The following is a 57,671-nucleotide window of genomic DNA, read 5'->3' on the forward strand; positions in this document are numbered from 1 at the left end:
TGACGGCGGCACCTCGACGGCGGCCAACCCGAGCCACACCTACACGGCGACCGGCACCTACACCGCCCAGCTGACTGTGCGGGATCCGGGTGGGAAGACCGCGGTCGCCAACGTGCCGATCGTCGTCGGCAACACCACGCCGACCGTGCGCCTCACCGCGCCGCCGGAGGGTGGCTTCTTCGACTGGGGCAACACGGTCCCGTTCACCGTCAGCGTGACCGACCCCGAGGACGGCACGATCGCCTGCAATCGGGTCACCGTGCGCTACTCGCTCGGCCACGACGAGCACGCCCACGAGCTGCAGCAGGTCAACGGCTGCTCGGGCAGCGTGCAGACGTCGCTGGCCACCGGGCACGGCACCGACGCCAACATCTTCGCGGTGCTGGAGGCGACCTATGTGGACAACGGCGGCCTGACCGGCCGGGCGATCATCGCGCTGCAGCCCAAGCGCAAGCAGGCCGAGTTCTTCACCGCGACCGGCCGGGTGGCCGGCGGCACCGGCGGCGGCGACCCCGGCGTGGTGCGCGAGGCGACCGGTGACAGCGCCGGCGGCTTCCAGAACATCGGCTTCATCGAAGACGGCGACTGGTGGTCGTTCGCGCCGACGAACCTCACCAACATCAACCAGATCCGGCTGCGCGGCGCGTCCGGGGCCACCGGCGGACGGGTCGAGATCCGGGCCGGGTCCGCGACCGGCACGCTGCTGGCCACGGCCACCATCCCGGCGACGGGCAACTGGCAGGGCTACACGGACGTCACGGTGAACGTGCCGGCCAACACCGCCACCCAGCCGCTGTTCTTCGTCGCCCGGCCGCCGACGGGCACCGCCAACGGCGGTGGGCTGTTCAACGTCAACTGGGTCGACTTCGTCGGCTCCGGCGTCGGCGGCACCCCGTCGAACCGGCCGCCGGTCGTGCAGACCCCGGGCGCCAACCCCACCAGCGGCACCGCCCCGCTGCAGGTCAGCTTCACCGGCAGCGCCAGCGATCCGGACGGCGACGCGCTGACCTACCGCTGGGACTTCGGTGACGGCGGCACGGCGACCACGGCCAACGCCGCGCACACCTATACGACGGCGGGCAGCTACACCGCCCGGCTCACGGTGACCGACGCCCGCGGCGCCAGCGCGTCCGGCCAGGTCGTGATCACGGTCAACGGCGGCCCGACCCCGGCGCTGTCGACCAACGTCCACCTCTTCTACTACCCCTGGTACGGCAGCCCGGCCGTCAACGGCAGCTACCGGCACTGGCAGCAGGGCGGCCACAACCCGCCGAACGACATCGGCGCCGACTTCTACCCGACCCTCGGCGCCTACGACTCCGGCGATATCAGCGGTGCGGTCAACCAGCACATGCAGTGGGTACGCCGCTCCGGCGCCGGAGTGATCGTCTACAGCTGGTGGGGTCAGGGCTCCTACGAGGACACCCTCGTCACCCGGGTGATGGACGCCGCCGCGGCGGCCGGCGTCAAGGTGGCCTGGCACCTCGAGCCCTACACCGGCCAGACGGCGGCGTCGACGGTCGCCGACATCAACTACATCAACAGCCGCTACGGCAGCCACCCGGCGTTCTACCGGTCGGCGGAGCACGGCAACAAGGCCGCGTTCTACGTCTTCAACAGCCTCAGCATCACCGACTGGGCCCCGCTGGACGCGGTGACCGGCAGCAACATCGTGCTGGCGCAGACGACCGATGTCTCCAAGATCGCCCACTTCAGCGGGCTCTACACGTACGACGTGATCGCCGGGGCGACGGCGCCGGGCTGGGAGAGCGCCGGGGAGTACGCCAAGGCCAACAACCTGATCTGGTCGCCGTCGGTCGGCCCGGGCTACCTCGACGACCGCGCGGTGCCCGGCAACACGACGCCGACGTTGGCCCGCAACAACGGGGCGACCTACGACCAGGAGTGGACCAACGCGCTCGACCCGACCAAGGGTGGCGTGCCGACCTGGGTGTCGATCACCTCGTTCAACGAATGGCACGAGGGCTCCACGATCGAGCCGGCCCGCAGCAGCCCGCCGGCGGGGTTCAACTACCAGACCTACAACGGCGCGTACGGCACCAGCGGGGCCGCGTCGGAGACCGCCTACCTCGACCGCACCGCGTACTGGGCGCGCGAGTTCGAGGCCCGGCGCAACCCGACCCAGCCGACGGTCAACCTGGCGCTCAACAAGCCGGCCACGGCCGACAGCCAGTGTGCGGCCAACGAGGGCGCGGCCAAGGCGGTCAACGGCACGGTCAATGGTGGCAACAGCGACAAGTGGTGCTCGCTGGGTGGCACGAAGTGGTGGCAGGTCGACCTTTCCGCGAGCCCGTCGGTCGGGCGGATCGTGCTCCGGCACGCGGGGGCGGGTGGCGAGCAGGCGTCGTACAACACCCGCGATTTCGATCTGCAGGTGAGCACCAACGGCACCTCGTGGACGACGGTCGCGCAGGTGCGCGGCAACACCGGCAACGTGTCGACGCACACCTTCACGGCCCGGGCGGCCCGCTACGTCCGGGTCAACGTCATCACTCCCACGCAGGACGGCAACCAGGCGGCGCGAATATACGAAGTGGAGGTTTACTCCTCATAGCGTTACGTTGATTGAGGACCCGCGCTCGTCGTGCGGGTCCTCAGCCATTCCAGACTGCCCCCCGTGATCCGAGGAGCGGCCAGTGGCGATCGACGAGCGCGTCCGTGACGACGAAGACCTGCTACCCGAGCTGGAAGCGGCCGGCTGGCTGCACCACAGCGCGTCGTTCGCGGAGACCAGCTTCTGGGCGGTCGCCCGGCGGCTGCCCGCGATCGTCCGTGAGGCGACCGCGCTGGCCTGGGCCGCCAACCGGCTCGACACCCTCGCCGCGATCGGCTTCAACATCGTGGCCGGCATCGCCACCACCTTCGGGCTGCTGGCCACCAGCACCGTGCTCACCGAGCTCTTCGCGGCCGGCCCGACGCCGGACCGGATCAGGGCCGCCCTGCCGGCCCTGGCCGCGGCCGCGATCGCCGTCTCGGCCCGCGGCGCGCTGACCATCGCGGCCGGTTGGGCGCAGGCCCGGATCGCCCCGCAGATCAACTACGAGGTCGAGCTGCGGCTCTTCGGCGCCACCACGGCGGTCGGGCTGGCGGCGTTCGACGACTCGGGCTTCGCCGAGGAGATGGACCGCGCCAAGGACCGCGGCATGCTCGAAGCGGCGTCGATCGTTAACTCCAGTGTGGACCTGTTGACCGGTCTCGTGCGGGTGGCCGCCACCGCCGCCGCGATCGCCGTCATCGAGCCGATCCTGCTGCCCTGCCTGATCGTCGCCGCCGTCCCGTCGGCCGTCACGGCCGTGCGGATGGCCCGCCGCGAATATCTCGCGATGCTCGCCTGGATCAGCCGCCGCCGGAAGATGTGGCTGCTGGGCAGCATCATGGCCAACCGGCACACCGCGGCCGAGGTGCGCAGCTACCAGATGCGCGACTTCCTGCTGGGCCGCTACTCGCGGATCATGCGCAACCAGACGGCGGCCGAGATGCGGCTCGTCCGGGCCCAGACGGGCACCCGCACCGTCGGCGCCGCGGTCGGCGGCCTGGCCAGCCTCGCCCTCTACGGCCTGCTCGGCTGGCTGCTGGTGCACGGCGCCATCCCGCTGGCGGCGGCCGCCACCGCGCTGCTGGCCCTGCAGGCGGCGCAGATGGGCCTCAACACGGCGATCTACGCGACCAACCGGCTCTACGAGGACGCGCTCTACTACGGCGACTTCCGGGCGTTCGTCGACAAGGCGTGGGCCCAGGCGCCCGAGCCCGGCGGGGAGCCGGTCACCGGGTTCGACGAGATCCGGCTCGACCGGGTCAGCCTGCGCTATCCCGACACCGACACGCCGGCCGTCGACGACGTCTCGCTGACCGTCCGCAAAGGACACGTGATCGCGCTGGTGGGCGAGAACGGGTCGGGCAAGTCGAGCCTGGCCAAGCTGCTGGCCGGTCTCTATCCGCCCACCGCCGGCACGATCACCTGGAACGGGGTCGACGCCGCCCGGCTCGACCCGGTCAGCCGGGCCGCCCACGTCGCGGTGATCACCCAGGACTGGTGGAAGTTCCCGTTCACGGCGCACCAGAACATCGCGGTCGGGCGCACGCACCGGGAGGCCGGCCCGACGATCGTCGACGCCGCGACCGCCGCGTCGGCCCACGAGATGATCGAGGAACTGCCCAACGGGTACGCGACGCTGCTGAACCGGCAGTTCAAGGACGGGCACGACCTGTCCGGCGGCCAGTGGCAGCGGCTGGTGGCGGCCCGCGGCTTCTATCGCGACGCCAGCCTGCTGATCTGCGACGAGCCGTCGTCGGCCCTGGACGCCCGGGCCGAGCACGCGATGTTCCAGCAGCTGCGCCGTCGCCCCGACCGGACGGTGGTGCTGATCACACACCGGCTGGCCAACGTGCGGCACGCCGACCAGATCTACGTGCTGCACCACGGGCGCATCGTGCAACACGGGACACACGACGAGTTGATCACCGCTGGCGGCCTCTATCAGGAGCTTTTTCATCTTCAGGCGAGCGGCTATCTCGCTTAGCTGATCTTCAGCGAACCCACAGCGAGTCCGGATAATCTCGGTTGGTGGATGAAGGCAGTAGTACCGGGCCGGTCTCGCACCGGCTTCCCCAGTCATGTTGATCCTGGCGGGCCTCGCGCTCATCGTCGTGCTGACGTTGGCGACCGGCTTCTTCGTGGCCCAGGAGTTCGCTTACGTCGCCGTCGACCGCAACAAGCTGCGCGCCGAGGCCGAGGCGGGTGACGCCGCTGCCGAGCGCGCCTTGCGGGTGACCTCCCGACTCTCGTTCATGTTGTCCGGCGCTCAGCTCGGCATCACGGTCACCGCCCTGCTCGCCGGTTACTTCGCCGAGCCGTACCTCGGTGAAGGTCTCGCCGACGTGATCGGCCTGACCGGCGCCTCCGAGGCGCTCACCACCACTATCTCGGTGATCATCGCGCTGGTGGTCGCGACCGTCGTGCAGATGGTGGTCGGCGAGCTCGCGCCGAAGAACTTCGCGATCGCCAAGCCGGACACGCTGGCCCGGGCCCTGTCGCGGTCGACGCTCGCCTACATGACGATCGCCGGCCCGTTGATCAAGTTCTTCGACGCCACGTCCAACCGGCTGCTCCGCACGGTCGGCATCGAGCCGGTCGAGGAGCTGCCGCAGGGCGCCACCACCGAAGACCTCGACCGGATCATCGAGAGCTCCCGCCAGTCGGGTGTGCTCGACCCGGACACGTCGCGCCTGCTCGACCACGGCCTCGACTTCCGCACCCGGACCGCCGGCGACGCCATGGTGCCGCGGGTCGACGTGGTGACGATCAACGCCGACGACCCGGCCGTACGCGTCGTCGAGCTGCTCGACACCGGTCACACCCGTTTCCCGGTGCTCGGCACCGCCGTCGACGACGTGCGCGGCATCGTCGCGGTCGCCGACGTGGTTGACGTGGAACCGGCCGACCGCGGCACGGTGACGGTCGGCTCGCTCGCCGCGCCCGCCGTGCTGGTGCCCGAGACGTTGCCGCTGCCCGCGGTGCTGGAACGGCTGCGCGCCGAGCACCGCCAGCTCGCCTGCGTGATCGACGAGTACGGCGGTTTCGCCGGCGTGATCAGCCTCGAAGACGTCGCGGAGGAGCTGGTCGGCGAGATCCACGACGAGGATGACCTGCCGCAGCCGGCCGTCCGCCGCCGCTCCGACGGCGCCTGGTCGGTGCCGGGCCGTTGGCGGCTCGACGAGGTCGCCGAGGCGAGCGGCGTGGTGCTGCCGTCGGCGCCGACCTACGACACGGTCTCCGGCCTGGTGCTGCAGGCCCTCGGCCGGGTGCCTCGACCGGGTGACGAGGTCGTGGTCGAGCTGCCGCCGGTGCTGACCGAGGACGCGGAACCCGTCTCGCCGGGCCGCGCCCGACTGCGGGTCGACTCCGTGCGCCGGCACGTGCCCGACGAGGTCTCGCTGCAGGTGGTGCCGGCATGAGCACGACCTGGGCCTTAATCATCTCGGTGTTGCTGCTGGTGGCCAACGGTTTCTTCGTGGCCGCGGAGTTCGCGCTGGTCGCGTCGAAGCGGCACCGGCTGGAGCAGGCCGCCGCCGCCGGCAACCGGTCGGCCCGCTCGGCCATCGCCGGCGTACGCGAGCTGTCGGTCATGCTGGCCGGCGCGCAGCTCGGCATCACCCTGTCGACGCTGGGCCTCGGCGCGCTGGCCGAGCCGGCCTTCGACCACCTGCTGCACCCCGTGTTCGACGCGATCGGGTTGCCATCCGGGTTCTCGTACGTCCTCGCGTTCCTGCTCGCGATCGTGATCGTGAGTTTCCTGCACGTGGTCGTCGGCGAGATGGCGCCGAAGTCGTGGGCCATCAGCCATCCCGAACGGTCGGCGCTGCTGCTGGCCCGCCCGTTCCGCGCCTTCACCTGGGTGACCCGGCCCGCCCTGCTGGCGCTCAACCGGCTGGCCAACGCCATCCTGCGGCTGTTCCGCGTGCAGCCGCAGGACGAGCTCGCCCAGGTGCACGGCGCCGACGAGCTGCGGCTGCTGCTCCAGTCGTCGCGCGAGCACGGCACGATCGCGGCCGCCGAGCACGAGCTGCTGACGGCGATGCTGGCGGTGCAGAACACGACGGTGGCGCAGGTGATGACGCCGCTGGCGGAGGTCGTGTCGGTGCCACCGTCGGCGCCGGCCCGGGAGGTCGAGCTGACCAGCCGGAGTTCGGGCCGTTCCCGGCTCGCGGTGATCTCGGGTGACGGCGCGGTCCGGGGCTTCGTCCACGTGCGGGAGGCGGTGCGGGCGACCACGGCCGGCACGTCGATGACGGCGAGCGACCTGATGTCGTCACCGCTGACGCTGGGCGCGGCCCTGCCGGTGGCGGCGGCGGTCCGGATGATGCGCGAACACCGGGCCCAGCTGGCCGTCGTCACCTCCGACGACGACGTCGTCGGCGTGGTGGGCCTGGAGGACATGCTCGAGGAGCTGATCGGGGAGTTCGACGACGAGACGGACCGCATCGTGAGCGCGGCGACCCGGCGCTGACCGGGCATCTATCGTCGTCAGGATGACGCCTCTGATCGTCGACTGCGATCCGGGTCACGACGACGCGCTCGCGCTGTTGCTGGCGGTGGGTGATCCCCGGCTGCACGTGCTGGGGGTCACCACCGTCGCGGGAAACCAGACGCTGGCCAAGACGACCCGGAACGCGCAGAGGATCCTGGCTCTGGCCGGGGTCACCGACGTCCCGGTCGCGGCCGGCTGCGATCGGCCCCTGGTCGGCGAGCTGCACGTCGCCGAGGACATCCACGGCGCGTCCGGGCTCGACGGCCCCGACCTCGACCTGCCGGTGGCGCCGCTCGCGGACGAGCACGCCGTCGACCTGATGCGGCGGCTGATCGTGGGCTCGGCCGAGCCGGTCACGGTGGTCGCGCTCGGGCCGTTGACGAACGTCGCGCTGCTGCTGCGCCGGCATCCCGAGGTCGCGCCGCGGGTGTCGCGGATCGTGTTCATGGGCGGGTCGACCGAACGGGGCAACACCACGCCGTACGGCGAGTTCAACATCGTCACCGACCCGGAGGCGGCCGACATCGTGCTGCGGTCGGGGTTGCCGATCACGATGATCGGGCTGAACGTCACCCATCTGGCCCGGGCCACGCCGGCGATCATCAACTCGTTCCAGGCGCTCGGGACCCGCGTGGGCGCGGTCTGCGCGGAGCTGATGACCTTCTTCGCGAGCGCCTACCAGCAGGTCTTCGGGTTCGCGGACCCACCGGTGCACGATCCGATCGCCGTGGCCGCCGTGCTGGAACCGGCGCTCCTCCGGACGGTCGCCGTTCCGGTCACCGTCGAGCTGACCGGCGCGTACACCCGTGGTGCGACCGTCGTGGATCTCCACCAGCGGTCCGGTCGCGTGCCGAACGCCGATGTCGCGGTCGGGCTGGATGTGGACGCTTTCTGGGGCCTGTTGACGGCGGCGGTTCGGCGGCTGAACGCGTAGGTGCCCCGGCCGGGCGGCCGGGGCACCGTTGTCGCTTTGGTCAGCGGGTGACGCCGCGGCGGCCGCGGCCCACCAGGCCGACCGTCAGGGCCACACCGACAGCGGCCAGGGCGATCTGCAGCAGCAGCTCGCGCCAGTCGATCCAGCCATCGGTGTCGGCGAATCCGCCGGCCCGGGCGATGGCCGAACCGATGAGAGCGGCCACGACGCCGATGACCAGCGTGAGCCACAACGGGATGTTCTGGCGGCCTGGCACAACCAGACGGCCCAGCGCGCCGATGATCAGACCGATGATCAGCGCGGTGATGATCCCACCTGCGGTCATGGTTGTTCCTCCTAGTCGGGGGTTCGCGTCACGTGGTGACGGCCGTAGATTCCCGACGCCGGGGCGCATCAAACGCGAGATCGTGGACGTCGGCCTTTCGGCGGCGTGACTCGGGGCACCTACACTGTCGGCGACCACCGGTGACCCGACCTGAGGACACCTGCCGGTGCTCTGGTGGAGGGGTGCATGAGACGCGAAGCAGGACCGCTGCGGATTCTGGTCGTCGAGGACGACGACGGCGACGCCATGATGATCCGCGAGGCGCTCGAAGGGGTCACCACACCGGCGACGCTGCACCGCGTCGCCGACGGCGAACAGGCTCTGGAGTTCCTCCGCCAGCCGTCCGACGGGCGCCCCGACATGATCCTGCTGGACCTCAACATGCCCCGGATGGACGGGCGCGAGACGCTGGTCGCCCTCAAGCGTGACCCGGACCTCAAGTCGATTCCGGTGATCATCCTGACCACCTCGGACGACATCCGCGACGTCGCGGGCATGTACCAGGAACACGCGAACGCGTTCGTGACCAAACCGATGGACTTCGACGCCCTCGAGGCGGTCGTGCAGCAGATCCGCCGCTTCTACGAGAACGTCGCCGTCCTGCCCTGACGCGAAGGTGGCCGACCCCCTTGCCGGGGGGCCGGCCACTGCTATGTCGGGAGGCGTCTTGGCTTGTGTCACTGGAACTGGCTGAGTTGTTCGTCGATCTCGTGGTCGAAGCGGTCGAGGGTCCTGGCCAGGGTGGTGTGTTCGGCGGGGGTGCCGATGGCGGAGCGGTCGCGTATGCCCCGCCAGTAGGTGGCGAGCGCCTGGGCGGCCCACCACGGGTTCGTGCTCCAGGCCGCAGGGATGGCGAAAGGCTCGCTGGTGTCAGGCAGCTTGACGCCGTGTGGGCGCAGACCGCGGCGACTGACTGACCGGCCGCCGTACACGGGTAGGGCAAGGTTCATACGGCGGTCCGGCCAGCTCGCGTATACCGATCTGAAGGCCGTCCATGGCGCGTGCACGCTGCCGAAGAAGCCGGCGGCGGTGACCCCGCTGGGAGTCACGATGACCAGCGGCCGCGGCGCTCCTCGCCAAAGGAAGACACTGTGGAGGGTCGCGAGGCCGATGACCAGGGCACCGACTGCCGCTATCGCCCAGTCGAGCGCGTCCAGCGCTCCCACCCGCATCCTCATGATCAGGTGGCCGGCTGGGAAGGCGCTCGCCAGGACCAGGGCGACGGCGCGAGTGGTCGCCCTGGCGGGTAGCAGGAGGAAGGCGTCCCGGTGCACGGTGAACGATCGCGGCTGTCGGGCGCCGTCCCGCCAGCTGTAGACCGACGTCCGCCACAGCAACAGGACCCCGATGATCGACGGAACGTAGAGGCCGATGGCGACCAGGGCGTCCGCGGGTCGTGGGACGGCGACGACACCGGCGACACACGCCAATGTGGCGATGATGGTGGCACTGATGGCCAGTCGGGCGCGCCGCGCGACCCACACTGGGGACCCGTCCGAGGTCATCCGTTGATTCTCCCACAATGATGATCGCAATCGATGTTCGAAGTGAGCGCACGACGACGCGATCCGGGTCAGGCCTCGGAGTCGTCGTAGTCGGGGCGATCGACCTGCGGCCGCAGCTGGGCCACCACGATTGCCACGAGGAAAGCGACGCCGAGGATCAGGCACAGCCAGAGCGGCCACTGCGGGAACACCGCGGTCAGCAGGTACGGAGCCGTCAGCACGGCGAGCGCCAGGACGATGCCGGCGGTCCGGCGGAGCATGTCAGCCTCCGTTGCCGAGCAGACGGGCCACCAGAGCGGCGAGGAGGGCCGCGCGGTCGGGCATCGCACGCAGGTCGACCCACTCGCCGGCGGCATGTGCGTTGCCGCCGACCGGACCGAGCCCGTCGAGGGTCGGCACTCCGAGGTGGGCGGTGAGGTTGCCGTCGGAGGCGCCGCCAACGGCGACGGCGGCCGGTGCGGGCAGCCCGAGGCCTTCGGCCACCTCGACGGCCAACCGGTGCAGGGCGGCGCCGGCCGTGGAGGCGGGCATGGCCGGCCGGTGCACGCCGCCGCGTACCGCCAGGCTCGTGCCGTCGACCGCGGGCCGCAGGCGATGCACGGCCTGGTGCACCCGGGTGAGCTCGGCGTCGTCGAAGGACCGCACGTCGATCGCGACCCGGGCCGCCGCCGGGACGCTGTTCTCGCTGGTGCCGGCGGTCAGCATGGTCGGTGTCACGGTGGTCTCGCCGCGGCCGAGGCCGGTGATGGCCAGCACCTGGTGGGCCAGCTCCACACCGGCGTTGGCGCCCGCGGCCGGGGCGAGCCCGGCGTGTGCCGCCCTGCCGGTGATGGCGAGGTGATAGCGGGCAGCGCCTTTGCGAGCGACCTTGAGCGCCCCGTCGGCGCTGGGCTCGCACACCAGCGCGGCGTGCGCGGTGCGGGCGTAGTGCTCGATCAGCGTCCGCGAGGTCGGCGAGCCGATCTCCTCGTCGGCGCTGACGACGACGCTGACACCGTCGAGCGACCGCAGTGTCGCCAACGCGTGGAACAGCTGGACCAGACCCGCCTTCATGTCGAAGCAGCCAGGGCCGGTGGCCCGGTCGCCGTCGACCTGAAACGGCCAGTGGGCCAGCGTGCCCACCGGCCACACCGTGTCGTGGTGGCCGAGGAGCAGCACCCGGGTCGGGCCGTGGCTCCAGACCAGATGCGCGCCCGCCCGCTGCGGCGGGGAGCCGAGCAGGCGCGCACCGAGCTGGGCCACCACTGCGGCGCTGACGGCCGTAGCGGCCGGGTCGCTCGACGGCGACTCCGCAGACACCAGTTCGGCCAAGTCCTCGATCATTCGATCCTCCGAAGGTTCATATGGTCTAGACAATCAGGCTGGCACGCCGCCTCGACGCGCGTCAATAGTTCGACTACATTGACTAGACATCTGGTGGACGGAGGGGTCGTGGCGGCATACCGGGGCGAGGGTGCACCCGCCTATCAGCGCATCGCAGCCACGTACCGCGACAAGATCATGTCGGGTGAGCTGCGTCCGGGCGACCAGCTGCCGACAGAGGCCGACATCGCCGACCAGTTCCACGTCGTGCGCCAGACCGTGCGCAACGGCCTCGGCGTCCTGATCACCGACGGGTTGATCGTGGCCCGCCGGCCGCACGGCTATTTCGTGCGCGACCGCGAGCACATGGTCTACCGGCCGCAGCAGAAGTCCCGGCCGCAGCCGGCCACGCCCGCGATGGACCGGTTCTCGCAGCAGATCCTCGCGGAGGGCCGCACACCGAGCTACGTCATCGAGGTCACGCTGGTCCAGGCCGGCCCCGACCTCGCGGACCGGCTCCACCTCGACCAAGCCGCAACGGTCGTGGCCCGGCGCCGGATCCGCCTGATCAACGGCGAGCCGACGAACATCAACGACTCGCACTTCCCGATCGACCTGGTCAAGGACTCGGAGATCATGTCGCCGGCGTACCTGCCGCGCGGCACCGACCAGGTCCTGGCGGAGTTGGGTTACCGCCAGGACCACGCGATCGACGAAATCTTCGTACGAATGCCAACCCCCGACGAAACACACCGCCTGCGACTGGGCCCCGGCACTCCGGTCGCGGTCCACTACGACACGGGCTACACAGCCGCAGGCCTACCGGTCCAGTGCGCCGTCAACGTCCTGCCCGGCGACCGCCACAAAATCGTGTTCGAACGTCACTGGCCAACCAACACCTGACCGACTCAGCAGATCGAACGCCGACCGCGTGGCCCACTCCTGGTCGACCAGCACTATGAACTCGTCCATACGGTCATTCCAACCGTAGGGGCACCTGATCCTCTCCAGCTGCTGTTCCCCAGCTTCCACAACAAGTGCCTGGAAAGCGGTCTGGCGGCCACGCTCGCGCAGGCAAATCCGCAGTCGTCCACGATGTGGATGTCGCCGACGCACGCGATCCGGCCGGACGACGCACGAGCATTTCAGGTGCCCTCAGGACTCTCGGACACCGGACGCAAAGGACCAACCTGTCGCCGAACGATCACCGACGAATTTGGTGGGCCGCCAGGGACTCGAACCCTGAACCTATGGATTAAAAGTCCACTGCTCTGCCGGTTGAGCTAGCGGCCCGCGGGGCTCAGGCTACCTGACCTGCGGGAAAACGTGGAGCCAGTTCCGCTGTTCGCCATGGTTCGGCTACCGTGGCGAACGCTCGAGCAACTCTCGAGCACCCACGGGGTTGGCAGCTCGGCAGGTCACGCGGGCCTCGGCCTGATTCGGTGGCGTAGGCACGAGGCGTTGGCCGTTGATGTGTGCCAGGCCACGTCTGTGCGCCGGGTGGGTGCCGCGTCGGCGGCTGCCCTTGGCGCGGTACTCGTCGACGATCTCCCGCAAGATGCGTCCCCGGTCGGAGATGTCCTTGCCTTCCTTCTTCGCCCAGGCGCGGATCGCCTTGTTCTGCTCGCGGTCGGCGGCGCCGCCACCCCGGCCCACCTTGGAGCCGGCCGCCAGGTAGGGCGCGACACCGGCGGCCATTGGACGCCGTCGATGCAGTACGCGACGGTGTAGTCGGCGTCGCTGTTCCTGCCCGGCGACACAATTGGCGGGAGGCCGCGCAGGATCTGCCATGAGCTCGCCCGCAGCCCGCGCAGGTTCGCGAACAGCATCCGGTAACGGTCGTGAAGGGGCTGTCCGTGGCGCCGATCGGCCCGAGCCAGCCCTGTTGGTCACCGCGGAGGAGGGCCTGCGTCTGGCGGGTGAGCATCCCTGGCACGTCAGTGTCGATCATCGGCGGCGCATACGACGGGACCGGCGCCACCGTCTGACGGTCCACGGGCGCATCCCACGCGAGGCCGACCAGCACCGCGACCACAATGGACCCGCCCACGCCCGCAGCCCACCAGCAACCGGAGCCCTTGTCGTCGTTGGTGGCGGATCCGTCCTCGGCGCGTCCATCAACGACTCCCTCGATCGCAGTGACGCCGTTCGATCCACCACGACTGTAGACGGTGGGTCACGTACGGCGATCCGTTGCGGTTCAGGCGTCGGTGGCGATGCGGGTCGGATGGCGGCGCCCTCGCGCTGGTCGGCGCACGAGAACGCCGCCGCGGTAGGGGATACGGCATCAGAGCCGGATCAAGTGCCCTCGCCGGGCAGTCGATGGCGGGTTCACCAGTCTGGCTGCGGCTGCGGAACGGCGCGGCCGCCCTGATGGGGGTGCGGTATGTAGCCATCGGCCGGTTTCGGCAGCGCTTCCGCGCAGGTGGTGGAGCAGGCGTTCACCAGCAGCGGCAGCACGTCCGTGGCAACGCGCAGGGAGATCCACAGCTGCTGGAACGTGGCCGGGTCCACCTGCCCGTCGCAGACACTGCATCCGCGGATGGCCTCGACGCTCCACAGCTGCGGGTCTAGACCGTCGTGCGCTGGCTGGGCGGCCAGGGCCCCTGCTGGCTGCAGCCTCGGGAACGGCGGTCGGTACTTGAAGTTCCCGTACAAGGCGCGGGTGCTGACGGTGCTGGAGCGCAAGTTCGGGCATCGGGTCAGCTCGTACGGGAACCAGTGAAGCGAGTACGAGGTGTACGGCTCGAACACCTCGAGGCTGGTCATCGCGCCGATCTCCGGCGGGATCCGTACCAGCGGGCTGCCGTAAAGCACGAAATGCCTGACACGGGTCAGCTTCGCGATCGTGGGTGGCAGCGTGACCAGGTCCGCCCGCTCGCTCGGCGTGAGGTCGACCAGCGGCCGAAACACGTCCCGCCCATCGGCTGCGGCCTCGTCGATCAGCTCGAGCAGCCGCCGCCACCCAGCCGAGGACGTGTCCTGGCGCTCACCGTGGAACCTGACCCGCGCATTGGGCTGGTGGAAGCATCTCTCCGCGGCTCTTACCGGACTACGCCCGGCCGCGTCAGCGGCAAAGCGGTTCGGGAGCAGCCGTGGCGTCGGATCGCGCTGGTCGTCCATGGCCGCAACCTAACCAGACTCGGCACTGCCCGCAGGCGTCATCGCCGTGGCTATCATCTATCCACCCATAACGCAGTGACCGGGCTTTAGCGGCCGGTGGCAGCGCCCCGTCGGCAGCCAACCTGACCGGACCTCGCGAAATTCGACACCGGCCGCTTCCTGGCCGGGGCGAGGGCGAGGTAGCCGGCAGCGCGGGCGAATGGCCGCTCAATTACTGATAGCTGACGGCGGACCGTCTTCCGCAGCCGGGGGAACCTTTCGGCTGTCCTGTTCGTCGCCAGTATGAAGCCCGCGCGCACAGGATTGGACGGCGTCATTGAGCCATCGAGAGCTCATCCGAGATCTGTACGTCGCCAGCTACCAGCGGCTGGTGTTGCAGCTCTACCCAGTGACCGGCGAACTCGGCGACGCCCAGGACGTTGTGCAGGAGGCGTTCGTCAAGCTCCTCGCGTCGCCAACCCAGGCGTCCGCGCTCGACAACCCAGAGGCGTGGCTACGGACCGTGGCCGTGAACCTGGCCCGCACCCGACGACGACGTCGAAACAGTATGCGGCGGCTGATCGGCCGAGCCGACGCCAGGACTATGGACGTGCCCGGCGCCAGCCCGGACCACGTCGCCTTGATGACAGCAATGCGCACGTTGCCCTCCGGGCAGCGCGACGCGATCGCCCTGCACTACCTCGCTGACCTACCGATCACCGAGGTCGCCGACCTGCTGAAGGTCTCGGTCGGCACGGTGAAGTCGCGGCTCTCGCGCGGCCGGACCGCACTGGCACAGCTGCTCGGAGAGACCGCCGAGGACCTCAAACCCGAACCTGTTCGCGTGAGTACATGGAGGAGCGCAGACCATGTCTGAGGTGCACCAGCGCTACGACCGCACCGCGGTCGCCGACCGGATCACCCAGCCGCCCTTCACCGAACTGGTGGATCGAAGCCGCCGCCGCACCCTCCGCACCCGCAATGCCCGCCTTGCCGCTGTGGCGGTGGCGGCCGCGGTGACCCCCGGCCTGCTCCTGGCCGTGCCGGGAGACAACGGACCGGACACCTCAGTGGCCCTTCCCACCGCCTCCCCGGCACAGTGGGACGCCTCCGACATCATCGTCGAGTTCTTCAACATCCGTTACGGAGTAGCCCAGTACCCAGGCCAGTCCTGTGGCGAAGGGTCGCTGTCCGTGACGCGCGACGGCGGAAAGACCTGGAGCTCGCTGCGTCCTCATCCCACAATCTCTGCCGCGTCGACTCACCCGAACAGCCACGAGGAGCCGGCCTGCACGCGGGCGGCCGCCGTGGTGGCCGCTCCGGACACACTGGTGATCCCGGCGACGTCCCCGCAGCCCGGCTTGGCCGAAGCGCCGGCCTTCATCAGCCACGACGACGGTCAAACGTGGCGCGAGTACCAGCCGCGGATCAGGACGGCCGACTCCGTGCCGGACGGGATCGTCCCGCGATGGCCGTGCGACGAGCGACGGTGCAAGGAGGAAGGGCTCGGCTGGTACGACCCGGAGACCGGCGATTGGATGGTGCTGAAGAACCAACCGCAGGGTGTCGAGTTCGTCAGCGTGTCGGTCGGGTTCGACGGCAGCCTGTGGGTCAGCGGCTCCGGTCCAGACGGTTCCGGCGACTTCCAACTCGCCGTCAGCCGCGACCGGGGCCGTAGCTGGGTGGACCGGACCCCCGCCGAAGACATCGACTGGCTCGCCCCCGCGGGCATGGTCACCGCGTACGACGGCACCACCGCCTATTTGTCCCCGATGAAAGACACCACAGAACCCGACCCGTTCTCGCTGTACCGCACCACCGACGGCGGTAAGACCTGGGACCCACAACCCGCCGCGCGACAGTTCAACGACATCGTCTTCGCGTGGACCAACCGCCAGGGCGGACTCAACGTCGCAGACCTGGCACACCACCAGCACCTCTCCACCGACGGCGGCAAAACCTTCGCACCAACCACATCACCGGTATGGGGTGCGACGCCCATCACCGGCGGCCTCCAGGGATGGCCGATCGACATCGCCGCAGCGGACCCCGTCGACCTTTACCTCAGCGAAGACGGCCAGACATGGCAGCCCGTCGAAATCCCCTACTACCAGCGGTCCTGACACAGCCTGTCACCAGCGCCGTCGCCGGGTGCCTGCGCACGGCACCATGTGCTGCCGGAACCCATGTCAGCGGGCAGGCAATCGAAGAAGCCGGGCGATGCTCGGCAGATCGAGAACGCATCGGAGTGTGCTGATCCGCGCCCGCCCGACCGCGAGGAATCTGACACGCCTAAATCGTCGCGGTTCGTCTTGGTGGTGAACCGCTGCGGTCAGCGTCTTCGGGGTCGTCGGCGTGTTCGTCGCAGAGCAGGACGAACCAGCGAAGCTGTGGAACCTCGCGGTTGTGCTGATCAGCACCGCTCTGATGGCTGCGGCCATCTGGGCGGAACGGACGCCCTTCGCTCGCAGGCTGCCGCTCGGGCCGCGGTCATCGGCGCGGCTGGTTCCGTTCTGCTCATGACGATCGGGCTGCTCGTGAATCCGTACTACGGGCCACGCGCGACTGACTTTCCCAAAGGTGATCAGCGCATGCACGAAATATGGGCGAGCAGCGCTGAGAACGTTGCGTTTCCCATGGGCAAGGGGGACTGGGTAGCAACCGATTTCGAGGTGAACCAGGCCTATATTCGGTCCGTCGAGGTGGCGGCCGGCGCGGATGGCCCGGGCAAGCTGCAGCTCGCGATATACGACCTGCATCAGCAGGAGTTGGCATCAGGTGAGGCCGCGGTGGTCGACTGGCGTGCGAAGTACACGTTCGAGCGGCCGGTAGACGTCCGGGCTCACCTCGGCAAGCGGTTGCTGCTGGTGGCTCGCAATGTATGGCCGGTGGCGGTGCGCACCTACTTCACGAAGAACGATCGAGTTCCCGCCGCGACAAGTTACCGGTCCTGCGGCAACAATCGGATCATCGATTGCCCCAGCCGAGAGGCGGGTGACCTGAGCGCGATCGTCGTCGGACGCTGGCACCCGTGGTGACGGGCGAGTGAAGGATCCGGTCGACCGGTATGGTGCTTGGATGATTCCAGCGGCCGCCTTCGCGCGCTGGATCACTCCGCCGCTGCCGCTCTACGGCGACGATCACGACCGCGGCGACTTCGCTCCCTGAGACGGGCCTCGTGCCTGTCTCTTTCCCTTGACCCTTGGGAGCGTCGTCCTATGTCTACTGTCCAATCTGTCCTGCGCGCCCCGCGCGTGCCTACCCTGCTCGCCGCCAGTCAGGTCGGCCGCCTGCCTCTGGCGGCCGGGCCCTTGGCCCTCCTGCTGTTCGCCCGGGAGTCCGTCAGCCTCGCGCTGGCCGGGCTGGTCGTCGCGGTCTACACCGCCGGCATGGCGGTCAGCGCGCCGATGCTCGCCCGCTCCGTCGACCGGTGGCGGCAGCCACCCGTCCTGTTCGCTTCGTCGGCCTTGTCCGCCGCCGGCTTCGTCGCCGTGGCCAGCGGGGGTGGCGACCTCGTGGTCACGCTGGTCGGCGCCGCGTTCGCCGGGCTCGGCACGCCGCCGTTGGAGGCCTGCCTGCGCGCGCTCTGGCCCGCGCTGGTGCCACCGCCGGCCGTCGCGGCCGCGTACACCGTGGACATCGCCCTTCAGGAAGTGATCTTCGTGGCCGGGCCGCTGGTGACACTGGCGGCCGTCGGCGTCGCCGGTCCGCCGGCCGGGCTGTTCGCGGCGGCCGCCTGCCAGCTCGCCGGCGCGATCGTGTTCGCCCTCTCGCCGCCGGTCCGGGCGTGGCGTGGTGAGCCCGCGCCGCGGCACTGGGCCGGTCCGCTGCGGGTGCCGCGGTTCGTCGTCCTGGTTGCGGGCGTGGTCTGCACGGGCGCGGCGGTCGGCAGCCTGCCGGTCGTCATCACCGGGTACGCGGAGGCGGCCGGCGACCGTGCCCTCAGCGGCTGGCTTCTCGCCGCGCAGGCCGGGGGCGCACTGGTCGGCGGCCTGCTCTACACCCGGGCGAAGCAAGGCGGACCGGGCCGGCTGCCAGTGCTCGCGGCCTGCTTCGCGGTCGGCTACCTGCCGTTGCTGCTGATGCCCGGCCTGGGTGCGATGGCCGTCCTGGTCGCGCTCAGCGGCGTCGCTCTACCGCCGCTGCTGACCGCCGTCTTCCTGACCACCGACCGGCTCGCCCCACCCGGCACCGTGGTCGAGGCGTTCGCCTGGATCGTGACGGCGTTCACGGTGGGCAGCGCGACCGGCGCCGCGCTGACCGGTCCGCTCGCGGCGACCGACCTGCGGGCCGGGTTCGCCCTCGCGCCGGTGGCGGGCCTGCTCGCCGTGGTCGCGATGGCCGCCGTCCACCCATGGCGGAGGGCCCGCCAGGACGACGCGCGGGCCCTCGACGATCAGGTGGTTCAGACCGGCGACCGGTAGCAGATGCCCTGCTGGCCGTTGTGGTGCACCCAGCGCAGCACCTTGCGGGTCTGCGGGCCGTAGACGCCGTCGGCGGTGAGGCCGTTCGCCGCCTGGATCCAGGTGATGACGTTCCTGGTCTTGGCGCCGTAGACGCCGTCGACGCCGCCGGTGTCCCCGTTGTTGCAGAAGACCAGCGCGGTCTGCAGGACCCGTACGGCCGGTCCCGTGTTGCCCTGGCCCAGCACGCAGTTGACCGATCCGTTGCGTGCCGGCAGGTCGACGTAGAAGCCCGGCAGCACGCCCGCGTAGCGGCGGACGCTGTCGCAGTTCGGCAGTGGTGCTGCCGCCGCTGGGGAGGCGGCGAAGAAGACGGCCGGCAGGGCGAGCGCCACCGCGGCGACGAGGGACATCAACATGCGCAGTCTCATGCCATCACTCCTGTACGGGGTCGAATCGAATACAGCGACATGTTTAAATCCTTCACAGTTGGGCCACCCGCACCCAGGCCAGCAACCGGCCACCTACCGGCCGTTTCGACCGCGAGACCGGATAGCAGGATGGTTGACGACCCCGGCACCGCACCGCTCGCGGCGCTGCTGCGCGCGTGGCGGGAGCGGGCGCTGCTCACCCAGGAGCAGCTCGCCGAGCGCACCGGGCTGGGCGTGCGCACCATCCGCCGCCTGGAGACCAGCCGCCTCCACCAGCCGCACAGCGGTTCCCTCCGGCTGCTGGCCGACGCCCTCGGCCTCAGCGACGAGGAGCGCACGCTGCTGGCCGTGACGGCCCGGGGTCAGCCGGCCCCGCCGGCGCCGGCCGGCCCGGCCCCGCCCCGCCAGCTGCCACCGGACATCGCCGGGTTCGCCGGCCGCACGGAGCAGCTCGCCGATCTCGACACGTTGGCCGCCCGGGCCAACACCGTGGTGATCTCCGGAACGGCCGGCGTCGGCAAGACGGCGCTCGCCCTGCGGTGGGCGCACCGGGTGGCCGAGCGGTTCCCCGACGGCCAGCTCTACGTCAACCTGCGCGGCTTCGATCCGGGTCGGCCGCCGATGCCGCCGTACGAGGCGATCCGCGGTTTTCTGGACGCCTTCGCGGTCGCGCCGCAGCGGATCCCGGCGGACGTGGACGCCCGGGCCGCCCTTTATCGCAGCCTGGTGGCCGGCCGCCGCCTGCTGGTCGTGCTCGACAACGCACGCGACGCCGACCAGGTGCGGCCGTTGCTGCCGGGCAGCCCCGGCTGCCTGGCCGTGGTGACCAGCCGGCACCGGCTCACCAGCCTGGTCGCCACCCACGACGCCGCGCCGCTCGCGCTCGACCTGCTGACCGTCGCCGAGGCCCGGGACCTGCTGACCCGCCGCCTGGGCCCGGATCGCGCCACCGGGCCCCTGGATCGGATCATCGACGGCTGCGTACGGCTGCCACTCGCCCTGGCCATCGTCGGCGCGCGGGGCGCCACGCATCCCGAGCTCACCCTCGACGCGCTCGCCGCCGAGCTGGCCGACGCCCGCACGGCGCTCGACGCGCTGACCGCCGGCGACGCCGCGACCGACGTACGCGCGGTGTTCGCCTGCTCCTACCGTGACCTGAGCCCGGCTGCCGCCCGGTTGTTCCGGCTGCTCGCCGTGCAGCCCGGCCCCGACATCGCGCTGCCGGCCGTCGCGAGCCTGGCGGCTGACCCGGCGCCGCCGGTGGCCGAGCTGACGGCGGCGCACCTGCTCACCGAGTCCGGCTCGGGCCGTTACGCGTTCCACGACCTGCTGCGCGCCTATGCCGGCGAGCTCGTCGAGACCGACCCGGAGCGGGCGTCGGCGTTGGACCGGCTCCTCGACCACTACCTGCACACCGCACACGCGGCCGCGTTGACGCTCAACCCGCACCGCCACCCGACCGTGCTGCCACCGGCGCGGTCCGGTGTCGCCCCCGAGCCCATCACCAAACACGACGGCGCGCTGGCCTGGTTCGCCGCCGAGCACGCGGCATTGGTCGGGGCGATCCGGCAGGCGCCGCTGGGCCCGGTCACCTGGCGACTGGCCTGGACGCTGGTGGACTTCCTCGACCGCCAGGGCCACTGGCAGGACCAGGTCGTGGCGCAGACCGCCGCCCTGCGGGCCGCGCGCCGGCTCGACGACCATGTCGGGCAGGCGTTCTCCCACCGCGGGCTCGCGCTCGCTTACGGCCGGCTCGGGCGGGACGTCGAGGCGCACGAGCACTACCGGCATGCGCTGGACGCCTTCGGCGCGGCCGGCGACCTCGTCGGCCAGGCCCGCACGCACCTGAGCCTGGCGTCGGTGTTCGAGCGGCAGCAGCGCTTTCCCGAGGCGCTCGACCAGACCCAGCGGGCGCTGGCCAACTATCGCGCGGCGGCCGCGCCGGCGGGCGAGGCCGAGGCGCTCAACGCGGTGGGCTGGTGCCACGCGCTGCTCGGCGACCATCGGCAGGCGCTGCACCATTGCGCCGAGGCGTTGGCGCTGCTGCGGGAGGTCGGCGACCGGCACGCCGAGGCCAACACCTGGGACAGCCTGGGGTACGCGCACCACCACCTCGGCGACCATCGCGAGGCGATCCGGTGTTACCGGGAGGCGGTCGAGCTGTTCCGGGAGATCGGCGGCCGCTACTTCGAGGCGGACACCTTGACCCGGCTCGGCGACACCCAACAGGCGGCCGGCGACCCGGCCGGAGCGCGCGAAACGTGGCAGCACGCGCTGGCCATCCTCGACGACCTCGGCCATGCGGACGCCGACCGGGTGCGCGGCAAACTGGCCGCCGTCTGACTTTTCCGATTAGCGGAAAGCCACTCAGGCTGGAGCCCGTACCTCGTTGGGATTAGTGAGATGGGTGGATGGCGGCCGCGATGATCCGGCAGCGGGTGGCTGTCCGCGTGGCTATCAGTGCAGCTCAAACGCAGTGCAGGTGGCGCTTTTGGGCGTTCACGCAATTGTGTTGTGCACGAATTAAGGGCTCGACTTCGGCTGTGTCGGCGGCGCAGGCTTAGTCGGCCGGTGACGGGCCGGTCCGGGAGGGCGCAATGGCCACAAGTGCGTTCAACAAATGGGTGCAGGATGGACGTTTTTGGCGAGACGCCCGGCCTATCGCGGAAACGAAAGTATTGCTGAAAGCCGCCCATCCCCACACGGTGGTGGGCAGTCCGGCGCTGACCCGCACGCAGGGCGGCATCCAGACCGACGACAGCCATCTCCACGCGTCCCCACCGTTGGACCACACGCCCTACTCGGCCGACGCGTGGCCCGATCCGTTGCCCGGCTATGTGGTCTGCGCGATCGACTACATGGACAACACCGGCGGGCTCGACTGTGGAGCGTTGTTCACGCGCTGGCTCGCCGACTGCAAGGCCGGCCGCCGGCCGTGGACCAAATACCTGATCTGGCAGGGCAAGAGCTACAGCGTCCGCAACGACTGGGTCGCACAGGATGCGGACGGCCATTTCGACCACATCCACGAGTCGGTGCGCACCGACTGGATCGAGAAAAGCATCGGAAGCTACAACCCGTTCGGCGCCGCTCGCCTACCGGAGGACGACATGAGGCTCATCATCGCCAAGGAGAAGGGCGACGCGCGGGTGTACGTCGGCAACGGCGTCACCCGACGACACATCGCGAACCAGAACGACCTGAGCAACCTGCAGCACTGGCTGAAGAAGCGCGGTTACACCGCCGACGAGATCGAGGTGCACGAGTTCAACCCCGGTACTCTCGACGGCGTGCTCGGCGCCCTGCTCCGCGACTAGCTTTCCCACCGCACCGCGGCGGGCCTGGGAACGACCCTTCAGCGGCGGCGCCGGGTGACGGCGCGCTGCAGGACGATGAAGACGAACAGGAACAGGCCGATGAAGATCTTCGTCCACCAGGAGCTGAGGTCGCCCTGGAAGGTGATGATCGTCTGGATGAGGCCGAGCACGAGCACGCCGAGGACCGTGCCCAGCAGATAGCCGGAGCCGCCGGTGAGCAGCGTGCCGCCGATGACCACGGCGGCGATGGCGTCGAGTTCCATGCCCGAAGCGTGCAGTCCGTAGCCGGAGAGCATGTAGAAGCTCAGCAGCACGCCGCCGAGAGCCGAGCAGAGCCCGCTGATCGTGTAGACGGCGATCCGGGTGCGGCCGACCCGCAGGCCCATCAGCATCGCCGACTGTGGGTTGCCGCCGACGGCGTAGACATCGCGGCCGAACGTCGTGTAGGCAAGCACGTACGCGGCGATCAGCACGACGGCGAGCGCGACCAGCACGCTGACCGTGATGAACCAGCCGCCCATCCAGAGCTTGGTGTCGGCGGCCCACGACCAGAACGGGTCGTCGATCCGGATGGACTCGGTGCTGATCACGTAGCAGAGGCCGCGGGCGAGGAACATCCCGGCCAGCGTCGCGATGAACGGCTGCACGTCGAAGTAGTGGATCACCAGACCCATGCCGAGCCCGATGGTCGCGCCGATCAGCAGCGCCACGGGCAGCACGAGGGCGGCCGGCCAGCCGTTCTCCAGCAGCAGCGCGACCACCATCGTGGTCAGCGCGACCACCGCGCCGACCGACAGGTCGATGCCGCCGGTCAGGATCACGAAGGTCATCCCGACCGCGACCACGAGCAGGAACGCGTTGTCGATGAAGATGTTGAGCACGATCTGCGTGTCGGAGAAGCCGGTGTAGTTGACGACGCCGACGCCGTACATCAGGGACAGCAGGATCGCGGTCGCGGTGACCGGCACGTACTTCTGGCGGATCGGGAACCTGCGCAGCCGGCCCGCGGTGGCCGCCGGCTGCGGGGGCGCCGGGGTCTCGAGGTCGATCATGCCGATACCTCCGCGGGCGTGCGACGGGACAGCCGGGCGCGGAACGCGGGTGACTGCACCAGGCAGAGGATCACCACGACCACCGCCTTGAAGAGCAGCGTGACCTCGGGCGGGATGCCGATCGTGTAGATGGTCGTGTCGAGCGTCTTGATCAGCAGCGCTCCGACCACGGTGCCGGCGATCGAGAAGCGGCCGCCGAGCAGCGAGGTGCCGCCGATCACCACGGCCAGGATCGCGTCGAGCTCGATCAGCAGGCCGGCGTTGTTGCCGTCGGCGCTGGACACTGTCGAGCTGACCATCAGGCCGGCCACGCCGGCACAGACCGCGCAGACCACGTACGCGATGATGATCAAGCGGCGGGATCGGATGCCGGCCAGCCGGCTGGCGTCGGCGTTTCCGCCGACCGACTCGAGCAGCATGCCGAACGCGCTGCGCCGGGTGACCAGGGCGACCGCGGCGACCAGGGCCGCGGCGATCACCACCGGCACCGGGATCGCCAGCAGGAAGCCCGTCGCGATGGCCTTGTAGGGCGGCGAGTTGACGTTGATGATCTGGCCGTCGGTGATCAGCTGGGCGACGCCTCGGCCGGCCACCATCAGGATCAGCGTCGCGATGATCGGTTGGATGCCGATCACGCCGACGAGGAAGCCGTTCCAGAGTCCGAGGCCGGCGCAGAGCAACAGGGCGAGAGCCACGGCGACCAGGACGCCGCCCACCGCGCCCTGGTCCGCCAGGCCGGCGATCTGCTGGCAGGCCAGCGCGCCGGAGATCGCCACGACGGCGCCGACCGACAGGTCGATGCCGCCGGTCGCGATGACCAGGGTCATGCCGAGGGCGACCAGCACCAACGGCGCGCCCTGGCGCAGGATGTCGATCAGGCTGCCGAACAGGTGCCCGTCGCGCACCTCGACGGCGAAGAAGCCGGGCGTGAAGAACAGGTTGCTGAGCAGCAGCACCACCAGCATCGCGACCGGCCAGAAGAGGCGGTGCCGGACGAGCGTCGTCATGCCACGCCTCCACTCGCGATCGCCGCCATGACCCGGTCGGTGTCGAGCCCGTCGGTGTTCTCGAGCTCGGTGACCAACCGCCGGTCGCGCAGTACGGCGACCTTGTGGCTGAGCCGCAGCACCTCTTCGAGCTCGGCCGAGATGAACAGCACCGCCATGCCGCCGTCGGACAGCTCGACCACGAGACGCTGGATCTCGGCCTTGGCGCCGACGTCGATGCCCCGCGTCGGCTCGTCGAGGATCATCAGCTTGGGCTCGGTGATCAACCAGCGGGCCAGCAGCACCTTCTGCTGGTTGCCGCCGCTGAGGTTGCGCACCGGGATTTCCGGGTCGGCCGGGCGGATGTCGAGTGCCTTGACGTAGCGGGCGACCAGCTCGTCCTGGCGGCCGCGCGGCACCGGCCGGGCCCAGCCGCGGTCGGCCTGCAGCGCCAGGATGATGTTCTCCCGGACGGTCAGCTCCTCGACGAGCCCGTCGGCCCGCCGGTTCTCCGGGCAGTACGCGATCTTGTGGCGCATCGCCGCCTGCGGTCCCCGGAAGCTGACCGGGCGGCCGTCGACCGTGAGCTGGCCGGCGTCCGGCCGGTCGGCGCCGAAGAGCAGCCGGGCGATCTCGGTGCGCCCGGAGCCCAGCAGCCCGGCCAGCCCCACCACCTCGCCCTTGTGGATGGCCAACGAGAACGGCGCGATGGCCCCGGTGCGGCCCAGCCCCTCGGCGCTGACGACCGGCGTGCCACGCTCGAGCACCGCCACCTCGCGGCGCGGCGCCTCCTCGATGTCCTCCAGCACGGCCAGCTCTTTGCCGATCATGGCGGAGACCAGGTCGAGCTGGCTCAGCTCGGCGGTGCGCCACTCGCCCACCCGCCGCCCGTTGCGCAGCACGGTCATCCGGTCGGCGATCTCGTAAACCTGGTCGAGGAAGTGCGTCACGAACAGGATCGCGATGCCCTCCTCCTTGAGGCCGCGGACGACCCGGAACAACTGGTCCACTTCGGACGCGTCGAGGCTCGAGGTGGGCTCGTCGAGGACGAGCACCTTGGCGTCGACGTCGAGAGCCCGGGCGATCGCGACCATCTGTTGTACGGCGATCGAATGGCTGCCGAGATCAGAGCCGACGTCGATCGACAGCTGGAGCCGCGCGAGCAGCTCCTCGGCCCGCCGCCGCATCGCCGACCAGCGGATCCGCCCGAACCGGGTGGGCGCCCGCCCGATCAGCACGTTCTCGGCGACCGACAGGTTGGGGCAGAGGTTGATCTCCTGGAAGACCGTGCTGACCCCGGCCTGCTGAGCCTGGTGCGGCCCGGCGAACGCGACCGACTCACCGGCCAGCGTGATGTCGCCCTGGTCGTGGTGGTACGCGCCGGTCAGCACCTTGATCAGGGTGGACTTGCCCGCGCCGTTCTCGCCCATCAGGGCGTGCACCTCGCCCGGGTACAGCCGCAGGTCGACGCCGTCGAGCGCGACGACGCCCGGGAACCGCTTGCCGATGCCCCGCATGACGAGCACGGGCTCCCTCTCGGACATGGTCCTCTCCTGTGCCTGTCGGGAGGCGGCCCCGGGGTTGGCCGGGGCCGCCGCCGTCATTGTCAGTACTTGCGCTCCGGCAGAGCCGCCTTGGCCTGCTCCTGGGTGAACGTGGTCTCCTCGGTGAGCACCCGTGCGGGCACGGTCTCGCCGGCCACGACCTTCTTCGCCAGGTCCATCAGCTGTGGGCCGAGCAGCGGGCTGCACTCCACGATAAAGTTGATCTTGCCGTCGGCCAGCGCCTGCATGCCGTCCTTGACCGCGTCGACAGTCACGATCTTGATGTCGGTGCCGGGCTTCTTGCCGACCGCCTCGATCGCCTCGATGGCGCCGAGACCCATGTCGTCGTTGTGCGCGTACAGCAGGTCGATGTCCGGGTTGGCGCGCAGGAAGGCCTCCATGACCTCCTTGCCCTTGACCCGGGTGAAGTCGCCCGGCTGGGACGCGAGCATCTTGAACTTCGGGTCGGAGCCGATCACCGACTCGAAGCCCTCCTTGCGGTCGATGGCCGGGGCCGCGCCGGTGTTGCCCTGCAGCTCGACCATGTTGACCGGGGCTGCCGCACTGGCGAACTCCTGCTTGACCCACTCACCGGCCTTCTTGCCTTCGAGAACGAAGTCGGAGCCGATAAATGTCTTGTAGAGCGTCGTGTCCTTCGAGTCAACCGCCCGGTCGGTCAGGATCACCGGGATGCCGGCGTCCTTGGCCTCCTTGAGGACGGTGTCCCATCCGGACTCGACCACCGGCGAGAAGGCGATGATGTCGACCTTCTGCGAGATGTAGCTGCGGATCGCCTTGATCTGGTTTTCCTGCTTCTGCTGCGCGTCCGAGAACTTGAGCTCGATCCCGGCCGCCGCGGCGGCTTCCTGGATCGACTTGGTGTTGGCCGTCCGCCAGCCGCTCTCGGCGCCCACCTGGGCGAAGCCCATGACTATCTTGCCGTCGTCGTTGCCGCTGCCACTGCCGGCCGCGGCACCGTCGCCGTTACGGTCCTGGCCACCGCAGGCGGCCAGCGTGGCTGCGACGAGCACGCCACCGAGCACCACCGCGGACACCTTCCTGAGCACGGCATTCCTCCTCACGTACGTCGATGGCTCACGTGTTGCCAGCATGTTAGCGTTCTCATAATCGACGTCAATAGCTCCGAAAGGCCGATTGTTAGCGTTCACAGCGCAGCTATGATCGACAACGCGGGTAGAGTGTCGGCCGAGGAGTTGCCATGGATCAGCCGTCTCCGCCTCGACCGGCGGTGATGATCGACGTCGCGCGACTCGCCGGCGTCTCGCACCAGACCGTGTCGCGCGTGCTCAACGGCCACCCGAGCGTTCGCACCGAGACACGGGAACGCGTGCTGACCGCCGTTCGCCAGCTCAACTACCGCCCCAACGCCCTCGCCCGTGGCCTCGCCGGGCGGCGTTCCCGGGTGCTGGGTGTCGTCAGCTTCGACACCATCCTCTATGGACCGGCCGCCACCCTGCTCGGCGTCGAGCGGGCGGCGCGCGCGGCGGGCTACGGCGTCAGCATCGTGACGCTCGAACAGCTCGACCACGACGGCGTCAGCGACGCGCTCAGCGCCCTGGCCGAGCAGTCGGTGGCCGGGGTCGTCATCATCGCGCCCTTTACCAACGCGGCGTCCGCACTGCGCTCCCTGCCCACCGGGATCCCCGCCGTGGTGGTCGAAGCCGGCACCAGCGGCGCCCTGCCGGCCATCTCCGTCGACCAGATCGCCGGCGCCGAGCTCGCGGTGCGCCATCTGCTCGAGCTCGGCCACGAGACGGTCTGGCACGTCCGCGGCCCGCAGAACTGGTTGGAGGCCCGCGACCGCGAGTACGCTTGGCGGTCCACTTTGGAGTCGGCTGGTTTGGCTGTCCCACCGGCCCTCGACGGCGACTGGAGCGCGGCCTCGGGCTACCAGGCGGGCCTGCGGCTGGCCGGCGACCCTCGGGTGACGGCGGTGTTCTGTGCCAACGACCAGCAGGCGCTCGGTCTGCTGCGCGCCTTCCACGAGCGCGGCGTACGCGTGCCCGACGACGTCAGTGTCGTCGGCTTCGACGACATCCCGGAGGCGGAGTTCATGTCGCCGCCGCTCACCACGATCCGCCAGGATTTCGACGAGGTCGGCCGCCGCTGCCTGGCGATGCTGCTCGACCTGCTCGACCCACCGGTGCAGTCCGTCGCATATCCCCGCGTCGTGCCGGTTCTGGTCCCCCGCGGCAGCACCGGCCTCGGCCCTTCGGCCAATGGGCACTGACTGACCCGCTCGCTACGCTCCCTCAAGATCACTCACACGGGGAGCGAACATGCGGGTTCGCAGCACGGTGCTGCTCACCGCCGGCGTGCTTCTGGCCGCGGGCCTACCGGCCGGCACCGCCGCCGCCGCTGCACCACCGGACACCATCCACGTCTCGACGACCTGCGGCGCCAGTCCGGACGGATCCACGGACGCGCCCTTCTGCTCGATCTCGGCAGCCGTCGCGGTGGTCCGGCCCGGCCAGACCATCGTCGTGGACCGCGGGTACTTCAGCGAGTCGGTGTCACCGCCGTCCGGCGAGCCGGGGCGACCGATCACCATCCGCGGGTATCGCGGTCCGGCGGCTGGCCGCACCAACCTGTCCTCCGGATCGCGGACGAAGGCCGTGTTCGACCTCTCTGGCGTGCACGACGTCGTCATCGAGGGCATCTCGTTCTCGGCGCAGTCGAGCGCCGCGGTCGTCGTCGACAGCTCCAGTGACGTCACGCTGACCGACGGCTGGATCAGGAATCCCAGCGTTGCCGCGGTGGACATCAAGGGCAGCTCCCGCCGGGTGACCGTCAGCCGGATGTCAGTGGAGGTCCTACGCGCTCCATTCGTCAGTGTCGGCCCCGGTGTCAGCGAAACCGTGCTGGCGAGCAACAGCGTCCGACAGACCCGGGCCCCACTGACGACCGGCCCTCCCGCGATCACCGTGGCCGACGCCCCGCGCACGACCATCACGAACAACACGATCGTCACCGACTGCGCCACCGGCATCCGAGTCACCGGAGCATCGGCGGATTTCAGTCTCTACAACACGCTCGTGCGAACCCTGCCCGTCGGAAAGACCGGCTGCGAATGGTCACCGTCGGACCCCGCGAGCGCCCCGGCCGTTTCCATCGACGGCATTGCCGCGAGCGGCAGTCGCCTGGACTACAACGTGATCGACCCGGCACCCGGTGGGCCGGCCTACTCGTGGGCCGGCGCGCCCTACCGCGACCTCCGCGAGTTCCAGACAGCGAGCGGGCAAGGCGCGCACGACATCGTCGGCGACGCGGGCCTGGCCGACGTCTACAGCCCGTTCGACATCGGCTGGGGCCTGCTGCCGAGTTCACCTGCGATCGACTCCGCCTCGGCCGACGCTCCGGGGCTGCCCGCAACCGACCTCCGCGGCAACGCGCACGCCGACAAGCCCGACACCCCCAACAGCGGCGGAGGCTTCGTCGACCGCGGGGCCACCGAGCTCGTCTCCCTTCGTGGCTTCTCCGCCTCGCTCGCTCGGGTGCCCGGAGGCGGCCCGATGGACACGGTTGCGACGGTCACGGCCTATCAGGACTGGGCCGTCGACGGTCCGGTCGGAACCTTCGCGCTCGGTTCGGTCGTCAACCGCACCGGGACGGCCAACTTCACCTTCGACCACGCCGGCAGGGCATGTGTGTACGTCCGGGCCAGCGACGACAACTTCCGAAGCGACTTTCCGTCCTGGTCCTCGTCCGCCTGCGTGATGCTGGGCGCCCCGTTCACACCCGTCACCCCGCAGCGGGTGCTGGACACGCGGACCGCGACCGGCGTGCCGCGCACCACTCCGCTCAACGCGCGCGAATTCATCGACCTGCCGTTGCCGGCACCGGCCGCCAGCAGCGACGCGGTGGTGCTCAACGTGACGGTGGCCAATCCGACCACCAACGGCTATCTCAAGGTCTACCCTGGCGATCCCGAGCCGAACGCTTCGAACATCAACTTCGCGGCGCACCAGACGATCCCGAACCTGGTGACAGTGCCGGTCGTCAACGGCCGGGTGCGGATCAAGAACGGCAGCGCGGGCACCGTGCACGTGCTCGCCGACCTGGCGGGCTACTACGGTGGCGATGCCGGCCTGGGCTTCACGTCCGGCGCGCCGATTCGCGTCCTCGACACCCGCACGGCCACCGGCGTTCCGGGCACCGCCCCGCTCGGCTCCAACGGCCGGGTCACCGTCGACCTGTCCGCACGCGTGCCGGCCGGCACCGCCGCCGTGGCGCTCAACGTCGCCGTCACCAAGCCGACCGTCGGCGGTCACCTGACTGCCTACCCGGCGGGTGGTGCGGTCCCCGCCACGTCGAACCTCAACTTCGTCACGGGGCAGACCGCGAACAACATGGTCATCGCGCCCGTTGTCGACGGCAAGATCGCCTTCGCGTACGGCGGCAGCGGCACCGTGCACGTCCTGGCCGACCTCAACGGCTGGTTCGGCCCCGGCGCCGCCGACTCCTTCCTGCCGCTGTGGTCGCCGTACCGGATGCTCGACACCCGGGAGATAGGCAACATGCCGATCGGGCCGGGGCAGGCGATCGTGGCCTACGCGTACGACAACGAGTGCTACACCTACGGATGCTCGCGCTCGGCCCTCGTGGCGAACCTGACCGTCACGGGCGCCCAGTCGGCCGGCTACCTGACCGTCTATCCCTACGGCCAGCCGCGCCCTGCCGCTTCGGTGCTCAACTTCAACCCGAACGAGACCATCGCCAACCTGGTCACCGTCGGGCTGACGGACAACAAGTTCATGATCTACAACAGCAGCGCCAAGCCGGTGCACGTCGTGGTCGACGGCGCGGGCTACTACCTTTCCCCACCGACCGCATAGATACGGAGAGCGAACATGCGGGTTCGCAGCACAGTGCTGCTCGCCGCCGGCACGTTGTTGGTGGTCGGCCTACCGGCCGGCACCGCGACGGCCGCCGCACCGACGGACACCATCCACGTGTCCAAGACCTGCGCCAGCGGAGCCGACGGATCCGAGCAGGCGCCGTACTGCTCCATCGCGGCGGCCGCCGCGGTCGTCCAGCCCGGACAGACCATCTTCGTGGGTCCGGGCAACTACCAGGAGTCGGTCTCCCTGCCCTCGGGCGAACCCGGCAAGCCCGTCACGGTCAAGGGATACCGGGGCCCGCTCGGCCAGGTCGCCGTCCAGCCCGGCGGCGTGCAGACCCCGTTGGTCCTGTCGGGGGCGCACGACATCGTCATCGACACGATCCGCCTCTCCGGGACCACCAAGTCCGCGGCCGTCATCGAGAACTCGAGCGACATCACGGTGACGAACGGCTCGGTCGCGGCGGCCTACGCACCGGGCATCGACATCAAGGGCGCCTCGCGGCGGGTCACGGTCAGCGGGACGGCCGCGGCGGTTCGCGGGTCGTTCGTCAGCGTCGGCTCCGGCGTCACGGACACTCTCATCACCGGCAACAGCGTCCAGGAGGCCAGTGCCTACCAGATGCCCAACGCTGCCGCGATCACAGTGGTCGACGCGCCGCGGACGACGGTCACGAGCAACACGATCGTCACCGACTGCCTGGTCGGGGTCGCGGTCTCCGGAGAGTCGGCGGGTTTCGCCCTCCACAACACGATCGTCCGTACTCGCTTCCTCGGCGCCCTGAGCTGTGGCGAGTCGTCCCCGAACTCCGCCGGCACGCCGGCGATCACTGTGGACGGTGCCGCGGCGGCGGACGGCCGGTTCGACTACAACATCGTCGATCCGCTGGCCGGCGTCCCGGCCTACTCGTGGAGCGGCACGAGCTATCCGGCCCCGGCCGAGCTCAACGCGGCCACCGGGCAGGGGGCGCACGACATCCGCGGCGACGCCCAGCTCAGCACGGCGAACCCGCAGCTGGACGGATACAGCCTGATGCCCGGCTCGCCCGCCATCGACTCGGCCTGGGTCGACGCGCCCGGCCAGCCCAAGACCGATCTGCGCGGCAACGCGCACGCCGACAAGCCCGACCGGCCGAACAGCGGCGGCGGGTACGTGGATCGGGGCGCCACCGAGTTCGTGCCCACGCCGATCTACACCGCCACGTTGACCCGGGTCCGCGGCGGCGGGCCGCTGGACGCCACCGCGACGGTCACTGCCAGGTTCCCATGGACCGTGGACGGGCCGATCGGCTCGTACGCGTTCTCGGCCGAAGGCAAGCCCCAGGTCGCCAACCGCACCGGCACGCTGCCGGTCACCTTCGCACGCGCCGGCCGGTCGTGCGTCGACGTGTACGGCGACCTGGACAACTACCGTTCCGGATACCCGGTCTACTCCGCCTCGCCGTGCACGATGCTGGGCGCCGCCTTCACCGCGGTGACGCCGCAACGGGTGCTCAACACCCGCGAGGGCGTGGGCGTGCCGCGCACGACGCCGCTCAACCCGCACGAGGAGATCGAGCTGCCGTTGCCGGCTCCGGCGGCCGACAGCAGCGCCGTGGTGCTCAACGTGACCGTGGCCAACCCGACCACGAACGGCTACCTCAAGGTCTACCCCGGTGATCAGTCGGAGCCCAACGCGTCGAACATCAACTTCGCGGCCAACCAGACGATCCCGAACCTGGTGACCGTCCCGGTGGCCAACGGCCGGGTCAAAATCAAGAACGGCAGCGCCGGCACGGTGAACGTGTTCGCCGACCTGGCCGGCTACTACGGCGGCACCGGTCTCGGCCTGCGCGCGGACTCGCCGGTCCGGGTGCTCGACACCCGCTACGGAGTCGGCACCTCGGCCTCCGGTCCGCTCGGGCCGATGGGCCGGGTCACCGTCGACCTGGCCGGCCGGCTCCCGGCCGGCACCACCGCCGTGGCGCTCAACGTCGCCGTCACCAAGCCGACCGCCGGCGGCCACCTGACCACGTTCCCACCCGGCGGCGCCGTCCCCGGGACGTCGAACCTCAACTTCGTGACGGGTCAGACCGCGAACAACATGGTCATCGCCCCGGTCGTCAACGGCAAAATCGCCTTCGCGTACGGCGGCAGCGGCGAGATCCATGTCTTGGCCGACCTGATCGGTTGGTTCGCGCCCGGCATCGCCGACACCTACCTGCCCCGCGCGCCGCGGCGGATCATCGACACCCGAGCGTCGGGCTACCAGCCCATCGGACCGGGCCAGGCGATCGAGGTCTGGACCTACGACAACGAGTGCCTCGCACCCAGCTGCGCGCGCACTGCGGTCGTGGCCAACCTGACCGTGACCGGCACCCAGTCGGCGGGCTACCTGACCGTGTATCCGAGTGGCCAACCTCGCCCGGCCGCATCGGTCATCAACTTCAACGCGAACGAAACCATCGCGAACCAGATCACGGTAGGCCTTCGCGACGACTCGTTCATGATCTACAACAGCAGCGCCAAGCCGGTGCACGTGGTGGTCGACCAGGCCGGGCTCTACCTGGCGCCGCCGCCCGCCTGAGACGGAAGGGCGGGCCCCGCAAGAGCGGGGCCCGCCACCCGGGCGCGGCCTAGCCGAAGGCCTTCACCTCGAGCAGCCCGACCGAGCCCGCGCCGCTCTGCAGCGCCACGCGCAGCCGGGTCGTGGTCACCGCGCCGAACGTCACCGCGTTGTACTGGTTCAGCGCGACCGGATAGCCGCTCGCGGACGGAACGTTCACATGGGAACTGCCGTTCCAGTACTGCAGCGTCCACGACGCCGGCAGGCGTACGCCGCCGTTGTCGTCGAAGAAGTAGACCTGGGCCGACCGCAGCGTCTGCGCCGCCGGCCAGGTCAGCTCCGCCCACTGGGCACCCTGGTTGGGCCACGTTCCCCAGCGCGGATTGACGGTGTCGTTCGACGACGGCGGGTCGATGCCGTCGTTGATCGCCGCCACGCTCTCCCACGACGACGTGTAGGAAGCCGACGGCGTCGCCGACACCGCCAGGTTGCCACCCGGAACCGGGTTGCCACCGCGGTTGTAGAGCTTCAACTCCGTCAACCCCGTCTTCGCCGATCCCGACGGCTGGGTGAACACCACCCGCAGCCGCGTCGTCGACACCGGTGTGAAGTTCACCTTGTTGTAGTTGGACTGCGGCGTCCCCGGCGTCCGCACCTGGTTGCCGGCGGCCACGAAGGCGCTGCCGTTCCAGTACTGCACGGTGTAGGACGACGGCGGCCGGTAGCGGTTCGTCGCCCGGTCGTTGCGGAAGTAGATCCGCGCCTCGTCGACGGACCGCGCCGTGCCGAAGTTGACCTCGTACCAGTCCGTGCTGTTCGGGCTCCCGTAGGAACCCCACAGCGGCGAGTTGGTCGGGAACCCGTCCACCGCCGCCCCGGTCGAGGTGCCCGACGCCGTGTAGGACGCCGACGTCGACGCGCCCGCGGCCAGGTTCGGCAGGGACGAGGTCAGGTCGACGCCCGCCTTGGCCGCGACGTCGACCATGCGCGCGCTGGTGAGGCTGACGTTCTGCGGCGCCTGGAGGCCGGCGAACGACGTGCTGAAGCTGACCACGCCGGCTCCCGACGGGAACGTGACGGATCCGTTGCCCGGGTTGTAGACCAGCCTGGTGAGCCGGTCGACGGTGGCCACCCGGGTGCCGTTGAGGAAGATGGAATAGCCCTGCGGCACGCCGCTGTAGCGGGTCACGCCGTCGGCCGGGTCGTCCCAGACGATCGACAGGTTGGCGTTGCGGTAGCGGAGGTTGTTGACCGCGAAGTGCGTCCACCCGATGTTGATCGGCGACAGCTCGATCTGGGTGTCGGTCCGCGGCCGCAGACCGGCGACGTCCTCGATGACGGTCCAGTTGCTGCTGCCCAGAATGTTGTGGTGGATCCAGGACCGGTAGGTGATGCTGCTGCCGTTCCAGTCGGCCCAGAACTCGTTGGCGTCCGGGTAGCGGGTGTCGCCGTTGATGTACTGCGCCCAGGCGTTCCAGTAGAGCAGCTTCTTGTAGTCCTCGGCCGTCATCCACGAGTTCGGGTAGTTGCGCAGCGCCGACGAGTAGAGCCGGAACTGCACCGTCGAGTTGATCGTCGAGAAGTTGTTGCTCCCGGGCTCCCCGGCCGCCGCGGCAGCCGCCTTGTCACGCTGGTTGGCGGTGTAGAACGGGAAGATCGGGTACTCCGCCGGGTCCGCGAACAGCCGCAGCGCCTCGCGATACTGCGCGGTGTTGGGCATCAGACCCACGGAGTACGGGTAGTAGTTGTTGATTTCCTTCCACGGCACGAACGCGTTCGTGCTGACGTGCTTGTGCTCGAGCAGCTGCCGCGACGGGTTCCACAGCGTGTTGACGACACCGTTGCGAATCCGGTCGGCCAGCGTCTGCAGCTCGCTCGCCTTGGCCGTGTTGCCGAGCAGCGCATAGGCCTGCTGCGCGGCGACGGCGCCCGCCCACACGTAGGCCGTCTCGGCCCGGTCGAGGTTGCCGGCCCGCCAGTGGAACGACACCGCGTCGGCGTCGTTGCCGGTCATCGCGCCCCAGTCGTACTCGATGACGCCGTTGTTGTTGGTGTCGTAGGTCGCCAACTGGCCCTTGGCGTCGCCTTCGGCATAGCGCGCTAGGTTCTGCAGCAGCCCCGGTTGTCCACCGTGGATCTGGTAGGCCTTCCACGCCGCCTCCGACACATACTGCGTGTAGGAGTTCGACCAGTTCTCGGGGTCACCCGGGTTGTCGACGAACCGGCCGTTGGCGGAATACTGCCCGATCGCCAGCCAGGGCCCGTAGGAGTACTCCGGCGACCGCAGGTACTTCAGGTCGTCGATGTGCATCGGCTGGGTCAGCACGATCGCGTTGTTGTAACCGGTGACCCCTTCGATCGACTGCGGGAACTGGAAGTCCTGCCCGGGAATGTCGACGTCGAGGTAGTTGAAGCGCATCAGCCACCAGCGGTAGTAGATGTTCTTCTCGATGGCCGCGTCCGGAACGTCGATGTAGGGCAGGTTCTGCGCCCACCACAGGTTGTAGGCCCGCACATGGGTCGCGAACGCGCTCGCCGGCGTGAGGCCGCGGTAGCTGTTGTATTCCGTGAGCGACTGCGGAATCTCGTTGGCCACGAAGCCCAGCTGCACCTTGGTCGTCACGGTCTGGCCGGCGCCGACCGTGACCGAGCGGTTGAGCCCACCGCTGCTGACCGTGAACCCGTCGCCGGAGAACCGTGGATAGAGGGTTGTCAGGTTGTTCTTCACGGCCCGGGTGCCGGTCAGCTCGGACCCGCTGCCGGTCGCCGCGTACGGCGAGACGGCGCGCAACGAGATCGTCGCCGACGCTGTGCCGGTGTTGGCGACGTCCATGTTGGTCACCAGCACGTTGTTGTGCGTGATGAACTTCGTGACGGTGATCCGGATCGAACCGCTGGTGTGCACGCTGCGCCAGTAGCTCGGCGCCTGGAACCGCTGCGCCGGCTGCTCGGTGAACGTGCCGGGCGAGGGCGTGACGGTGTAGGCGCCCTGGCTGCTGATGTTGTCCCAGTAGGCCGCGTTGCCGCCGAACCCGATGACCGACGGCGTGTGCGTGTGCATGTAGGCGCCGCGGCCCCGGGTCATCAACCAGCTGCCGGCCGGGTCGTTGCCGGAGCGGCCGAGCAGCCGGTCCATCCAGAAGTCGGTGCCGGAGCTTTCGGCGTCATAGATCGCCTGCATGGTGTTGCCGGTGTTGTAGCTGACGGGCGGCTGCGGTATCGAGCCGCCGGTGAACGTGGGATAGCCGATGGTCTGCGCGGCCATCGCCGGCCCGCCGCCGGCCACGCTCAGCAGACCGCTGGCGACGACGGCGACGAGCGCCGCCGCGAGTCGGCGGCGTCGAACACGTAGGGACATGAGCTCACCTCCTAAGCCTGGAACGCTTGCCATTCGAGGACTCCGGTGGAGAAGCCGGCGCGGGATGTGAAGGACAGCCGCAGCCGGGTGGTGCTGACCGTGCTGAACGTCGTCGAGTTGAACGTGTTGCCGGCCACCCCGCAGGCCGACTGACCGGGCACGGCGACATAGGCACTGCCGTTCCAGTACTGCACCTGGCACGACCCCGGCAGGTCGATCCCCTGGTTGTCGTCGAACCAGTAGGTGGCGACCCGATTGACCGACCGGGCGGACGGCCACTGGTAGTCGATCCATTGCGTGCCCTGCTGCGGCCAGTTCCCGTACACGAGGTTCGACCGGTCCTGGGAGTTGGCCGGTGTCCCGCCGTTGTTGACGGCGGCCAGCGACTCCCACGAGGAGACGTAGGAGGTCGACGCGGTGGCGCTCGGACCGAGGTTGGTGCCCGAGCCACCGCCACCCGGGTTCGGCGGCGGTCCGGTGGTCGTCTGCACCACCCGCTGGATCGTGCCGTCGGCGTTGAAGTACATCCGGTCCACCGCCACGGACCGGCGGAAGTTGCCGCCGCCCGGCGCGTTGGCGTTGTGGTAGACCAGGTACCACTGGCCGTTGAACTCGACCGCGCCGGCGTGGTTGGTGGTCGACGAGACCTGGCCGAGCACAATCCCGCGGTGGGTCCAGGGTCCCATCGGGTTGGTCGCGGTGGCATAGCGCTGACAGGCGTAGCTCGAGCTCGTGACGCAGCCGTTGGTGTCGTTGGCGGCGTAGATCATGTAGTAGAGCCCGTTCCGCTTGAACATGAACGGGGCTTCCCAGTAGTTCGTCAGCCCCTGGGGCGTCACCACCGCGCCGACCGTGTCGACCATGTTGGCCGCCAGCCGGACCGCCCGCGGCGACCAGTAGCCGCCCCAGTACAGGTAGGCCTGGCCGTCGTCGTCGACGAACACCGTCGGGTCGATGTTGAGCCCCGACGAGTTGGCCGTGCTGTCACTGATCAGCGGCCCGCCCTTGGCGTCGGTGAACGGGCCGAGGGGGCTGTCGCCGACCGCGACGCCGATGTTCATCCAGCCGGCGCCGTTGCCGTTGACTGAGGTGTACCAGTAGTAGCGGCCGTTGCGCGGCTCGACCTCGCTGGCCCAGGCGTCGGCCCCGGCCCACGGGAACGTGCCGATGTTCGCGCGCGCGCCGCGGTCGGTCCAGGTCGCGGCGTCGGTCGACGAGAGCACGTGCCACTCGCGCATGACGAAGTTCTGCTGGCTGGTCGAGGCCTCGTCCCGGCCCGTGTAGACGTACATGGTGTTGCCGACGACCAGCGGCCCCGGGTCGGCGGTGTAGATCGCGGTGATGACCGGATTGGCGGCCTGCGCGGCGGCGCCGAACAGCACGGCGGCGGCCGCCGTGACGACGGCGCACACCACGGCCAGACGTTGACGCATGACTCACCCCTTCTAGAGACCGGAGGCGTTCAACTGGGCGATCTCGCCGGCGGACAGCGCGCGGCTGTAGACGCGGAAGCCGTCGACCGCGGCGTTCAGGAAGGGGTCGCCGCTGTACTGCGAGCGCCCGATCCAGTTCTGCGTGGTCGTGCCGAGGTTCGCCGGCCGAGTGGTGAGCGCGGCGTTGCGCGCCACCTCCACGCCGTTGACCCAGAGGATGCCGAGGTTGCCGGTGTGGGTGACGGCGACGTGCGTCCACACCCCGGCCGGCAGTGCGGCCGGCGCGTCGATGCGCTGCTCGCCGCCGGCGCCGCCCGCGGTGATGGCGTAGCGGGCGGTGCCGCTGCCGCTGCGCGGCACCAGGAACATGTTGGTCCCGGTCCCGGTGCCGAAGTCGAACAGCCGGGCCCAGTTGGCCAGCGCGTTGACCCGCACCCAGGTGGCGACGGTGAACGCGGTCGCGCCGGCGAGGATGCCGGACGGCAGGCTCACGTACGCGGTCGTGCCGTTGAGGCTCACGGCGTTGCCGATGCGGCCGGTGGTCCGACCAGCGCTGCCGGCCAGGGTGGCCGTGCGGCCGTTGCCGGTCGCGTCGGCCGCGGTGGTCCCCGACGTCTCGTCGAACGGGTAGTGCGCGACGAACGCGGGCAGCGGTGGGGTCGAGGTGACGTTCCAGTAGACGGTGTAGCGCCCGCCGTGCGTCTTGTAGAACGGCAGCAGCGTCACCGCGCCGGTCGAGGCGGAAGCGGTGTACTGCAAGGGCGTGCCGGTCGCGGCCAGCGACGCGGCGTTGAGCGTGGGCAGGCCGCTCAGGTTGGTCGAACCGTACTGGCCGGCGAGCACGATCGGCCCGTGCTTGACGGCGCGGACGGCGGAGTTGTCAGGTGTGGGCTCGAGCGTCAGCGACATCGGCAGGCTGATGTCGACGGTGTCGCCGCTCGCCCACGTGCGGTTGATGGCCAGGTAGCTGCCGGGCGTCGGCGAGCCTTGGGGCACGCCGTTGACCCGCACCTGCGCGCCGGACGTCCAGGACGGGATCCGGACCCGCAGGTCGATCGGGCCGGATCCGGTGATGGTGAGCCGGCTGGTCGGCGCTTCGGGATAGGAGGTCTCTTGGCGGATCGTGATGCCACGGCCCGGCCACGTCAGCGTCGAAGCGATGAAAAGGTTGACCCAGAGCGTGTTGCCGTTGTGGAAATAGATGCTGTCGCCGTACTTCGTGTTGGTCTCCATGCCCGTGCCGTGGCAACAGGTGAAGTTGTTGTAGTCGTTGCTGTAGGTCTTGATCCCACCGGCCCGCAGCGGCACGTAGTAGCAGTGGAACCCGTGTGACGAACCGGGGTTCTGGGCGCCGAGCAGGTGGTTGTAGAGCGCCTTCTCGTAGAAGTCCATCAGCTCGGCGGCCCGGCCCGGCGACGTGAAGAACAGCTGCCGGGTCAGCTTCAACATGTTGTACGAGTTGCAGCACTCGCAGGTCGTGTCCGACAGCTCGCTAGCGATCCGGTTGGGCTGCTGGAAGTACTCGCCGTTGGAGTTGCCGCCGATCGCGTACGAGTGCGCTCTGACGACGAAGTTCCAGAAGTTCGTCGCGATGTCCCGGTAGCGGGTCGTGCCGGTCGCGTGGAACCCACGGATCGCCGCGAGCGCCTTGGGGATCTGGGTGTTGGCGTGGAACCCGGCGAGCGCGTCGGTTCCGGCGGCCAGCGGGTCGAAGATCTGCGCGTGGTCGAAGTACTGCGCGGTCGTGAGGTGCGCGGCGTTCTCGCCGTACTGGTAGAGGTTGTAGAGGGTCTCGCCGACGCCGCCGAACTCGGTGCGCAGCATGGCCTGTCGCTGCGCATAGGTCAACCGGCTGTTGCGGAACTGCACCCACGCGGCCTTGCGGTTGAGGATCGTGAGGGCCTGGGCGTTGCCAGCCAGCAGGTGCATGTCGAGCAGGCCAGCCATGATCTTGTGCAGTGTGTAGTAGGGCGCCCACACGGTCTGCCCGGTCTCCACCCGGTCGATGAAGCACTCCGGGTACGCCGAGAGGTAGCCGGCGTTGAACCCGCGCGCGGCCGCCCGGTCCTGGCACAGCCCGAGCTGCGTGACGATGTAGTCGCCCTTGGTCTTGTAGGAGGTGTCACCGGTGCTGGCGTAGGCCTGGGCCAGCGCGCTCAGCACGTGGCCGATGGAGTGGCCGCGCAGCTCGGTCGTCGGCGACTCCCAGCCGCCGCACGGCGTCGCCGACGAGGCGAGACCGGCGTTAACGCGGAACATGTGCAGCAGTCGGTCGGCGTCCAGAAAGGACAGGTAGGCCATGGTGCGGCCGGCGTTGGCCTGGAATGGCCCGGCGAGCAGCCGGACGGCGGTCAGCGGGAACGCGTACGCCGAGACACCGGTGTCCGGGCGGGCGGCTGACACGGAGGTGGACAGGGCGGTGGCAGCGGTGGTAGCCACCGCCGTCGCCGCGCCGGCCTTGAGGACGGTCCGGCGCGACAGCGGGGGTCTGTGCATGCGCAGCACCTTTCGCCTGGGGGTTAGTAGCCGTACCGGCTCTTGAGGTGGCGCCACCAGTCGCGCAGCATCCACCGGTCGAACTCGGTGATCGACGAAGCGCTGCCGGCACGCATGATGAAGCCGCCGACACCGCTGGGCGTCCAGTCATAGAAGTCGTCCAGACCGTAGGTGTGGCCGATCTCGTGCAGGAGGATCGTCATGTTCTCGGCGTTGAGGTTGTTCATGTAGTACTCGCGGCCCATCCGCTGACCCCAGTCACCGCCGGCGCCGCCGCCGAAGCCGTCGGTCAGCCAGAGCGAATGGTCGTAGTGCCGTGCGGCGCCGCCCGGGCAGTTCGGGTACTGGCCGCCCTGGTTGAAGAACCGGCCGCACGGCGCGGCGCACTGCGGTGCGTTCTCGCGGATGTCGCCGACGTAGATGTCGACCGAGTTGTCGCTCCACTGCAGCTGCGCCCGGTCGCGCACCGCCCAGCCGACCACCCGCACGGGGACCTCGGTGTAGGGCCAGTTGTTGTGCCCCACCATCGCGTCCATCCACTTGCGATACTGCCGGGCCAACGTGGCGTGCACCTGGTCGCGCTGGGCCGCGGTGACCGGCGCCGACGAGTCCCAGCGGACGCAGTAGTTGATGTGGCCGCGGTTGGCGAACAGCTGGTCCCAGCCGTAGTTGCGGAACCCGTAGAGGTTGCCGTTGTGGTAGGTCTGCTCCTGGTGGGCCCAGACCTGGTTGAGCGGGGTGACCAGGTTGGCCGGCGGGTTCCAGCCGCTGGCCGGCGGCGGAGTGGTCGCGCCGTGGGCCTTGACCTCCAGCAGGCCGACCGATCCGGCTCCACTTTGGAGCGTGATGCGCAGGCGGGTCGTCGACACGGCCGTGAACGTCACCTGGTTGTAGCGGTCGGCCGCGACCGGATAGCCGCTGGCGCCGGTCACGTCGGCGAAGGCGCTGCCGGTCCAGCGCTGCACCCGCCAGGAGGCGGGCACCCGTACGCCGCCGCCGTCGTCGAAGAAGTAGACCTCGACGGCGCGTACGGTCTGGGCGGTGGTCCAGGTCAGCTCGGCCCACTGCTGCCCCTGGTTGGGCCAGGTGCCCCAGCGCGGGTTGGCCGTGTCGTTGGAGCGTGGCGGGTCGATGCCGTCCCTGATGGCCGCGACGCTCTCCCATGGCGACGTGTAGGACGCGCTGGGCGTGGCCGTCCAGGCCAGGTTGTCACCGGGCGCGGCCTGGGCCGGGGCGCCGCCTGTGACGAGCGCGAGCCCGGCCGCCACCAGGATGCTCGCCGTGCTGGCCAGGGCTTTTCGGGTGTTCATGGGGCTCCTCTCCATAGATTGATGAAGATCAATTTCTTAGGCCGGAGTCCGCCCTTGATGGCGGATGCCGGTGTGTTACCCCTTGATGGCGCCCGAGGTGAAGCCCCGGACGTAGCTGCGCTGCATGAACGCGAAGAGGATCAGGCACGGCACGGCCATGAAGACCACGCCGGCCTCGAGCGCCGCGTAGTCGATCGAGCCGTGGCTGGCCGTGCGCATGTTGACGACCGCGAGCGTGGTGGTGAACTTGTCGGTCGAGTTGAGCAGGATCAACGGGGCGAAGAACTCGCTCCACGAGGTCAGAAACGCGAACAGGCCGACGGTGACCAGCCCCGGCCGCACCGCCGGCAGCATGATCCGGACCAGCGTGCCGAGGCTGGCGCAGCCGTCCAGCTGCGCCGACTCTTCCAGTTCGTGCGGTACCGCTTCGAACGAGTTGCGCATCATGAAGATCGAGAAGGGCAGCTGGAACATGATCAGCACCAGGCTGAGGCCGATCAGCGTGTCTTCCAGCCCGAGCCAGCCGAGCAGCACGTAGAGGGCGATCAGGATCGTCGCGTACGGGACCATCAGGATCGCGAGGGTGACCAGGAAGAGCACGTCGCGGCCGGGGAAGCGGAACCGGCCGAACGCGTAGCCGCCCAGCGTCGCGACCAGCAGTGTGCCCCCGACGGTCAGCGTGCTGACCACCACGCTGTTGACCACGTGGTGCGGCCGCACGCCACTGTCGGAGGTGAACAGGCGGTCGTAGTTCTCCAGCCCGAAACCCGAGCCGGTGCGGACCGAGGCCCACCCGCTCCACAGCAGGGGGAACAGGAACAGGATGGCCAGCGCGGCGCTGGTGACCGACCAGCCCAACCGGGAACGGGTCATCGCGTGCTCCTCAGCTGGACCGGCGGCGCAGCACGCCGAGTTGGATGACGTTGAAGAGGACCAGGACCACCAGCAGCACCACCGAGATCCCGGCGGCGGAGCCCAGGTCGAGGCGGATGAAGGCCTCCCGGTAGATCACCATGACCAGCGAGGTGGTGCTGTTGTCGGGGCCGCCGCGGGTCAGGATCCAGAACTGGTCGAACGCCAGCAGCGAGCCGGTCACCATCAGCGTCAGCACGAGCGCGATGGTCGGCCGCAGCAGCGGCAGGGTGATGCCGCGGAACGTCTGCCAGCGGCTGGCGCCGTCGACCCGGGCCGCCTCGTAGATCTCCGGCGGGATCGCCTGCAGGCCGGTCAGCAGGATCAGCATGTTGAACCCCGCGAACCGCCAGAGCACCAGCACGACGGCCGAGCCCAGGGCCGAGTTGGCGCTGCCGCTGGTCCAGGAGACATAGCCGTCGACCAGCCCGACCGCGCGGAGCAGGTCGCTGACCGGGCCGATCTCGTCGCTGAGCAGGCCGAGGAAGAGCAGGGAGGCGCTGGCGAAGCCGACCGCCATCGGCAGGAAGAACGCGGTGCGGAAGAAGCCGACGCCGCGGCGGCGGTGCTGCACCAGCAGGGCCAGACCCAGCGAGACGGCGAACAGCAGCACCGTGATGATCACCGTGTAGTTGACGGTGAACCAGGTCGCCGAGCGGACGAGTTCGTTGTCGCCGATGTCGGTGAAGTTCTCGGGCGCGTTGAACGTCGGCGGGGCCAGCAGCGGCCACTGATGCAGCGACATCCAGCCGACGAGCACGAGCGGCACGAGAAAGAAGAGCGCGACCATGACCGCCGTCGGGCTGGCGTACGCGACCCCGAGCCAGGCGCGCCGGGTCTGGCGCCGCAGCACAGGGCGCCGGCGGGTGGGCGCCGGAGTCGTCCGCTCGGCCGGGCGCGGCGTCGTCACGGTGGTCATCTTCGTCCTCGTGGGTCGGTGGGTGGGGCCTGGCACGGCCTACCGGGCCCCACCCAGGCGTGGGCGGGTCAGCTCTGTTGCAGCGACTTCGTGATGTCGGCGTTGCCGGTGCTCAGCGCCGAAGCGGCGTCACCGAACAGCGCGCCCCGCACCGTCTGCAGCCACGGACTCTGCGGGTCGTTGAAGGACGCGTTGAAGTTCCGGGCGTACGGCGTCTCGCCCTTGGCCATCAGCGAGTTGATCAGCACGACCCGCGGGTCGGCCGACGAGTACTTGTTGGACGCCAGGTCGGTGCGGGTCGGCACGCCCTTGCTCTTGGCGACGACCTCGATCTGCGCCTCGTCGGACATCGTCCAGGCCAGGAAGTCCCAGGCCTGCGCCTGCTTGGTGCTGGTGGCGCCGATGCCGATCGCGTCGCCGCCCACGAAGGTCGACTCGCCCCCGTCGAGACCGGGAATCGGGGCCACGCCCATCTTCACGCCCTTCTCCTCGATCAGGCCGAGCCAGACCGACGGGCCGGGCGCGATGCCGACCTTCCCGTTCTGCAGGGCGCCGAGCCACGTGGGTCCGGCCTCGTCCTTCGACGCCGGCGCGGCCACGCCCTCGTCGTAGAGCACGCGGTAGAGGGCGAAGACGTCCGCCATCTCCTTCGAGTCGATCTTCGCGGTGCTGCCCTCGGCGTCGAGCACGTCGCCGCCCGCCGCCCAGACCGACGGCCAGAAGGTGAACTCGACGCAGCCGCCGCAGTTGCCGCCGAAGTAGGTTCCGTTGACGTCGCCGCCCAGCTTGTCAATCTTGCGGGCGTGGTCGGCGAACTCCTTGAGCGTGGTCGGCGGCTTCTCCGGATCGAGGCCGGCCTTGGCGTAGAGGTCCTTGTTGTAGAGCAGCACCGACATGTCGATGGTGTGCGGCACCGCGTAGTTCTTGCCCTCCCAGGTGGCCGCCTTCACGTGCGCCGGGGCGACCTTGTCCTTGACGTCGAGCGCCCCGAACCGGTCGGTCAGGTCGACCCACAGGCCCTGCGACGCGTACTGCGCGGCGAACACCACGTCGGAGGCGAACAGGTCGGGCAGCGCCCGGGCGCCGGCCGCCGAGGCCAGCTTGGCGGGGTACTCCTCGTTGGGGTAGGCGGTCACCTCCACCTTGTTCTTGTGGGTGGCGTTGTACTTCTCCGCGTACGCCTTGGAGACCGCCTCGGTGGCGGCCCGGGTCCACAGGGTCAGGGTGGCGCCGTCGTCGGCCGAGGCCGCCTGGGTGCCGCCGCCGCCCGCGTCGTCGTCGTTGCCGCAGGCGGCAACCGCGGTCATCAGGAGCGCCGCCGCGGTGACAGCGACGACGCGTCGTGCTCGATATCTAGCCATCGGTGCTCCTTCGCCGAGGGGATGGGACAGTGGGCAGCCAGACCCGCATGGTGGCGGGCCCGCGGCGGGCCCAGCGGTGGTAGGGCAGCAGCCGGATCGGGGTGAGGTCGGGGTCCTCGGTGGCGCCGTCCGGGCGGTCGTAGGGCCAGCCGGCATCAGACGACGCGGCGAACCCGGCCCACACGGTGACGCCGTCGGCGCCGTCGACCGGCGTGCGGCTCTCGTCGACCCGCAGCCGGTCGAGGTCGCCCACGGGCTCGTCCATCGGCGACTCGGCGCAGTAGACGACCGGGCCGCGCTCGACGGCGACACAGCCGCGCACGGCGTCGATCCGCCGGTCGGGCGCGGTGAACCGGGGCGCGACGGGCAGGTGCAGCCGAATCTCGTCGCCGACCGCGAAGGCCCGGCGCACGGTGACGGCGGGTGCGCTCGCCGGCGACGTCACGCCGTCGACCGTGACGGTGGCGCCCTCCGCCCAGGCCGGGACGCGCAGCGTCAGCGGCCACTCGCCGCCGTCGGTCGCGGTGACCCGGATCGTCACGTTGCCGTCGGCCGGGTAGGCCGTGGTCAGCTCCACGGCGACGTGGCGCCCATCGGCCAGCCGGGTGTCGATGGTGGCGTCCGCGTACTGCAGCACCCGCAGCCCTTCGTCGTCGGCCGCGGCCAGATAGGTGCTCAGGCTGGCCAGCAGGCGGGACACGTTGGGCAGGCAGCAGGAGACCTCGAACCAGGGTGCCCGCGGGCCACCGCCGAACCCGAGCTGCTCCTCGTCGTCGGGCAGCGACCGGGTCGGCGTGCGCTGGTGCAGCGTGTGCGCGTAGAAGAAGGCGCGGCCGTCGTCCTCGATGGCGGTCGCGACCACGTTGTAGAGGATGCGTTCGATCACGTCGGCGTAGCGGACCTCGCCGGTGGCCAGCAGCAACCGCCAGGCCACCAGCACGGCCGCGACGCCGGCGCAGCTCTCGGAGTAGGCGCGGTCGGACGGCAGCACGAAGTCGTCACCGAACGCCTCGTCCATGTGCCGGGAGCCCATGCCGCCGGTCAGGTAGGTGCGGCGGGCCAGCGTGCGGTCGAACTGCGCGGCGACCGTGCGGAGCAGCTCGTCGTCGCCGGTCTCCACCGCCACGTCGACCACGCCGGCCGCCAGATAGAGGGCGCGCACCGCGTGTCCACGCAGGACGGTCGCCGCCCGGACCGGGATGTCGTCGCTGAAGTAGGACCAGCCGAACTGGTGCTGTGGCAGGCTCTGGTGCCCGCGCCGGTTGACGAACAGGGCGGCCTGGTCGAGGTAACGCCGCTGGCCGGTGACGCGGTAGAGCTCGACGAGCGCGGGCTCGATCTCCGGGTGACCGCAGACGCCGGCGCTGCCGTCCTCCCCGAAGGTGGCGCAGACGTGGTCGGCCACCTTCGTCGCGACGTCGAGCAGCGGACCCGGGCCGTGCACGCGGGTGTGTGCCACCGCGGCCTGGATCAGGTGGCCGGCACAGTAGAGCTCGTGGCCCCAGGCCAGGTCGCTCCAACGCGGTGCCTGACCCGGGCGGCCGTACGCCGTGTTGAGGTAACCGTCGCCCTCCTGCGCGCCACCGACCAGCGCGACCAGCTCGTCGATCTCGCGCACCCGCGCCGGATCGGCCCGGCGGCCGGTCTCCCACGACATCGCCTCGATCAGCTTGTAGACCTCGGAATCGGCGAACTCCCGTCCCCGGTGCTCGGCCGGCCCCGTCGCGGCGCCGATCGTGAAGTTGCCGGTCCATCCGACCTTGTCCATCCAGGCGCGGGCGTGGTCCAGGCTGCCTTCGCTGATCACCCGCTGCCGGTCGGCCCAGAACCCCGCGGTGATCCGCGCCTCGGCCAGGCCGAGCGGCCGCAGAACGCCGCGGGACGGGTCCACCGGCCGGCCGCCGGTGGGGTCGGAAGCTGCCACCGTTGTTACCTCCAGGTTTCGTGATGGCGCTCACTCTGGACGCCGAAATCGTTTTCGGCAAGATGGCAAATCGGCCAGCTCGCAAACGCTTCCGCGGCTGATACTTTGCCGTCAGATGGTGAAAACGTCGGCGAAAGGTTTTCCGATGGGTCGGCACCGCTCGCAGGCCGTGACGCTGTCCGACGTCGCGCGCCGGGCCGGCGTCTCGGTGGCCACGGCATCGAAGGCGCTCAACGACCGGGCCCAGGTGGCCGCCGCGACCCGGCAACGGGTGCTGCAGGCCGCGAGCGACCTGTCGTTCCATCCCAACGCGCTCGCCCGCGGCCTGATCGTCGGCCGCACGCGGACCATCGGCCTGCTCACCGACGAGCTCGGCGGCCGGTTCTCGATCCCGATCCTGCTCGGCGCCGAGAACGCGCTGGGCAACGAGCAGATGTCGGTGCTGCTGTGCGACGCCCGCGGCGACGCGATCCGCCGTCAGCACTACATCCGCACGCTGCTCGCGCGGCGGGTCGACGGTTTCATCGTGCTCGGCGACAGCAACGACATCCGGCCGTCGCTGACCCGCGACATCCCGGTGCCGGTGGTCTACGTCTACGGCGAGTCCGCGGACCCCGACGACTTCTCGCTCCTCGCCGACGACGAGGGCGGCGCCCGGCTCGCGGTCGAGCACCTCGTGGCCCTCGGCCGGCGCCGGATCGCGCACGTCACCGGCCCGCACGCCTACCGGGCGGCCCGCGACCGGGTCAAGGGCATGCGCGCGGTGCTGGCCGAACACGACCTGTCGCCGGCCGGCGGCGAGCCGCTCTACGGCGAGTGGTCGCAGCGCTGGGGCCGGCACGCCGCCCGCATGCTGCTCAACACGGACCCGGAAATCGACGCCGTCTTCTGCGGCAACGACCAGATCGCCACCGGCGTCTCCCAGACGCTGCTCGACCTGGGCCGCCGCATCCCCGACGACGTGGCGATCGTCGGCTACGACAACTGGGAGGACTTCGCGACCGACTGCCGCCCACCCCTGACCACCGTGGACCTCAACCTTGAACGACTCGGCGCGACGGCGGTGGAGCACTTGTTCGCGGCGCTCGACGGCACCCCGTCCGCCGGCGTGGTCCGCCAACCCTGCCGCCTGGTGATCCGCGAATCCACCGTCCCGGCCACGGTCCCACAGCAGCGCACCTAGGCCGCCGCGGCGAAGGTGGTGATGGCGGCGGCCACCATGAGGGCGTGCAGGAGCATGTGCTCCAGGTTGGGGCGCGGGCGGTCGCCGATCCTCGGCAGCACCATCAGCGTCTGGGCGTAGGTGCGCGCGTGCAGCTCGGTCCACGTCACGCCCGTGCCCGCGGTCGCCCACGGGACGGTGACGCCAACGAGGTAGGGCAGCCACCAGAGCAGCAGGCCGCCGAGCACCGCGAGCAGTTCGAGGCCGCCGGCCGCGTAGCCCAGCGCCGGCACGTCGAGTGCGGCGCCGAGCCCGAGCAGCACCGCGGGCAGCACCATGACCGGCGCGTTGACGGCGACCTCGGTGCGCTGCTCGGCTCGGGCGGCGTCGCGCACGTTGTTGAGCGGATAGACGTCGACCAGCGTCATGACCAGGAAATACGCCACCGAGGCGAGGATCAGCGTGAGGGCCAGCGCGAGCATGTCCCGACTCCATTCTTACGGTGTAAGTTTCTGCTAGCCTGAGCCTGACTTACGCCGTAAGAATCGTCAAGGGGTAAATGTCATGGCGGAGCGCCGAGTGGGCACCAAGGCCGGGCTGACCCGGGAGCTCGTGTTCGACGCGGCACTGGACTATGTGGACGCCCACGGCCTGCCCGCGCTGTCGATGCGCAAGCTTGGTGCGGCGCTGGGCGTCGAGGCGATGACGCTCTACAACTACGTCCCCAACAAGGACGCGCTGCTCGACGGCCTGGTCGACCGGGTCATGGAGACCGCCTTCGCCGGGCTCGACACGCCGGGTCCGGGCGGCTGGGTGCCCTGGATGCGGGAGTTCGCCCACGGGCTGCGCGCCGCGCTGCTCGCCCATCCCGGCGTGCTGCCGCTGGCCGCCACCCGACCGGTCAACTCGCCCGACGCGCTGCGGATGTCGGAGCGCTGGCTGGCCGGGATGCGCGCGGCGGGCGTACCGCTGGGTCGAGCCATGGACGTCGTCAACGTGATCGCCACGTTCACGATCGGGCACACCCTCGCCGAGGTCGGCCAGACGCCGGGGCATGAGGGCACCGAGCCCAGCCTGGACGACCGGGCCGGCGAGTTGGACCCGGCCGAGTTCCCCAACCTGACCGAGATCCTGTCGACCCGGGCCGGCCTCGACTTCACGAGCCGGTTCGCGGAGGCGGTCGACATCCTGCTGGCCGGCTACGCCGCGCTGCCGGTCAGGTGAGTGCGCGGATCGCCTCGTAGGGGCCCGGACCCGTCTCGTCGTTGCACAGTGCGGCCGCGACGCGCCCGTCCGGCAGCCAGGCGAGCACCGAACGGAAGCCGGGGTTGTCGCCCGTGTGCAGCGCCCAACGGTCACCCAGATAGAGGCCGTAGCCGTAGTCGGTGACGATGTCGTCGTGCTCCGGCAGCTTCGCCCGTGGTTGCCGCATCCGCGCGAGGATGTCGCGGTCGAGGCCCAGCGCGAAGCGGGTGAGGTCGCCGACCGTCGACCAGACGTCGCCGGTGCCCGCCTGCGCGGAGAGATCCCACTCCCGCACCGGCTTCCCGTCGCGGTGGCCGTCGGCGACGCGCTCCGTCGGGCGGACGCCGGCCACGGTGTCGCGCAGGCCGAGCGGCTCGAGCAGCAGATCGCCGAGCACCTGGGCGTACGGCTTCCCGGCCGCCCGCTCGATCAGCTCGCCCAGGAGGATGTAGCCGGGGCTGCTGTAGCGCCACCGCGCGCCCGGCTCGGTCAGCAGCGACGACTGCCGGATGAGGTCGCGGCTGATCCGGCCCGTCGCCAGGTCGATGCCGGCCATTTCCGCCCAGTGGCCCAGGCCCGAGGTGTGGCACAGCAGGTGGTGCACGGTCACGCCGGGCCACGGCGGCACCTCGTCGTCGAGCCGGAGCGCGCCGCGGTCGACCAGCATCAGCGCGACGGCCGCGGCGAAGGTCTTGCTCACCGAGGCGATCTGGAACCTGGTGCTCGGGTCGCCGCGCCCACCGGACCGCTCGGGTTCGCCGGTGGGCGCGACGACAAGGCCAACGCCGCTGAAGTCCATCCCCGCAGACTAGAAGTCGTTCACGTTCACCGTGATCCGGTGATCGGACGACGGCCAGTTGGGCACGTTGATCAGCTCGTGGCCGCCGCCGCGTTGGCCGACCACGATGGAGACCAGGCCGAGGTGGGCCGGCGCGGCCGGGATGAAGACGTCCATGCCGGTGATGAAGGTCTGCGCGTAGAACGCCGGCAGGGGTGCGGTCAGGTCGGTGCGGCGGTCGCGGCCGGCGTCGAAGGCGAAGATCCCGATGACCCGCTTGGCCCGGGGCGCGTTGGCGGCGTTGAGGATGTCGCGGCCGTTGACCCACAGGTGGTCGCCGGCGGCGCCCTGGTCGCCCCACCACTCCTTCTGCCGCTGCACCGTCAGCGCGGTGTGCCGGTCGCCGGCCTCCACCAGGGCGCCGAGGCCCTCGCCGGGTCGGCTGGTGAGCAGGCGGACGAACGCGTCGTCGCGGAGGAACGGTTGGAAGTAGAAGTGGTGCGTGGCGGCGCCGGGGCGGACGACCGCGAGCTCGTAGCGGGCCAAGCTCCGCACGGTGACGGGGCCGAACGCACCATCGCCGGTCAGCGGCGCGCGGTGCACGGGTCGGGAGGTGAGCCGGCGGCCGGTCAGGGAGCTCACCGGGTAGACCTCGAGCGTCGCGTCGGTGACGCCGGCGTTGCTGGGGAACAGCACCGCGCGGCCGGAGATCTGGGCCGTGCCGTGCCGGTCCGGCACGATCCGGGTCGTGCGCGGCGCCGTGCCGCGGAAGAACCGGAACATCTCCTCAAAGCTGGGTTCCGACGAGACCGTCTGGGTGTGCGACTGGTCCGGGAAGTAGACGTTGGTGGCGCCGGCGATCGCCCGGGTCTGGTCGCCCTCGCCCCAGATCGCCAGCGTCGGCACCCCGCCCGGCGGCGCGACGGCGGTGCGGCCGTCGAGGTTGACGTAGTGCGCGACCCTGGCGGCCCGCGCGGGGTCGCTGAGGTAGCTCTGCACGACGAAGGTGCCGAGCGAGTGGGCGACGAGGTCGACGCGGTCGGCGCCGGTGCGGGCCAGCAGGCGCTCGATCCGCGCGTCGAGCCCGGCGAAGATGGCCGGCAGGATCGTGGCGACGTTGGGCGAGTCGTACTCGTGTGCCTCGATCACGTCGATCGGATAGCCGTTGCTGGTCAGCCGCCGGGTCTGCGAGTCGAACTGCGAGGCGGAGCCGGCGCTGCCGTGCACGAAGATGATCGGCCGGAGCTCGGCGGCCGGGGTCCGGTCGGCCGCGACGGCGGGCGTCGCGGTGGCGGTCAGGGCGGCCGCGATGGCCAGGGAGAGCAGACCTCGGCGATGGATACGCACGGGCACCTCCAAGATATTTGCATTGGGAGCGCAAATATCGTCGCAGCCCGATGGCCGCTGGTCTACTCCCCTGGACCTCTTTACGCGTAACCCCAGGTCAATGCGTGCATCGGAGTGATCGACGCGAACCCGAGGTCGGTGAACCCGTGCCGAGTAAGCAGCTCGTCGTACACCCGGCGGGGCAGCAGTTGGTCGTCGATCTGGGCCTCGAAGATCTGGATGCCCGACATGACCCGGCCGGGCGCGGTGCGCAGCCCGTCGTCGTCGTCGGCGAACGGGAAGTCCGAGATCACGAACACCCCACCAGGCTTCAGGGCCGCCTTGACGTTGCGCGCCACCGCGTCGATGTCGCGGCACTCGTGCATGGAGATGTTGTTGATCACCACGTCGTAGGGCTCGGTGACCGTCAGCTTCTCCAGTGGACTGTCCCAGACCTTGACCCGGTCCTTGAGCCCGGCCGCGGCCAGCGTGTCACAGGCGACGTCGACCGAGTGCGCGTCGCCGTCCACACCGGACACGTCGGCATTGGGGTACGCCTGGGCCAGCATGACCAGCCCGTGCCCCGACCCGCAGGCGGTGTCGAGGACGCGGCAACCCCGGTCGAGTTTGTCTGCCAGGCCGGGGATGCGGGCGAGCCCGTCCGGCACGAGCCGGCGATAGAACGGGCGGCCGGTGCCACCCACGGCGGCGATGAACTCGGGCGAGCAGCCGTCCCACCACAGCCGCTCACCGGAGGCCAGGCTAGCCTCGAACCGGTCGAAGATCTCGGGCTGTTCGAGCACCTTGAAGACGCCACCGACGTACGCCGGGGAGGTGTCGTCGAGGAGCACGGTCTTGAGGTTCGGGGCGAGCGCGTAGACGTCGCCGTCGCGGTCACAGACGCCGGCGCCGTAGGCGGCCCGACACCAGGCGAACGTGTAGAAGGGGTCGAGGTTGGTTCGCTGGGCCAGTTGGTCGGGCGTTGCGGGCCCACCGTCGGCGAGCGCGGCCACCAGCCCGGTGCGCAGCCCGGTCGCGACGGTGCGGTGGCCGACGTACCCGGCCAGCAGACCCAACATGGTGCCCACGGATTCCTTGATGTCAGTCATGAGGTCGATGCTCGGCCCCGGCGGTGGTCGTCCGTCAGTTCACGAAGTGAAGCCGACCAGTTCTAGTTCTGTACTGGCCTTCTCTCCTACCTTCGGTGAATGGGCACCTACTACCAGTTCTGCCCGGTCTCCAAGGCGCTGGAGGTCCTGGACGAGCGCTGGACGCTGCTGATCGTCCGCGAGCTCCTGATGGGCAGCCGCCACTTCAACGACATCCGCCGCGGCGTCCCCCGCATGTCGCCGGCCCTGCTGGTCAAACGCCTGCAGCGGCTGGAACGGGTGGGGGTGGTCGAGCGTTACCCGGACGGCAACAAGGTCATCTACCGCCTGACCCCAGCGGGCAAGGACCTGCAGACCATCGTGGACGGCCTGGGCGACTGGTCGATGCGCTGGCTACCGGAACTGGGCGACGAGGACCTGGACCCGCACCTGCTGTTCTGGGACATGCGCCGCCAGGTCTCCCGCGCCGACCTGCCCCCGGGCCGCACGGTGGTGCACGTGTTACTGGGCGACGTGGACCCGAAGACGCAGCGCTGGTGGCTGATCCTGGCGGCCGACGACGCGGACGTCTGCGACTTCGACCCTGGCCTCCCGGTGACGGTAACCGTCGAGACAACGCTGCGCTGCATGACGCATCTGTGGCGCGGGGAGGTGAGCTGGCGCGAGGCGGTGCGGGCGGGCGAGTTGACGGCGACGGGGTCACGGGCGGCCACGCGCGCGATTCCGCGCTGGCTCAACGTCCGCGCTACGCCGTCCGACCCCCGCCCGACGTTCAGCGTCGTCGGCCGCCTGGCCGCCGACCTCCACCCGGACGCTGTACGCGCCTAGCGAAGTCGACTTCGGACAGCAGGCGATTAACCGAGTTCCCCGATGTCGATCCCAAGAGCTTCAGCGAGGGCCAACATCGTGAAGAACCCAGGTTCTACCACGCGACCAGACTCGATCTTCCTCACAGTCGACACCGCGACCTGCGCGCGACCCGCGAGCTGTTCCTGCGTCAGCCCACGCCGGCTGCGCACAGCGCGTAGCCGGCTAGCGAGCAGTGCCGCCTGCTCGCGGAACCGGCTTTCGTCACGTCGGGTGCGCCCTGCTGGCACGACCTGGATGCTAGTGATAAATTTTGACCGGTCAAAATTTATACTTTCGGGCAGCGCGACCATGTTGAGGGCTGGCGGAGGTGAGGTCGGGTGGCTACCCGGACCGCGATTGAGTGGACAGAGGTCACCTGGAATCCCAGCACCGGATGCGACCGGATTTCGGCGGGCTGTGACAACTGTTATGCGCTAACTCTGGCCAAGAGGCTCAAGGCGATGGGCGCTGCCAAGTACCAGAACGACGGCGACCCTCGGACGTCTGGCCCGGGCTTCCAGCTGACGGTTCATCCGTCCGCGCTGCGCCAGCCTTACAACTGGACGACACCTAGTACCGTCTTCGTCAACTCGATGAGCGACCTATTCCACGCCCGTGTCCCGACAGACTTCGTACGCGATGTGTTCGCGGTCATCGCGGATACTCCGCAGCACACCTATCAGATTCTGACGAAACGGTCGAGTCGCCTCCGCAAGATCGCCGATCGGCTCGACTGGCCCCGCAACCTTTGGATGGGCGTGTCCGTCGAGGACTCGGCCTCGCTCCAGCGCGTTGAAGATCTTCGCGCGGTTCCAGCGGCGGTACGATTCTTGTCTTGCGAACCGCTCCTTGGACCGCTCAACGAGGTCGACCTGGAGGGCATCGGCTGGGTCATAGCCGGCGGTGAATCCGGCCCACGCTTCCGACCCGTAGCGCCAGAATGGGTCGCCGGATTACGCGAGCGTTGCCTAGCCGCCGAAGTTCCCTTCTTCTTCAAGCAGTGGGGCGGCCGAACGCCGAAACAAGGTGGCCGACTCCTCGACGGACGCACCTGGGACCAGATGCCCTCCCACACGCCTGCAGCTACGGCGTGAACGATCTCGGAGCTGCCACGATGAAGTCCCGCAGCTGCTGAGCTTTGCCGACGACCTCAAGCTCACCGGCCCGCTCCAACGTTCGCAACGCCTTGCGCACAGTGGACTCGGACGCCACACCGTAGCGGTCTCCGTAAACCGCCCACACATGATCGACGAGCCGTATAGGCCCTACGCTAACGAGCATGGCGCGGAGATTACGAACCACAGCCTGCTCCGCTGCCCGCTGCTCCGACTCGATCTGTTGATCAACCGTGTCGGCGAACGAGAACAACGCGTCGACGTCGTCATCCGCGGCTGGGCCTAATGCCCGCATCCATTGCTGTCGGGCTCGGGCGACAGCGTCGGCGAAGACCCAGACTCCATGCGTTCGTCGACTCAGGAAAACCAAGTGGTACACCGGTTGGTGATGCGCACGTCTGCGAACCGGCACAGTCACCACATGCATGCCGCTGGCGGCTCCGAGCCGGTTCGCATATTCCGCTACCACCCGAAACGCGGCGGTCTCAAAGTCGCCTGCTGGTGAAGATGCGTACGCATCGAGGGCGACCTGTCGCCACCACGGCCCGCCGCATGTGCGGTCCATTACGGGGAGCGCGTCGTGGTCTTTCAGACCGGCCTTCAACGCGCCAGCGGCACGACGGGTGAGGTCGGCACTGAAGTTGAGAAGGGCCTCCGTCGCGGGCCAGCTCGCCTGTCGGTCGCTCGCCAACACCGCGGCAAGCTTGTTGTACGGAAGGTTGGCGCCGCATGGATCTAGGAACAAGAAGAGGGGAACGGCTTGGGCCCGCTCAAGCACTGTCGGAAGATGCCGCAAAACCTCTCCGGGCAGCGCCTCGGCGCGCACACCGGCCGCGCGATACTCGCCTACCACCTCTGCAAGAAGAGCGAAATCGGACGGCTTCTTCTCGACCAGAATGGACTCTATGACGGCTCGCCGTGCGTTGGCAGACGCCTTCAGGATCAGCTCCGCTGAACCCGGACTGCCGTCGGGATAACGGCCTCGTCCGGCGAACCCGTCCAGGACTACTACGCGCCTGTTCGGTGCCCTGGAACCTGTCATCTCGGCGAACGGCATCACATATGTAGCGAGAATGGTGTGCTTGAAGATCGACTGAGCTCGGTGCTCATCGAGCAAGCCAGACGACGTGCCCTTCGCCATCGCGCGCCCTTCTCCCCCGATGGCTCAGTGTAGTTCCTCGTGTTCGAACAGTCACCATCCATGCACTTGGTTGAAGAGTCAGGCCGAGCTCGAACCGGGACCACGATCAGGCGCCGCGCAGTGTCGGCGGGACCGGGGCGTTCAGGTGGGCGAGGAGGGCGGCCAGCTTGTGGTCCAGTTCCAGCCCGACCGCTGCTATGTCGTCGTGGCCTACTGCGCCGAATGACGCGAACGTGGCGCTCGGTTGGTCGATGATGAAATGCGTTTCGCCGGCTCGCGACGCGATCATCGCGCGCAGTGGCGCATGCAGCATCGCCGCCTGGTCGTGGCGGTACATGCGTTCCGCCAGGACGTGGTTGCCCATCAGGTAGACCACGCAGTCGCCTGGGTCGTGGGCCAGGCGCATCAGCGGGCCGTCGTCGCTCGACCAGTAGCGGAGGAAGCCCCACGGGGCCGCCGCCTCCACCGCGGCCACGATCTCCGTCCACGGCGCTTCCGCGGCGATCAGGGCGTTCAGCTCCGCGAAATCCACGGCCGGGACGGCCGACTCGTAGCGTTCGCGGAAGGACTCGAACGGCCCCGAAATCGGGATGCGCAGGCGGCGGGCCTCGTAGCGGAGCTCGGAAACCGACACCCGCCGGACGCTAACAGCGCCCGCCGCCAAGCCAACCTAAGCAAGTCCCGCGCGTACGGCGTACAGCGCGGCCTGGGTGCGGTCCTGTACGCCGAGCTTGGCGAGGATCGCGCTCACGTGAGCCTTTACCGTCTTCTCCGCCAACCCCAGCGCCCGGGCGATCTCGCGGTTCGAGCGGCCCCGGCCGATCTCGGCCAGCACCTGTCGCTCCCGCGGCGTCAGTCGCGCCGGGTCCGCCGCCGACTCGCCCTCGCTCAGCAGCCGCGCCACCTCCGGGTGGAGAAGCATGTGTCCAAGGTGGACCGAGCGGATCGCGGCCGCCAGCGCGGGCGGGTCGACGTCCTTGTAGACGTAGCCCGCCGCTCCCGCGCGGACCGCCGGCAGGACCGCGGCCGGCTCGGTGAAGCTCGTGATCACCAGGACCCGGGACGGGATGCCGCGCGCACTCAGCTCCCGAAGCGCCGCGACGCCGTCCATGCCCGGCATCCGCAGGTCCAGCAGCACCACGTCGGGCAAGAGCTCCGCCGCCGCGGCGACCGCAGACGCGCCGTCGTCGGCCTCGCCGACCACCTCGAGATCATCTTGCACCGACAGGAACGCCCGTAGCCCCTGCCGCACCATGGCGTGGTCGTCGACGACGAGGACCCGGATCCGCTCAGCCAACGGGCACCTCCAGCCGCACCGTGGTCCCCTTGCCCGCATCGGAGACGACCCGCAACGCGCCGCCGACCGACGAGGCCCGGTCCCGCATCGACGCGAGGCCCAGCGACGACTGGTCGGCCGGGCGGAGGCCGACGCCGTCGTCGCAGACTTCCACGACCAGGAAAGCGCCGTCGACGAACAACCTGACCTCGACCGTACGCGCGTCCGCGTGCCGCAACGCGTTGTGCAGCGCCTCCTGCGCCACCCGGTACGCCGCGTCCTCCCGGTCCGGCGCCAGCCGCGGCACCGCCGAACGGACCCGCAACCGCACCCGCGCCGCGTGCACCCGGTCGAGCAGGCGCACCTGCTTGCGCAGCGCGGCGTCCAGGCCCTCCGCCGCCAGATCGGCCGGCCGCATTCCCACCACGATCGACCGCAGCTCGTCGGCGGCCTCCGCGGCCAAGGCGCGCACGGTCCGGAGCTGGGCCTCGGCGCCGTCCGGGTCGCGGGCCACCAGCGCCGCCGCGGCGTCAGCGGTCAGGCGCAGCCCGAACAGCTTCTGCGCGACCGAGTCGTGCAGCTCGCGGGCGATCCGGTCGCG

Annotated in this window: 46 protein-coding genes, 1 tRNA gene and 1 pseudogene (2 of these 48 cut by a window edge); 20 read left to right on the forward strand and 28 right to left on the reverse strand. The window is 69.9% G+C overall.

The window, feature by feature from the left end; genetic code table 11:
* The 5 genes from O7635_RS07720 to O7635_RS07740 all read left to right on the forward strand — a co-directional run.
* Positions 1-2,575: the 3' portion of a ThuA domain-containing protein gene (locus O7635_RS07720; protein WP_278079721.1), read on the forward strand. It extends 2,204 nt beyond the left edge of the window; 2,575 of the gene's 4,779 nt are visible here — the last part of the coding sequence; its start codon lies off the left edge, out of view; it ends in the stop codon at positions 2,573-2,575.
* A gap of 82 nt (positions 2,576-2,657) precedes the next feature.
* Positions 2,658-4,541, forward strand: a complete 1,884-nt coding sequence (locus tag O7635_RS07725; RefSeq protein ID WP_278079722.1) for an ABC transporter ATP-binding protein — start codon at positions 2,658-2,660, stop codon at positions 4,539-4,541.
* A 94-nt stretch (positions 4,542-4,635) separates the two neighbouring features.
* Positions 4,636-5,976, forward strand: coding sequence for a hemolysin family protein (locus O7635_RS07730; protein ID WP_278079723.1), 1,341 nt, complete (start codon positions 4,636-4,638; stop codon positions 5,974-5,976).
* Positions 5,973-7,028, forward strand: coding sequence for a hemolysin family protein (locus O7635_RS07735; RefSeq protein ID WP_278079724.1), 1,056 nt, complete (start codon positions 5,973-5,975; stop codon positions 7,026-7,028). Before O7635_RS07730 ends, O7635_RS07735 begins: the two co-directional genes overlap by 4 nt.
* Positions 7,029-7,050: 22 nt before the next feature.
* Positions 7,051-7,983: a nucleoside hydrolase gene (locus O7635_RS07740; RefSeq protein WP_278079725.1), complete on the forward strand. Its 933-nt coding sequence runs from the start codon at positions 7,051-7,053 to the stop codon at positions 7,981-7,983.
* A gap of 40 nt (positions 7,984-8,023) precedes the next feature.
* Here O7635_RS07740 and O7635_RS07745 read toward each other — a convergent pair whose 3' ends face one another.
* Positions 8,024-8,308 carry a GlsB/YeaQ/YmgE family stress response membrane protein gene (locus tag O7635_RS07745; protein ID WP_278079726.1) on the reverse strand — a complete coding sequence of 95 codons (285 nt, stop codon included), beginning with the start codon at positions 8,306-8,308 and terminating at the stop codon, positions 8,024-8,026.
* A 186-nt stretch (positions 8,309-8,494) separates the two neighbouring features.
* Between O7635_RS07745 and O7635_RS07750 the strand changes: the two genes are divergently transcribed.
* On the forward strand, positions 8,495-8,917 hold the full coding sequence (locus O7635_RS07750; RefSeq protein WP_278079727.1) for a response regulator: 423 nt from the start codon (positions 8,495-8,497) through the stop codon (positions 8,915-8,917).
* 68 nt (positions 8,918-8,985) lie between these two features.
* Here O7635_RS07750 and O7635_RS07755 read toward each other — a convergent pair whose 3' ends face one another.
* The 3 genes from O7635_RS07755 to O7635_RS07765 all read right to left on the reverse strand — a co-directional run bounded on the left by O7635_RS07755 (position 8,986) and on the right by O7635_RS07765 (position 11,136).
* Entirely contained in the window at positions 8,986-9,813 is an 828-nt protein-coding gene (locus O7635_RS07755) for a hypothetical protein (RefSeq protein WP_278079728.1), read from the reverse strand.
* A gap of 68 nt (positions 9,814-9,881) precedes the next feature.
* Entirely contained in the window at positions 9,882-10,073 is a 192-nt protein-coding gene (locus O7635_RS07760; protein WP_278079729.1) for a hypothetical protein, read from the reverse strand.
* A gap of 1 nt (position 10,074) precedes the next feature.
* On the reverse strand, positions 10,075-11,136 hold the full coding sequence (locus O7635_RS07765) for a M20/M25/M40 family metallo-hydrolase (RefSeq protein WP_278079730.1): 1,062 nt from the start codon (positions 11,134-11,136) through the stop codon (positions 10,075-10,077).
* A gap of 108 nt (positions 11,137-11,244) precedes the next feature.
* Between O7635_RS07765 and O7635_RS07770 the strand changes: the two genes are divergently transcribed.
* A complete protein-coding gene (locus O7635_RS07770) occupies positions 11,245-12,018 on the forward strand; it encodes a GntR family transcriptional regulator (RefSeq protein ID WP_278079731.1) in 774 nt (257 codons plus the stop codon).
* Positions 12,019-12,332: 314 nt separating this feature from the next.
* Here the strand turns inward: O7635_RS07770 and O7635_RS07775 are convergent.
* The 3 genes and pseudogenes from O7635_RS07775 to O7635_RS07785 all read right to left on the reverse strand — a co-directional run bounded on the left by O7635_RS07775 (position 12,333) and on the right by O7635_RS07785 (position 14,238).
* Positions 12,333-12,408 (reverse strand) — tRNA-Lys (locus O7635_RS07775).
* A gap of 231 nt (positions 12,409-12,639) precedes the next feature.
* Positions 12,640-12,899, reverse strand: a pseudogene (locus O7635_RS07780) (histone-like nucleoid-structuring protein Lsr2); the annotation flags it as partial.
* A gap of 547 nt (positions 12,900-13,446) precedes the next feature.
* Positions 13,447-14,238, reverse strand: a complete 792-nt coding sequence (locus O7635_RS07785) for a leucine-rich repeat domain-containing protein (protein ID WP_278079732.1) — start codon at positions 14,236-14,238, stop codon at positions 13,447-13,449.
* 316 nt (positions 14,239-14,554) lie between these two features.
* On the opposite strand from O7635_RS07785, the gene O7635_RS07790 reads away from it, so the two are divergent.
* The 4 genes from O7635_RS07790 (at position 14,555) to O7635_RS07805 (ending at position 18,641) form a co-directional block, all read left to right on the forward strand.
* Positions 14,555-15,094: an RNA polymerase sigma factor gene (locus O7635_RS07790; RefSeq protein ID WP_278079733.1), complete on the forward strand. Its 540-nt coding sequence runs from the start codon at positions 14,555-14,557 to the stop codon at positions 15,092-15,094.
* Positions 15,087-16,340 carry a hypothetical protein gene (locus O7635_RS07795; protein ID WP_278079734.1) on the forward strand — a complete coding sequence of 418 codons (1,254 nt, stop codon included), beginning with the start codon at positions 15,087-15,089 and terminating at the stop codon, positions 16,338-16,340. The genes O7635_RS07790 and O7635_RS07795 overlap by 8 nt, the downstream gene beginning before the upstream one ends.
* Positions 16,341-16,736: 396 nt before the next feature.
* Entirely contained in the window at positions 16,737-17,255 is a 519-nt protein-coding gene (locus O7635_RS07800) for a hypothetical protein (protein WP_278079735.1), read from the forward strand.
* Between the two features lie 180 nt (positions 17,256-17,435).
* A complete protein-coding gene (locus tag O7635_RS07805; protein WP_278079736.1) occupies positions 17,436-18,641 on the forward strand; it encodes an MFS transporter in 1,206 nt (401 codons plus the stop codon).
* On the opposite strand, the gene O7635_RS07810 is transcribed toward O7635_RS07805, so the two are convergent.
* Positions 18,623-19,051 (reverse strand): peptidoglycan-binding domain-containing protein, encoded by a 429-nt coding sequence (locus tag O7635_RS07810; protein ID WP_278079737.1) that lies wholly within the window; start codon positions 19,049-19,051, stop codon positions 18,623-18,625. The genes O7635_RS07805 and O7635_RS07810 overlap by 19 nt on opposite strands.
* 129 nt (positions 19,052-19,180) lie before the next feature.
* Between O7635_RS07810 and O7635_RS07815 the strand changes: the two genes are divergently transcribed.
* Complete coding sequence (locus tag O7635_RS07815) at positions 19,181-21,394, forward strand: tetratricopeptide repeat protein (RefSeq protein WP_278079738.1); 2,214 nt, start codon at positions 19,181-19,183, stop codon at positions 21,392-21,394.
* 254 nt (positions 21,395-21,648) lie between these two features.
* Entirely contained in the window at positions 21,649-22,368 is a 720-nt protein-coding gene (locus O7635_RS07820; protein ID WP_278079739.1) for a hypothetical protein, read from the forward strand.
* Between the two features lie 38 nt (positions 22,369-22,406).
* Here O7635_RS07820 and yjfF read toward each other — a convergent pair whose 3' ends face one another.
* The 4 genes from yjfF to O7635_RS07840 form a co-directional block, all read right to left on the reverse strand.
* Positions 22,407-23,420: a galactofuranose ABC transporter, permease protein YjfF gene (gene yjfF / locus O7635_RS07825; protein ID WP_278079740.1), complete on the reverse strand. Its 1,014-nt coding sequence runs from the start codon at positions 23,418-23,420 to the stop codon at positions 22,407-22,409.
* Complete coding sequence (locus O7635_RS07830) at positions 23,417-24,427, reverse strand: ABC transporter permease (RefSeq protein ID WP_278079741.1); 1,011 nt, start codon at positions 24,425-24,427, stop codon at positions 23,417-23,419. Before O7635_RS07830 ends, yjfF begins: the two co-directional genes overlap by 4 nt.
* Positions 24,424-25,950, reverse strand: coding sequence for a sugar ABC transporter ATP-binding protein (locus tag O7635_RS07835; protein WP_278079742.1), 1,527 nt, complete (start codon positions 25,948-25,950; stop codon positions 24,424-24,426). The genes O7635_RS07830 and O7635_RS07835 overlap by 4 nt, the downstream gene beginning before the upstream one ends.
* Positions 25,951-26,012: 62 nt before the next feature.
* Entirely contained in the window at positions 26,013-27,017 is a 1,005-nt protein-coding gene (locus O7635_RS07840) for an ABC transporter substrate-binding protein (RefSeq protein ID WP_278079743.1), read from the reverse strand.
* A 152-nt stretch (positions 27,018-27,169) separates the two neighbouring features.
* Here O7635_RS07840 and O7635_RS07845 point away from each other — a divergent pair, with 152 nt between their 5' ends.
* The 3 genes from O7635_RS07845 to O7635_RS07855 are packed head-to-tail and all read left to right on the forward strand — an operon-like array spanning position 27,170 to position 33,377.
* The gene (locus tag O7635_RS07845) at positions 27,170-28,201 is read left to right on the forward strand and encodes a LacI family DNA-binding transcriptional regulator (RefSeq protein ID WP_278079744.1); all 1,032 of its coding nucleotides are present in this window, start codon (positions 27,170-27,172) and stop codon (positions 28,199-28,201) included.
* 49 nt (positions 28,202-28,250) lie between these two features.
* A complete protein-coding gene (locus O7635_RS07850) occupies positions 28,251-30,806 on the forward strand; it encodes a hypothetical protein (RefSeq protein WP_278079745.1) in 2,556 nt (851 codons plus the stop codon).
* A 15-nt stretch (positions 30,807-30,821) separates the two neighbouring features.
* A complete protein-coding gene (locus O7635_RS07855) occupies positions 30,822-33,377 on the forward strand; it encodes a DUF1565 domain-containing protein (RefSeq protein WP_278079746.1) in 2,556 nt (851 codons plus the stop codon).
* 49 nt (positions 33,378-33,426) lie between these two features.
* Here the strand turns inward: O7635_RS07855 and O7635_RS07860 are convergent, their stop codons facing one another.
* The 8 genes from O7635_RS07860 to O7635_RS07895 all read right to left on the reverse strand — a co-directional run bounded on the left by O7635_RS07860 (position 33,427) and on the right by O7635_RS07895 (position 47,069).
* Positions 33,427-36,714 (reverse strand): discoidin domain-containing protein, encoded by a 3,288-nt coding sequence (locus O7635_RS07860; RefSeq protein WP_278079747.1) that lies wholly within the window; start codon positions 36,712-36,714, stop codon positions 33,427-33,429.
* 11 nt (positions 36,715-36,725) lie between these two features.
* Positions 36,726-38,147 (reverse strand): family 43 glycosylhydrolase, encoded by a 1,422-nt coding sequence (locus O7635_RS07865; protein WP_278079748.1) that lies wholly within the window; start codon positions 38,145-38,147, stop codon positions 36,726-36,728.
* Positions 38,148-38,159: 12 nt separating this feature from the next.
* Positions 38,160-40,643: a beta-L-arabinofuranosidase domain-containing protein gene (locus O7635_RS07870; RefSeq protein ID WP_278079749.1), complete on the reverse strand. Its 2,484-nt coding sequence runs from the start codon at positions 40,641-40,643 to the stop codon at positions 38,160-38,162.
* A gap of 23 nt (positions 40,644-40,666) precedes the next feature.
* Positions 40,667-41,953, reverse strand: coding sequence for a cellulose-binding protein (locus tag O7635_RS07875; RefSeq protein ID WP_278079750.1), 1,287 nt, complete (start codon positions 41,951-41,953; stop codon positions 40,667-40,669).
* Between the two features lie 75 nt (positions 41,954-42,028).
* Entirely contained in the window at positions 42,029-42,826 is a 798-nt protein-coding gene (locus O7635_RS07880; protein WP_278079751.1) for a carbohydrate ABC transporter permease, read from the reverse strand.
* Between the two features lie 10 nt (positions 42,827-42,836).
* Positions 42,837-43,784, reverse strand: a complete 948-nt coding sequence (locus tag O7635_RS07885) for a sugar ABC transporter permease (protein ID WP_278079752.1) — start codon at positions 43,782-43,784, stop codon at positions 42,837-42,839.
* 68 nt (positions 43,785-43,852) lie between these two features.
* Positions 43,853-45,145: a sugar ABC transporter substrate-binding protein gene (locus tag O7635_RS07890; RefSeq protein ID WP_278079753.1), complete on the reverse strand. Its 1,293-nt coding sequence runs from the start codon at positions 45,143-45,145 to the stop codon at positions 43,853-43,855.
* The gene (locus tag O7635_RS07895) at positions 45,138-47,069 is read right to left on the reverse strand and encodes a beta-L-arabinofuranosidase domain-containing protein (RefSeq protein WP_278079754.1); all 1,932 of its coding nucleotides are present in this window, start codon (positions 47,067-47,069) and stop codon (positions 45,138-45,140) included. The genes O7635_RS07890 and O7635_RS07895 overlap by 8 nt, the downstream gene beginning before the upstream one ends.
* A gap of 145 nt (positions 47,070-47,214) precedes the next feature.
* Here O7635_RS07895 and O7635_RS07900 point away from each other — a divergent pair, with 145 nt between their 5' ends.
* Positions 47,215-48,252 (forward strand): LacI family DNA-binding transcriptional regulator, encoded by a 1,038-nt coding sequence (locus tag O7635_RS07900; protein WP_278079755.1) that lies wholly within the window; start codon positions 47,215-47,217, stop codon positions 48,250-48,252.
* Here O7635_RS07900 and O7635_RS07905 read toward each other — a convergent pair.
* Entirely contained in the window at positions 48,249-48,713 is a 465-nt protein-coding gene (locus O7635_RS07905; RefSeq protein ID WP_278079756.1) for a hypothetical protein, read from the reverse strand. The two genes, O7635_RS07900 and O7635_RS07905, sit on opposite strands and share 4 nt — an antisense overlap.
* Before the next feature lie 82 nt (positions 48,714-48,795).
* On the opposite strand from O7635_RS07905, the gene O7635_RS07910 reads away from it, so the two are divergent.
* On the forward strand, positions 48,796-49,455 hold the full coding sequence (locus O7635_RS07910; protein WP_278079757.1) for a TetR/AcrR family transcriptional regulator C-terminal domain-containing protein: 660 nt from the start codon (positions 48,796-48,798) through the stop codon (positions 49,453-49,455).
* On the opposite strand, the gene O7635_RS07915 is transcribed toward O7635_RS07910, so the two are convergent.
* From O7635_RS07915 to O7635_RS07925, 3 genes are all read right to left on the reverse strand, one after another.
* On the reverse strand, positions 49,448-50,275 hold the full coding sequence (locus tag O7635_RS07915) for a serine hydrolase domain-containing protein (protein WP_278079758.1): 828 nt from the start codon (positions 50,273-50,275) through the stop codon (positions 49,448-49,450). The two genes, O7635_RS07910 and O7635_RS07915, sit on opposite strands and share 8 nt — an antisense overlap.
* 9 nt (positions 50,276-50,284) lie before the next feature.
* Positions 50,285-51,601: an alpha/beta hydrolase gene (locus O7635_RS07920; RefSeq protein ID WP_278079759.1), complete on the reverse strand. Its 1,317-nt coding sequence runs from the start codon at positions 51,599-51,601 to the stop codon at positions 50,285-50,287.
* A gap of 80 nt (positions 51,602-51,681) precedes the next feature.
* The gene (locus tag O7635_RS07925; RefSeq protein WP_278079760.1) at positions 51,682-52,689 is read right to left on the reverse strand and encodes a class I SAM-dependent methyltransferase; all 1,008 of its coding nucleotides are present in this window, start codon (positions 52,687-52,689) and stop codon (positions 51,682-51,684) included.
* Between the two features lie 99 nt (positions 52,690-52,788).
* Here O7635_RS07925 and O7635_RS07930 point away from each other — a divergent pair, with 99 nt between their 5' ends.
* Complete coding sequence (locus O7635_RS07930; RefSeq protein WP_278079761.1) at positions 52,789-53,517, forward strand: helix-turn-helix domain-containing protein; 729 nt, start codon at positions 52,789-52,791, stop codon at positions 53,515-53,517.
* 359 nt (positions 53,518-53,876) lie between these two features.
* Entirely contained in the window at positions 53,877-54,632 is a 756-nt protein-coding gene (locus O7635_RS07935) for a phage Gp37/Gp68 family protein (RefSeq protein WP_278079762.1), read from the forward strand.
* Here the strand turns inward: O7635_RS07935 and tcmP are convergent.
* The 4 genes from tcmP to O7635_RS07955 form a co-directional block, all read right to left on the reverse strand.
* Entirely contained in the window at positions 54,622-55,794 is a 1,173-nt protein-coding gene (gene tcmP / locus O7635_RS07940) for a three-Cys-motif partner protein TcmP (protein ID WP_278079763.1), read from the reverse strand. The genes O7635_RS07935 and tcmP overlap by 11 nt on opposite strands.
* A gap of 106 nt (positions 55,795-55,900) precedes the next feature.
* On the reverse strand, positions 55,901-56,428 hold the full coding sequence (locus tag O7635_RS07945) for a DUF302 domain-containing protein (RefSeq protein ID WP_278079764.1): 528 nt from the start codon (positions 56,426-56,428) through the stop codon (positions 55,901-55,903).
* 36 nt (positions 56,429-56,464) lie between these two features.
* Positions 56,465-57,091 (reverse strand): response regulator transcription factor, encoded by a 627-nt coding sequence (locus O7635_RS07950; RefSeq protein ID WP_278079765.1) that lies wholly within the window; start codon positions 57,089-57,091, stop codon positions 56,465-56,467.
* On the reverse strand, positions 57,084-57,671 hold the 3' portion of the coding sequence (locus O7635_RS07955; protein ID WP_278079766.1) for a GAF domain-containing sensor histidine kinase. 528 nt of this gene lie beyond the right edge of the window; the window shows 588 of its 1,116 coding nt (coding positions 529-1,116); the start codon falls outside the window, past its right edge; its stop codon occupies positions 57,084-57,086. Before O7635_RS07955 ends, O7635_RS07950 begins: the two co-directional genes overlap by 8 nt.

Source organism: Asanoa sp. WMMD1127 (assembly GCF_029626225.1).
Lineage (GTDB): Bacteria > Actinomycetota > Actinomycetes > Mycobacteriales > Micromonosporaceae > Asanoa.

Coding starts and splice junctions, on each gene's coding strand:
- O7635_RS07800 (WP_278079735.1), top strand. CDS start 16,737: ATGACGATCGGGCTGCTCGTGAATCCGTACTACGGGCCACGCGCGACT.
- O7635_RS07745 (WP_278079726.1), bottom strand. CDS start 8,308: ATGACCGCAGGTGGGATCATCACCGCGCTGATCATCGGTCTGATCATC.
- O7635_RS07890 (WP_278079753.1), bottom strand. CDS start 45,145: ATGGCTAGATATCGAGCACGACGCGTCGTCGCTGTCACCGCGGCGGCG.
- O7635_RS07870 (WP_278079749.1), bottom strand. CDS start 40,643: ATGCACAGACCCCCGCTGTCGCGCCGGACCGTCCTCAAGGCCGGCGCG.
- O7635_RS07785 (WP_278079732.1), bottom strand. CDS start 14,238: ATGGACGACCAGCGCGATCCGACGCCACGGCTGCTCCCGAACCGCTTT.
- O7635_RS07735 (WP_278079724.1), top strand. CDS start 5,973: ATGAGCACGACCTGGGCCTTAATCATCTCGGTGTTGCTGCTGGTGGCC.
- O7635_RS07900 (WP_278079755.1), top strand. CDS start 47,215: ATGGGTCGGCACCGCTCGCAGGCCGTGACGCTGTCCGACGTCGCGCGC.
- yjfF (WP_278079740.1), bottom strand. CDS start 23,420: ATGATCGACCTCGAGACCCCGGCGCCCCCGCAGCCGGCGGCCACCGCG.
- O7635_RS07805 (WP_278079736.1), top strand. CDS start 17,436: ATGTCTACTGTCCAATCTGTCCTGCGCGCCCCGCGCGTGCCTACCCTG.
- O7635_RS07930 (WP_278079761.1), top strand. CDS start 52,789: ATGGGCACCTACTACCAGTTCTGCCCGGTCTCCAAGGCGCTGGAGGTC.
- O7635_RS07925 (WP_278079760.1), bottom strand. CDS start 52,689: ATGACTGACATCAAGGAATCCGTGGGCACCATGTTGGGTCTGCTGGCC.
- O7635_RS07835 (WP_278079742.1), bottom strand. CDS start 25,950: ATGTCCGAGAGGGAGCCCGTGCTCGTCATGCGGGGCATCGGCAAGCGG.
- O7635_RS07830 (WP_278079741.1), bottom strand. CDS start 24,427: ATGACGACGCTCGTCCGGCACCGCCTCTTCTGGCCGGTCGCGATGCTG.
- O7635_RS07740 (WP_278079725.1), top strand. CDS start 7,051: ATGACGCCTCTGATCGTCGACTGCGATCCGGGTCACGACGACGCGCTC.
- O7635_RS07880 (WP_278079751.1), bottom strand. CDS start 42,826: ATGACCCGTTCCCGGTTGGGCTGGTCGGTCACCAGCGCCGCGCTGGCC.
- O7635_RS07875 (WP_278079750.1), bottom strand. CDS start 41,953: ATGAACACCCGAAAAGCCCTGGCCAGCACGGCGAGCATCCTGGTGGCG.
- O7635_RS07865 (WP_278079748.1), bottom strand. CDS start 38,147: ATGCGTCAACGTCTGGCCGTGGTGTGCGCCGTCGTCACGGCGGCCGCC.
- O7635_RS07915 (WP_278079758.1), bottom strand. CDS start 50,275: ATGGACTTCAGCGGCGTTGGCCTTGTCGTCGCGCCCACCGGCGAACCC.
- O7635_RS07905 (WP_278079756.1), bottom strand. CDS start 48,713: ATGCTCGCGCTGGCCCTCACGCTGATCCTCGCCTCGGTGGCGTATTTC.
- O7635_RS07845 (WP_278079744.1), top strand. CDS start 27,170: ATGGATCAGCCGTCTCCGCCTCGACCGGCGGTGATGATCGACGTCGCG.
- tcmP (WP_278079763.1), bottom strand. CDS start 55,794: ATGGCGAAGGGCACGTCGTCTGGCTTGCTCGATGAGCACCGAGCTCAG.
- O7635_RS07795 (WP_278079734.1), top strand. CDS start 15,087: ATGTCTGAGGTGCACCAGCGCTACGACCGCACCGCGGTCGCCGACCGG.
- O7635_RS07885 (WP_278079752.1), bottom strand. CDS start 43,784: ATGACCACCGTGACGACGCCGCGCCCGGCCGAGCGGACGACTCCGGCG.
- O7635_RS07910 (WP_278079757.1), top strand. CDS start 48,796: ATGGCGGAGCGCCGAGTGGGCACCAAGGCCGGGCTGACCCGGGAGCTC.
- O7635_RS07765 (WP_278079730.1), bottom strand. CDS start 11,136: ATGATCGAGGACTTGGCCGAACTGGTGTCTGCGGAGTCGCCGTCGAGC.
- O7635_RS07760 (WP_278079729.1), bottom strand. CDS start 10,073: ATGCTCCGCCGGACCGCCGGCATCGTCCTGGCGCTCGCCGTGCTGACG.
- O7635_RS07755 (WP_278079728.1), bottom strand. CDS start 9,813: ATGACCTCGGACGGGTCCCCAGTGTGGGTCGCGCGGCGCGCCCGACTG.
- O7635_RS07750 (WP_278079727.1), top strand. CDS start 8,495: ATGAGACGCGAAGCAGGACCGCTGCGGATTCTGGTCGTCGAGGACGAC.
- O7635_RS07815 (WP_278079738.1), top strand. CDS start 19,181: ATGGTTGACGACCCCGGCACCGCACCGCTCGCGGCGCTGCTGCGCGCG.
- O7635_RS07850 (WP_278079745.1), top strand. CDS start 28,251: ATGCGGGTTCGCAGCACGGTGCTGCTCACCGCCGGCGTGCTTCTGGCC.
- O7635_RS07730 (WP_278079723.1), top strand. CDS start 4,636: ATGTTGATCCTGGCGGGCCTCGCGCTCATCGTCGTGCTGACGTTGGCG.
- O7635_RS07860 (WP_278079747.1), bottom strand. CDS start 36,714: ATGTCCCTACGTGTTCGACGCCGCCGACTCGCGGCGGCGCTCGTCGCC.
- O7635_RS07810 (WP_278079737.1), bottom strand. CDS start 19,051: ATGAGACTGCGCATGTTGATGTCCCTCGTCGCCGCGGTGGCGCTCGCC.
- O7635_RS07820 (WP_278079739.1), top strand. CDS start 21,649: ATGGCCACAAGTGCGTTCAACAAATGGGTGCAGGATGGACGTTTTTGG.
- O7635_RS07855 (WP_278079746.1), top strand. CDS start 30,822: ATGCGGGTTCGCAGCACAGTGCTGCTCGCCGCCGGCACGTTGTTGGTG.